The organism is Sinomonas mesophila, assembly GCF_001999765.1.
GTDB classification, from domain to species: Bacteria; Actinomycetota; Actinomycetes; order Actinomycetales; family Micrococcaceae; genus Sinomonas; species Sinomonas mesophila.
In genome coordinates this window covers 229,577-285,192 of the sequence record NZ_KV908323.1, presented here as the reverse complement: position 1 = coordinate 285,192, position 55,616 = coordinate 229,577, and the positions used below count along the sequence as shown (strand labels likewise).

Sequence of the window (55,616 nt, the reverse complement as noted above, 5' to 3'; positions counted from 1 at the left end):
AGGAGATGTCATGTCCAGATATGCCACTCGCAAGCTCTTCATCGGCGCCGCCGCCGCTGGCGCGGTCGTGTTGGGGGGCGCCGGGGCGGCTGCCTTTGCGGCCCCCGGCGACGATTCGGCGGACCAGCCGGTGACCACGAACGTCGACACGACGGAGGTCGACCTCGACGACGTCGACGAGCCCGACGTCGACGACCCCGAGACCGAGGCCCCGGAGGACGACGCTGATGACGTCGACGACCCGGCGGACGACGCAGACGACACACCCGAGGACGGTGCGGACGACACCGACGACGTCGACGAACCCGCCGACGTCGATGCTCCCGCCGCCGACGGGCCGTCCGAGAACGCCTCGGTCGTCGCCCAGCAGGCGTGGGAGGCCGCGCACGCGCCCGCAGAAGAGCGCTATCCCGGGTCGGTCTCCGACGTCGTGCTCCAGTTCGTGCCGGCCGGGCCCAAGCAGGAACCCCAGTCGGTTCCGCAGTCCGAGCCCCAGTCCGAGCCGCAGCAGCGGGGCGGCCAGGGCAACGGCAAGAAGGGGCGGTGACGCCGCCGCAGATCGGAAGAAGACCAGAAGCCGAATCCATGATGGGTGCCGGGGTCATACCCGGCACCCGTTCCTCTGCCGAGGCTGCGCCAAGGCTGATTGGCTCGACAGTTAGATTGGCTCGACGGCTAAATTGGCTCCATGGAGACACGATGACCGTGACGAGCGCTGGCCTCCTGCTGTACCGGCTGGACGGGACGCGCGGCCTCGAGGTGTGGATCGCGCACATGGGCGGGCCGTTCTGGGCGCGCAAGGAGAACCGGGCGTGGTCGATCCCGAAGGGCGAGTACGCCCCGGACGAGGACCCGTTCGTCGCGGCGAAGCGCGAGTTCGCCGAGGAGATGGGCACGCCGCCGCCCGAAGCGGACTACGTGGGGCTCGGCGACTTCCGCCAGCCCTCGGGGAAGATCGTGACGGTGTTCGCGGGCGAGGCGGATTTCCGGCCCGAGCGGATCGTGAGCAACACCTTCCCGCTCGAGTGGCCCAAAGGGTCCGGGATCCTGCGCGACTTCCCGGAGATCGATCGTGCAGAGTGGGTCCCCGAGGCGGAGGCCCGCGAACGGCTCGTCAAGGGCCAAGTGCCCGTCCTCGACGCGCTGCTGCGGCGCCTCGGCTCCTGAGCGGCGCCCGAAGGCCCGGGCTACCGGACCTCGATGGTGAGCTGCGTGAACCCGCTGAGGTCGAGGATGACCCGCCCGCCCCGCTCGTCGAGCCGCAGCAGCACCCCGCCGCATGAGGGGCAGCGCAGGATCTTCGCGGGTGCGTTGACGTAGAGGTGGGCTTCGGCGACGGCCCGCCTGTCGCCGCAGGTGCCGCACGTGCCGAGGGCGGCGGTGATGTCGATCGCGAAGACCTCGGAGAGCGGCCCAGCGAGGGCGTTGCCGTCGAGGTAGTCGTCCTCGGCGCTCCGCTCGGCAGGCCGCCCCGTCCACTCGCTCACGATGCGCCTCCCAGCCCGCCGTAGCGCTCGGTCTTGATCCGGTCCGGGGCGTGGCCCAGATCCACGAGCCAGCCCGCGACAGCCTCGACGAAGCCCGTGGCCCCGCACACGAAGATGGCCGGATCCGCCCCGCTGTCCAGCACGCTCGCCCCGAGCGTCTCCGCGTCGAGCCGCCCGACGGGCTGCCCGTCCGGTGCGGTGCGCGTGTACACCCACTGCAGCCCGAAGGTCCCGGACGCCTGCGCGAGCGACTCGAGCTCGTGGCGGAAGACGGCGGCCTCCGGGCTCCTCACCGAGTAGAGCAGCCTCAGCGGGGACGAGTGGCTGGCCATCTGGTGCGCACGCACCATGGCCATGAGGGGCACGACGCCGGATCCGCCGCCGATGAGCTGCACCGGCGAGTCGTCCTCCGGCCGCCACACGAACCAGCCGCCGACGGGACCCCGGACCTCGACCTGGTCGCCGACCCCGAGGTCCCGCACGAGGTACGGCGAGACCTCGCCGTCGGGCAGCTCCTCCACCGTGATCTCGAGCCCGTCCGGCGGGATGCCGGCCGAGACCGAGTAGGAGCGGACGGCCTGGTACCCGTCCGGTGCCGTGAGCCGGAGGTCGACGTGCTGCCCCGCCAGGACGCGCACGGGGACGGGCAGGCGCAGGCGGATAGTGCGCGCCGTCGGCGTCTCGTCGCGGAGGCCGACGACGTCGGCGACGTTCCAGGCGCCGCTCACCCGTAGCGCTCCTCGCGCCAGGGGTCCCCGTGCAGGTGGTAGCCCCTGCTCTCCCAGAAGCCCGGGCGGTCCTGCGGGATGAGCTCGACGCCGCGGACCCACTTCGCGCTCTTCCACAGGTACAGGTGGGGCACGAGCAGCCGGACGGGGCCGCCGTGCTCGGGCGGGAGGTCTGCGCCGTCGAACTCGTGCACGAGCCAGGCCCTGCCCCCGAGCACGTCAGACAGCGGGAGGTTTGTCGTGTAGCCGCCGTAGGAGTAGAAGAGCGCGAACTCGGCCTGGGTATCGACGCCGTTCAGCACGGCGTCGACGGGGACGCCGCGCCAGTGCGTGCCGAGCTTCGACCAACTCGTGACGCAGTGCAGGTCCGCCGTGACGTCCTCCTGCGGCAGGGACATGAAGACGTTCCAGTCCCAGTGCCGGCCCGTGCCGCTCTCCGTCCTGAGGGAGAAGACCCAGTCGTCGCGCTCGATCCTGGGTGTCGGGCCGGCCGAGAGCACGGGGAAGTCCTCGGTCACGTACTGCCCTGGCGGCACGCCCGGAAGGTCCCTCTTCCGGCGGCCCTGGAAGCCGGACGACACAATGCCCATGGCTGCGCTCCTCGCGGCCATGGGGCACCGCCCGGCAGCGGAGGCATGGCCTGCGAGGACCATACGCCCCGCGGCGCGGCGGGGCCAGAGCCCAGTGCTCAGCCGCCCTCAAGAAATCCGAGCACGTCCTCGGCGAAGCCCGGGGCGTACTGGGCGCCGACGTGGCCGCGGCCCGCGTAGAGCCGCAGCGCCCCGCGCGGGAGGCCCCCCGCCGTCTCGCGGAAGACGCCGGCGCCGTACGGCGCGTCCTCGTCGCCGCCGACGACGAGCGTCGGCACCGCGATCCCGGGCAGCCGCGCCGTGAGGTCGTACGCATCCTCGGCGAGGATCGTCGCGGCGAGGTCCGCGGTCGCGCCGTGGAACATGAGCGGCCCCACGAGCCAGCCGAGCCACCCCTCGAGCTGGCGCGCGACCGGCCGCACGTCGAGCAGCCGCATCATCTCGGCGCCCGCGCCGCGGCGGTCACCGGCCTCCAGCCGGGCGAGCACAGCCCGCTGCCCCGCGCGGCCCTCGGGCCCGAGGCGGCAGCCCGCCGAGACGAGGACCTGGCGCCGGACGACGGCGGGGTGGTCCGCGGCGAGCTGGAGCGCGGCTGAGCCACCGGTGGAGAAGCCGAGGACATCGACCGGTCCGCCGAAGCCCGCCAGCGCGACGGCGTAGTCGGCCGCGATGTCCGCCATCGTGGTCCCGGGCGGAAGGCCCGGTCGGCGCCCGACCCACCAGACCTCCCGGGCCTGCGCGAGGCCGCGCAGGGGCCGCTCCTCGGCCGCCCGGTCGAGCCCGTGGGGCACCGCATGCCGGGCGCCGAGCCCCGGCAGGACGACCAGCGGCGGGCCCTGGCCGAGGCGGAAGGCGGGCAAGCCGGCGGACGGCGACGGCCCGCCGTCGTACGCGTGCCGGCGCGCGTCAGTCGGCACGGCCGGCCTGCGTCCCCGCCCCGGGAGAGGGCTGCGGAGGCATGGACGCACCGGGGATCCGCAGGGTGAAGGTCGTCCCCTCACCGAGCCGGGAGACGCACTCGAGGCGGCCGCCGTGCTGCTCGGCGACCTCGCGCGCGAGCGCCATGCCGAGGCCGATGCCGGGAATCCCGGCAACCTTCGCGGCCGAGCTCCGGTGGAACCTCGTGAAGACGCTGTTGACATCGGCCTGGGACATCCCGATGCCGTCGTCGGAGACGGTCAGGACCACCCATCCGTTCTCGCGGGCAGTGGAGAGCCGCACCTCGCGCCCGTCGCCCGAGTACTTGATGGCGTTCGAGACGAGGTTGTCCACGGTGCGGATCATCGCCGTCCGGTCCCCGTGCAGCCGCACGTCTCCCGACGTGCGGACCTGGAAGGAGATCCCGCGGCTCGCGGCCTCGGGCGTCGCGCTCGCGGCGGCCTCGCGGACGAGCTCGGCGAGGTCGATCGGCGTCCACAGCACCGAGGCGACCGTGCCCGTGGCCGCCGCGAGGACCTCGTCGACCATGAGCTGGAGGTGCCGGGCGCTGCGGTCGATCACGAGGACGTCCGCCCGCGCCCCCGCCGGCAGGGCCGGATCGTCGAGCAGGAGCTCGGCGTAGCCCCGGATGCTCGTGAGCGGGGTGCGGAACTCGTGGGACATGCTCGCCACGAAGCTGTCCTTCGCCCGTACGGCGGCGACGACGTCGGTCACGTCCGAGAACGCGAGGACGGTTCCGGCGGGGCCGGCTTCGGCGCCGCCCAGCGGCCGGGCGGAGACGGACACCGTGCGGGCGGTTTTCCCGCGCCCGAGCCGGACGATCTCGTGGGTGAAGACCTCCCCCGCGATCGCCCGCGCGGCCGGGCGGCGGCGGGGCGGAACGAGCTCGCCCGTCGCCTCGTCGACGACGACGAGCTCGGCCTCGGGCGCGTCGTCCGCGCCCTCTGGGAGCGCCGCGCGGTAGAAGTCCCGCAGCCTGAGGTTGAAGAGGATGTCGCGGCCGTCCGCGTCGAAGGCGACGACGCCGACGTCCACGGTGTCGAGGATCGTCTCGAGGATGCGTTCGCGCATCTCCGAGCGCTCGAGCAGTTCGGCGATGTGGCTCTGCTGCTCCATGCCGCTCTTGGTCATGACGGACACGGCCACGGCGATCGCGAGCATGAGGAACGGTGTGACGAGCTCGCCCACGAGGTCCCGCAGTCCGAGATCCGAGCGGCCGAGCAGCGGCAGCCAGACCATGAGCAGCACTGCGACGCCGCCGGCGGGGACCATGATCTTGGGGTGGATGCCCGAGCCCGCGAGCCACATCATCGGGAACACGGCGAGCAGCCCGAGCCCGGGCACGACGTCGGCCGCCGAGGCGCGGACGAGGGCGATGGGGATGAGATCGAGGAACGGGATGACAAGGAAGAGCCCGTACGGGATCCGGTCCCACGGCAGCGCGGCGCACAGCCCGAGCAGGAGGATCCCGAGCCCCTGGCCGACGAGGAACTCGAGGTGCATGGGCTCCTCGTGGACGAACGCCATGATCCCCCACACGAGCCCCAGGGTCAGGTTCAGCGGCATCTGGCTCAGGACCACCCGGCCCCGCATGCTCAGGTCGTGGAAGCTGCGTTTGCCCAGCACAAGGACGTCCAGCAGCTTGTCCAAGGACCACCTCCCCCGCATTCGGCGACGCTCCCGCCGCGGCGGCCTGTTCGCCCGCCCGGCACGTCGGCTCCCCCCGCCCCCTGCCTTCCCAGCAGGGTATCCCGGACGCCGACCGTGTCCGTAGGGTCTACGCGTCCGCGGCCGCGAAGTCGATCCGCATGACGACGCGCCGCGGGGACGGGTGGCTCACCTCGGCGAAGCCCGCGTCCGCGAAGACGTTCCGGTTCCCCACGTACAGCTCGCCCCACGTGATCTCTCGGCCGGGCTCGGTGATCATCGCGTAGCCCTCGATCGCCCGCGCCCCGCGCGAGCGCGCGTAATCCACGGCCGCGGCGGCGAGCGCCGCGCTCACGCCGCGTCGCCGGTAGCCCACCCGGGTGACGAAGCACGTGACGGCCCACACGCCATCGTCGTCCTTGTCCTCGTCCCGGCCCGCCCAGGGGACTCTCATGCCGTCGAGCCGCGGGTACGCGGTCCGCGGCTCGACGGCGCACCACCCGGCGGGCTCGCCGTCGAGGTACGCGACGAGGCCCGAGGTCGACGTGGCCCGCGGGCTCCCGCAGCGGGTCTGCTCGCGCAGGGCGTCGGCGCGGGCCTCGCGCGGGGTCGCCCGCCACTCTCGGGCGGCGAGCTTGAACCACTGGCACTGGCAGCGTGCGGGGTCCCCGCGCCGCCCGAAGATCGACTCGAGGTCCTCCCACGATGCCTTGTTGGCCGGGACGGTGCTGATCGTCGGTTCCCTCGTCCGGGGTTCTTCCATCTTGCCCACAATAGGCCGCTGCGCGCCGGTGGTACAGGTTCCGGCCCGCTCAGCGCGGACGACGGCGGGCCGCGCCCGGGCGCTTGCCCTTCCCCGCGGCAGGCCTCCCCTTGGCGCCGCCCCGGCCGCCGCGGGCCGCCTTGGCAGCGCGGCTGGCGTCGTTGCGCGCCTTGGCCTCCTTGGACTGCGACGCGGCGCGCTCGGCCCGACGTTCCTTCGCGGCCTCCTGCTGGCCGCGCTGGACGGACGCCTGCCGGGAGCTGTTCGCCCCGCGCCCGCGGACCACGCCGATGAACTCCTGAATGGCCTCGGACTCGTTGTCCTTGAGCCACGCGACCCCCACCCCGTAGGGCTCGACCCCGGTCACGGGCCGGTAGCGGAGCTCCTTGCGGTTGAAGTGCCGCACGACCGACATCGGCATGATCGCGAGCCCCGCCCCGCCCTCGACGAGGTCGAGGCGCTCGGAGGGCCCGCCGTCGTACTCGAAGAGCTCGTCCTCGACCTCGGCGAGCGGGATCTCATCGAAGGCCTGGATCTCGTGGCCCTTCGGCGCGACGACGACCGGCAGCTCCTCGTAGAGCGGGATGATGTGCAGGCGCTCCCTGTCTTCGTCCCCTACGGGCAGGCGCACGAAGGCGATGTCCGCCCGGCCGTCGCCCAGGACGGCGAGCTGTTCGCCGTCGTCGACCATCGCCGAGGCGAGCGGCACCTCGGGGAAGCGGTCCTCCCAGCGGTGGAACCACTTGCCGGGGGCGACGCCCGCAACAAAGGCGATCTTGAGGGGTTCGGGGGACTCCATGCGTCAACGGTAGCCCGGCTAGGCTTGATGCATGAGCTCGAACCCCAAGGCCAGCGCCTCCCAGTCCATGAAGCCGGCCACTGCCGCTAAGAAGCTCGGCATCTACCTGCCCGCGGCCCCCGCGGAATTCCAAGAGGGCGACATCACGCGCGAGGAGTTCGACGCCCTGCGCCAGAACCCGCCGGCGTGGCTGTCCGAGCTGCTGGCCCAGGGACCGCACCCGCGGCCCGTGGTCGCGCAGAAGCTCAACGTCTCGATCTCGGGCCTCGCGCGGGCGGGCATCACCGAGCCGCTCACGACGGCGGAGATCACCGCGCTGCTGCAGGACCGGCCGCAGTGGCTCCAGGAGGAGCGGGCGAGCATGGCCGCCGTGCGCGAGGAGGCCCGGCGGGTCAAGGCCGCGGCGGAGGAGAAGGCGGCCCGGTCGGCCGGCGCCCGGCACGGCGCTGCGGCAGAGCGGGCCAAGCGCGGCGGCAGCCACGGCTGAGCCGGCCCCATCCGACCCCAGGGCGTTGCGGGGTCACCTCCCTGCGTTGCGGGGTCACCTCCCTGCGTTGCGGGGTCACCTGTGCAGGAGATGCCGGCACAGGCGGCGCCCAACATCCTCAGGACATAGCCTCCGCATCCTTGAGACATGACCCCGCAAGGTTGAGACATGACCCCGCAACGTTGGGAGGTGACCCCGCAACGTTGGGAGGTGACCCCGGGCCCTGGGCTCAGCCGGCCAGGTTCGCCTCGAGGAGCTCGCGGTGCAGCGCCGCGGCCTTGGCGTGCACGGCGCAGCCGGCCTCGGTGAGCCCGACGTAGAGCGAGCGACGATCGTCCGCGCACGCCGCGCGCGTGACGTAGCCGGCCTTCTCGAGCCGGTCGACGATCTTGGACAGCGCGCTCTGGGTCATGGGCGAGACCGCCGTGAGGTCCTTCATCCGGCAGCCCTCCTCGCTGCGCTCCGAGAGCAGGTCGAGGGTCTCGAACTCGTTGAGCCCGATCCCATGCTGGGCCGAGAGCTCTCGGTCCAGCGCATTCGACGTCTTGAGGTACACGCACTGCAGCGCGCGCCATTGGTCGATGATCTCGGGCCTGGCCTCCGTGGACATGCCCCCCAGTGTACCAAGACAGCGGAATATTTTTCCATGTCATCTTTTTCTTGGTCATTCAATGATGCGTCATGTATTGTCGTCGGCATGGCACAGGATCTCTCGTCCCTGACTGCACTCCCACCCACTCCCACCGCCGGAAGCTCGACCCGGCCTGGCGCCGTCGTGCGCTGGAGCCGCGCGCAGTGGCTCCTCCTGACCACCCTCTGCGTGGTCCTCGCGCTCGACGGGCTCGACGTCTCGATGGTCGGCGTGGCCCTGCCATCGATCGGCCACGAGCTCGGCCTCGGCACGGGCGCGCTGCAGTGGATCGTGTCCGGCTACGTGCTCGGCTACGGCTCCCTGCTCATGCTCGGCGGGCGGCTCGCGGACCTGCTCGGCCGCCGCCGGATCTTCCTCATCGCGCTCACGGTCTTCGCCGCGGCGTCCCTGCTCGGCGGGCTCGTGAGCGACCCGGCGCTGCTCATCGCGACGCGCTTCGTCAAGGGCCTCGCGGCGGCGTTCACCGCGCCGACCGGCTTCTCGATCATCACCACGACGTTCGCCGAGGGCCGCGAGCGCAACCGCGCCATCTCGATCTACACGACCTTCGGCGCCTCGGGCTTCTCGCTAGGGCTCGTCGTCGGCGGGCTCATGACCGCGCTCTCCTGGCGCTGGACCTTCCTCTTCTCCGTGCCGATCGCCGTCGCCGCGATCGTCCTCGGCCTGCGCTACATCCCGCGGGACAAGCCCGCGGCCGATGGCGGGCACGACGTCTGGGGCGCCGTCACCCTCGCGCTCGGCATGCTCGGGCTCGTCTTCACCGTCGTCTCGGCGCCCGACGCCGGGTGGTCGTCTCCGCAGACGATCGGCGGCTTCGCGCTCTCCGCAGCCGTGCTCGCGGCGTTCGCGGTGATCGAGTCGCGGGTGCGGCACCCGCTCATCCGGTTCGGGATCCTGCGCGAGGGCTGGGTCGCGCGGGCGAACATCGCCGCCGTGGCCCTGTTCGGCTCGTACCTGAGCTTCCAGTTCATCGTGACGCTGTACCTGCAGTCGGTTCTCGGCTGGGCACCGCTCGCGATGGCCCTCGCGCTCCTCCCGGCAGGGCTCATGGTGGCCAGCTCTGCGCCCTTCGCGGGGCGGCTCATCGACCGCTTCGGCGCGACGCGGCTCATCATCACGGGCCTGATCTCGCTCTCCGCGGGATACCTGTGGTTCCTGCAGATCGACACCTCGCCGAATTACGTCGTGGACATCCTGCCCTCGGTGCTGCTGCTCGGCGTCGGGTTCGCCCTCGGGTTCCCGGCGATCAACGTCCAGGCGACCGCCGGCATCCACGACTCCGAGCAGGGCCTCGCGGCCGGGCTCATCCAGACCAGCACGCAGGTCGGCGCGGCGCTCGTCCTCGCGGTGACGACGGCGATCGTCGCCGCCGGCGGGCACGCCGCGGACGGCGGGGGTTCTGTCGGAGGCGGGGCAGGGGTCGCTGACGCGGCGGCGATGCTCACCGTCTTCCTCCCCGGGCTCGCGCTGAGCACGGCGGTCGCGGTCGTGGGCCTGCTCGTCGCGGCGGCGCCCCGGGCCTGGAGGCTCAGGCTCGCGACGGCGCGGCGGTAGGAACTGACCCCGCATCGTTGGAAGGTGACCCCGCAACGCAGGGACGTGACCCCGCAAGACTCATAAGTGGCCACTCAACGCACGGGATGTGACCCCTCAACCGGAAGGTTTGATTGAGGGGTCACGTCCCCTGCCGTGAGCGGTCAGTCCTGGTGGAGCTGGATGAGGTTGCCGTGGCCGTCGTCGAAGACCGCGGACAGACCGGACGGGTCCTCGGTGGGCTCCCCGCGGAAGCCGACGCCCGCGGCGCTGAGCCGCTCGTAGTCCGCCCGCACGTCCGGCGAGCCGAGCACGATCGCCGGGAGGCCGGCGTCGTACACGCCCTTGCGGTACGACTCGCCGATCGGGTTGTCGCTCGGCTCGAGCAGCAGCCCGACGCCGCCGGAATCCGGCGAGGTCACAATGAAGAGGTTCGCCTCCGGCATCGCCAGGAGGGTGTCGAAGCCGAGCGTGCCGGTGTAGAAGGCGTGCGCGGCGGCCGGGTCGGTCACGTGAAGGGAGCACATCTTGATCCGCATGGGCCCCAGCCTACGCACGGCCTCGGACATGTGTCAGGGCTCGGGCGGCGGGGTGGGCCGGTCCTCGGCGGACGTGCGGACAGAAGGTGTCCTCTGTGTTTCGCGGCCCCGGGCGGGTCGCACGACGGCGGTCCTAGACTTGACGGGTGGCCGCACCTCGCGCTTTCCGCCCCTTCGCGCACCGGGAGTATCGGGTCCTCATCGCCGCCTTGGCCGTGAGCATCTTCGGCTCGGGCATGTGGGCCGTTGCGATGGTCTACCAGGTCCTCGCCCTGGACGGAGGGCCGCTCGAGCTGTCCCTCGTGGCCGCGTCGATGAGCGTTGGGCTCACCGCCTTCGTCCTCGCCGGCGGCGTCGCGGCCGACAGGATCCCGCAGCGGCGGCTCATCATCGCCGTCGAGGCCGTGAACCTCGCCTCCGTCGGCACCGTCGCCGTCCTCGCCGCGCTCGGCTGGCTCGCGATCTGGCACATCGCGGTCGCGGCGTTCGCGCTCGGCGTCGGCGCGGCGTTCTTCTTCCCGGCCTACTCGGCGATCCTGCCGCGCATCCTCCCGCCCGAGGACCTCCTCGCCGCGAACGGCATGGAGGGCACCCTGCGCCCGATGCTGCAGCAGGCCGCGGGACCGGCCGCCGCGGGCCTCGTGGTCGCGGCGCTCTCGCCCCCGCACGCCGTCGCGGGCGTCGCGGCGTGCCACGTCATCGCGTTCATCGCCCTGAACTTCCTGTCCAGGCCCGCACCCGACGGCGAGCCGGCCGCGGACGGCGGCCCCATCGCCGTCGCGCGCCCTTCCATCCTCCACGAGCTGCGCGAGGGCATCGCGTACACCGTCCGGACCCCGTGGCTCCTGTGGACGCTCCTGTGGGCGTGCTTCTCGGTGCTGTTCATGATGGGGCCGATCGAGGTGCTGCTGCCGTTCGTGGTGCGGGACCAGCTCGGCGGAGACTCGGCCGTTTTCGGCCTCGCGCTCGCGACGATGGGGGTCGCGAGCGCGGCAGCCTCCCTCGTGACGGCGTCGTTCCGGCTCCCGCGCCGCTACCTCACGCTCATGGTCGCCGTGTGGGGCGTGGGGTCGATCCCCCTCGTGTTCGTGGGGCTCATGGACGCGTTCTGGCAGCTCGCTGGCGCGCTCGCGGTGCTCGGCGCAAGCTGGTCCTTCGGCACGGTCATCTGGGGAACGCTCCTGCAGCGGCGCGTGCCGCCGCACCTGCTCGGGCGCGTCTCGAGCTTGGACTTCTTCGTCTCGCTCGCGTTCATGCCCGTCTCGATGGCCCTCGCCGGCCCGCTCGCGGAGGTGCTGCCGCTGTGGCTCATCTTCGTCGTGGCCGGCGGGGTGTGCCCGATCATGGCGCTCGTCGCGATCGTCGCCGCGCGCATGCCCTCGGACGAACTCGCCCACCCGCTGGACAGGGCCCTGCAGGATGGCGGGGGCGTCGAGGCCTTGAACGAGGACGTCGCCGAGTCGCCGGAACGGTGAGCGCACGACGCCGGGCGCGCACCCGCCGTCGTGCGCCCACCTAGGCTGGGGTTCTACCCGGACCTGCGAGGAGTGCCCCATGAACACCGTCCCTGACGACATCGACACGCCCGAGATCATGGTGGACAGGGACGTCCTGCAGCGGAACGTCACGCGGATGGCCGAGGCCGTGCGGGCGAAGGGCCTCGCGCTGCGCCCGCACGCGAAGACCCACAAGATCCCCGAGATCGCGGCGCTGCAGCTCGAGGCCGGGGCGGTGGGGCTCACGGTCGCGACGATCGGCGAGGCGGAGGTGTTCGCCGAGCACGGGGTCGCGGACCTGTTCATCGCGTACCCGCTGTGGGTCGGGCCGCGGCAGGCGGAGCGGCTGCGGGCGCTGAGCGAGCGGGCCAGAGTTTCCGTGGGCACCGACTCCGTCGAAGCCGCGGCGGCGATGGGCGCGGCGCTCGGGGACGCCGCGGGGCGGATCGAGGTGCTCGTCGAGGTCGACAGCGGCCACCACCGCAGCGGCGTCCTCCCCGGGCGGGCGGCTGAGGTCGCGCGGGCCGCAGCCGGGGCGGGGCTTCGGGTCGCCGGGGTCTTCACCTTCCCGGGGCAGTCGTACGCGCCGGGGATGCCCGTCGAGGCCGCGGGCCAGGAGCAGCGCGCCCTCGCCGAGGCCGCCGGGGCCCTCGCGGGTGCGGGCTTCGACGTGACGCGCGTGAGCGGCGGGTCCACGCCGAGCGCGCTGCTGACCGAGTCCGGCGCGACGACCGAGGTTCGCCCGGGCGTCTACGTCTTCGGCGACGCGCAGCAGCTCGAGCTCGGACGCTGCGAACCCGAGGACATCGCGCTGACCATCGCCGCGACCGTCGTGAGCCGGCACGAGGGCGAGGGCGAGGTCCCCCGTCGCATCGTCATCGACGCGGGCAGCAAGGTGATCGGCGGCGACCGGCCCGCCTGGGCGACGGGGTTCGGGCGCCTCGCGGACCATCCCGAGGCCCTCATCACCGCGCTGTCGGAGCACCACGCGACAGTCGTCTTCCCCGACGGCGCCGACCTGCCCGCGCTCGGCGAGCGCGTCCGGGTCATCCCGAACCACGTGTGCGTCGCGGTGAACCTCGTGGACGACGTCGCCGTCGTCAGCGGCGGAGAGGTCGTGGGCCGGTGGCGCGTGGCCGCCCGCGGGCGGAACAAGTAGCCGGCTTCCCCTCCCCGTTGCGGGGTCAGGTCCCTGCCTTCCGGGGTCACCTCCCTGCGATCCGGAGTCAGCTCCCTGGGATCCGGGGTCGCCTCCCTGGGATCCGGGGCCATCGTCAGGACGTTGGCTCCGCAACGCTGAGAGGTGACCCCGCAACGTTGGGAGGTGACCCCGGGTTGTGGGGTGTTGAAGTGCGCGACGGCGGGTGGTTGCCCGCCGTCGTTTGCACGCTTCTCAAGCATCTCCAGCGTAGACCCGCCGGGCGCTCAGAGCTCCCGCTCCGCGTAGATCCGCAGGGCATCCCTCACGAAGGCCGCCCCCGTCTCGCCGCCGTAGTTCCTGGCGAAGCGCGGGTCCGCGACGTACATCTCGGACAGGCCCAGGACGTACTCCTTCGAGGGTCCGTCGGGGTAGCCCGGCGTGCCCGGGATGCCGCCGAGCCAGCGCACGTGGCGGGCCGCGAGCGCCTGGGCGGCCTCGCCGTCGGGCGCCTCCCCCGCCCCCGCCGCGGCGATCCAGTCCTCGCCGAGCCGCTGCGAGAGGGCCTTCCAGTCGCGGCGCTGCTCGTCGCTGAGGCCGCGCCACCACGCGTCGGAGTCCGCGTAGGCCTGCTTGCCCCAGCGCTGAACGACCTCCTCCCGGTACTGGGTGTGGTCGAATCCGTCGAACATGTCCTCGGCCATGAGTGGCCCTCCCGTCTCGAGTGCGGCGATGGTTCGCTCCACGGCACGGGCCTGCCGCGCGAGCCGCTCCCGCTCGGCGTCGAGCCGCGCGAGGTGACGGCGCAGGGCGGCGGCGGGGTCGCCGTCGTCCGCGAGGGCCCGGGCGATCTCGTCTAGGCCGAGGCCGAGCTGGCGCAGCAGGAGGATGCGCTGGAGCCGCACGAGCGCGGCCGCGTCGTAGTAGCGGTAGCCGTTGCTGCCGACCCGGCTCGGCTCGAGCAGCCCGATGCTGCCGTAGTGCCGCAGTGCCCGGCTCGTCGTGCCCGCCAGCCGGGCGACGTCCTGGATGCTCCAGTCCACCGCTCCCCCTTGTCGTTCCGTGTGCTCTTCGAGCGTAGAAGTTGACGCAGCGTCAAGGTCAAGGGGAACGAGGACATCGTGCCGCGCGTCCCATCCCGGACGAGGGGCAGCCGTGCTTGCCTAGAGGCAGCGCAGACCGGCGAACGGCAGCACGCGGAAGGCGGGACGCAGTGGAGTTCAAGCCCCTGATCGAGATCGCGGCCGAGTTCCTCGATGCGGCGGGCGTCGTCGTCATCGTCGTCGGGGCAGTGATCAGCGCCGCGGCGGCCGCGGTCCGGTATGTGCGCAACCGGGACCCGGAGACCTATCCGCGCTTCAGGCGACAGCTCGGCCGCTCGATCCTGTTGGGCCTCGAGTTGCTGGTCGGGGCCGACATCGTCCGCACCGTGGCGGTCGTCCCGTCCTTCGACTCGGTCATCGTGCTCGCCCTCATCGTGCTGATCCGCACCTTCCTCAGCTTCTCCCTCGAGCTGGAGATCACGGGGCGGTGGCCGTGGCAGAAGAAGTCCGAGGCCACCCCCGCCGCGGCCGAAGCATAGCCTGGCCCGCCGGGCCGCACACGCGAGCGCTGCCTCGTCGACGCGTTCCACGTCGGCGCGTGCCCCGGCCAGGGCCTCGGGGTGCCTGAACGGACAGTCGAGCATGGTCTCGGCCTCGGCCAGCCGCTCCGCCGTCCGCTCAGCGAACCTAAGCTGGGCCGCCAGCGACAAGTGCGGCCCCAAGCATCCGAGGAATCGGAGTTGTAGGGGCAGCTCGGCCGTTAGCGGGAGCGGTGAGAATCAGCAGGCGGCTGCTGGAGGGCGCTCTGGCGGAGGAGTTGAAGCCGAAGCCGGCGGGCGGTCTCCATGTGCTCGCGGGCGATGGTGCGCGCGGCCTGCTCGTCCTGGTCTTCTATTGCACGCACGAGCCGCTCGTGCTCGTCCAGAGCAGCCTCCCATCGGCCCTCGGTTGAGAGAGTGGATCTGGGAGCGTGGATGAGGTGGGTGGACAGCCGTTCGAGCAGGTCTTGCAGCACGCGATTGTGGGTGCATGCCCACACTGCGGCGTGGAACTCCAGATTGGTGGTGATCCGGGCGTGGTCGTCCGGGTCGACGAGGGCACGGTCGCGCTCTACCAAAGCATCCAGACGAATGAGGTCGGTGAATTGGCGGGCTCGGGCGGCCTGAGCCGCAGCTTCTTGTTCGAGCAGGATGCGCATGTCGTAGATCTGGATGACCTGCTGCGGGTCGATCTCCGGCACTCGGAGCCCGCGGTCGATGCGTTCGAGCAGTCGTTCTTGCTGCAGGCGGGAGAGCGCCTCCCGGACCGGTGTCCGGGAGACGCCGAACCGCTGGGCCAGAGCCACTTCACGCATGGGGGTGCCCGGCTGGTGAATGCCTGTGAGGATCTCATCGCGTAGGGCGATGAAGATGGCATCTCCGTCCGGGCGTACCGAGGTCGCAGTCTGCGTCACTGGGATTCCCCTTGCATGATGTGGGCCTGTAGTGGCCGGATGATCATCAACTCTACGCTAGGGCCCCGGCGCGCCGACCGAACACACATCCGGCGGCCAGCCCGGCTCCACCGGGGTAGTTGGAAGAAAAGAGCCCGCCGAGCATCTCCCCTGCAGCGTAGAGACCTTGGATGTGGCGACCTTCGGCATCGAGGACCCGGCCATGGGTGTCGGCCTTGACCCCGCCAAAACTGAAGGTGATCCCGCAGGTGACTCCATACGCGTAGAACGGCCCAGTCTCCAGAGAGGAGGCCCAGTTGCTCTTGGGCGGCGTTGTGTCGGCCCTGCGGCCGTCCTTGATGTTGGGATCGAAGCCGACCGACCGGTCGATGGAGGCGTTGTAGTCCGCCACCGTCTTCGCCAGAGCCTCGGGCTCGATCCCAATCTGCGCGGCGAGCTCTTCAATGGTATCGGCGGTGGCCACGGAGATGCCGGGCATCTCGTACTCCTCGGAGCGTAGCATCGGACGCAGGGCGGCATCGAAGATCTGATAGGCCACCGAGCCGGGCTGCTTGAGGATCTCCTTCCCGTACTTCGCATATGTGTAGTTGCGGAAGTCTGCGCCCTCGTCGAGGAACCGCTTGCCCTCAGTGTTGACGATGATGCCCAGCGGGTAGCTCTGCCTGGTCAGGCGGTTGGTCAGCTCCCGGTTGGACTCGTTGGTAGGGGTGAAGGCATCCCACTGCACGGAGTGGCACGTGGACCAGTCCCCGCCCTTGGCCGCCCCGATCCGCAGCGCCGCGGCGATCATGTCTCCGGTGTTGTAGGGAGTACCACGCACCTTGGCGTTCTCCCACCCCTCCCCCAGATAGTCACGGCGCCACCTCGGATCGGCCTCAAAGCCGCCGGCCGTCAGGATCACCGACTCCGCCCGGATGACCTTGCGCCCCTCAGCAGCCTCGACGGCCACTCCGACCACTCGCCCGTTCTCCACGCACAGATCGGTCGCCCGCTGCCCATACCGCACCTGCACGCCGAGCTCCCCAGCCACCCGGGTGTGGTCTTCGATCAGGCCCTCGCCGCCGCCGACATTGCCCACGTGCAGCCCGCCCCAGAACAGGTAGGACCCGTCCGCCCGCTCATAGGCCTGACGCTCGTACATCAACCGGTACTTCAGGCCCAGGCTGCTGAGCCACCGCAGAGTGGATTGGCTCTCGGTAACGAGTACCTCGGTCAAGGCCGGGTCGTTCCGGCCCTCGGTGACCTTGGCCAGATCGGCCGCGTACTCCTCGACGCTGTACGCCGGGACCACGGTCATGGCATGGCGGTCGTCCGGCTCGATGAAGTCCTTCAGGTCCTCCAGCCCGTTGTGGGCGATTCGGGTCGCCCCGGCAGTGTAGAAGCTGTTGCCCCCGGCCATGTCCTGCTCACCCTTCTCGAGCAGGATCACCGACCTGCCCCGCACGGCGGCCGCATGGGCTGCAGTGAACCCGGCGTTGCCCCCGCCCACCACCACCACGGCAACCGCCTCTGTCGGGAATTCGGCGTCCTCAACTGACATTGCTACCTCCTGATTAGTTGTACACATTTGTATACAGTAACGGCCATGCATCCGCCAAGCCCCCCGTGAGCCGATTCCATCATCCCGGTGACCCTGCACAGAGCCCTGCTCTTCCTTGGAAGTGGTGGCCCTTGCGGTGACGGGGCTCACGCCGTATAACTGTATTCCATTGTGTACAACTGCATGCAGACCATCGGCCCAATCGCCCTGTCGCTCTGGGGACGATGTGCGAGGACGGTCGACCCCGAGTACTGGACGATGTCGTCAGGGAATGAGGATCATGAAGAAGCCAATCCGCGCAGGCCTGTTCGGCCTGCTGGCGGCGGTGGTGGCCATGCTGGCCTTGGTCAACGCTGCCTCCTCCGGAGGAGTGAGCACTGCCCGCAGCAAACTCACTCTGATCGCCCCGGCGGCCCCAGGGGGGCGGCTGGGACGGGTTCGCCCGTGAGGCACAGCAGGCGCTGCGTGCCGAAGCGATCGTGAACAACCCCCAGGTCGTCAACATTCCCGGCGCCGGGGGCACAATCGGGCTGAGCCAGTTCGTCCAGACCCCTGGGCGGGAGGACGCCCTGATGGTCACCGGTGGGGTGATGGTCGGGGCCATCGAACTATCTGACAACCCCGAGTCCTTCGACGACGTCGTGCCGATCGCCCGGATGGCCGATGACTACGCCGCCCTGGTCGTGCCCGCCGACTCGAAAATCCAGACCCTGGAGGACTTCCTGAGCGTCTGGACGCAGGACCCCGGAGGCACCTCCATCGGCGGTGGGTCGCTGGGCTCCATCGACCACCTGCTCAGCGGGCTGCTGGCCAAGGAGGTCGGCATCGACCCCAAAGCCGTGAACTACGTGGCCTACTCCGGTGGTGGCGAGGCCCTGAACTCCCTGCTCTCCCACACCACCGCCGCCGGGATGTCCGGCTACAACGAGGTCAAGGACCAGATCGAGGCTGGCACACTGCGGGCCCTGGCCATCTCCTCCCCCGAGCACCTCAGGGGTGTGGACGTGCCGACCTTCCGGGAACAGGGCGTGGACGTGTCCATGTCCAACTGGCGTGGCGTGGTAGCCGCCCCGGGCATCAGCGACGAGGCGAAGGAGGAGCTCATCGACATCGTCACCGAGCTCCATGGCTCCCCCGAATGGCAGGACGCGCTGGCACGCAACAAGTGGACCGACACCTTCTCCACCGGCGCGGACGTCGAGGAGTTCATCGACGGCGAAGTGGCCACGGCCCAGCAGATCGTAAAGGAACTTGGACTATGAGCATCACCCCAGCCGACACGGCCACCGCGCAGACCACAGCGGCCCCCCCGCGCGCCAAGGGCTTCTGGACCGGGCGCAGCGAGTTCGCCTTCGTGGCCTTCCTCTACGCCCTCGCCGTGTTCTTCACCATCGGCACCGCCACGATGCACGTGCTCGGCAAAGCCCTCCCCGGCCCGAGGCTATTCCCCGTCATCGTGTGCGTACTGCTCTATGCCACAGCCACCATGCTGGCCATCCACATCATCCGCCACCGGCACCTGCCCGACACCGAACCCCACCCCGGCCACGGCGACTTCTCCGCCGACCTGCTGAGCGACCTGGCCCACATCACCGATGAGCACACCGCCACCCGGGGCCCGGGCATGTCCAACCGGTCGAGGACATACTCAGACTGGAAGACGGTCGGGATGATCGCCGGCGCCGCCGTCGCTTTCATCTCCCTGCTCAAGGTCGTCGGCTGGATCCTGTGCGCGGCCTTCCTCTTCTGGGTGGTCGCCCACGCCCTAGGCAGCAAACGGCCCGTCTTCGACCTCGGGCTGGCCCTGCTGCTCTCCTCCGTCATCCAGCTGGCCTTCACCGCCGGGCTGGGCCTGCCCCTACCGTCCGGGTTCCTGGAAGGACTTCTCTGATGGACCAGATCTCCCTTCTGCTCGAAGGATTCAGCAACGCCCTGACACCCATGAACCTGCTGTGGGTGGTCCTCGGGGCGATCCTGGGCACCGCCGTAGGGGTGCTGCCCGGCATGGGCTCTGCCATGGCCGTGGCCCTGCTGCTGCCCATCACCTTCTCCTTGGAGCCCACCGCAGCGTTCATCATGTTCGCAGGGGTCTACTTCGGCGGCCTGTTCGGCGACTCCACCGCCGGGATCCTGCTCAACACCCCCGGCCACTCCTCAGCGATCGCCTCCACCTTCGAAGGTCACCGCATGGCCAAGAACGGCCACGCCGCCAAAGCGCTGGCCACCTGCGCGCTGGGCGCCTTCATCGGAGGGCTGATCGCCACCACCCTGATGGTGTTCTTCGCCCCTGCCCTAGTCAAGCTCGCCACCGTCTTCGGCCCGGCCGAGTACTTCGCCCTGGCCGTGTTCGCATTCCTGGCGATCTCCGCGGTCGTCTCCGAGTCCGTCATCCGCGGACTGGCCGCCCTGGGCATCGGCCTGGCCCTGGCTCTGGTAGGAATCGACGGCCCCAGTGGCACCGCCCGCTTCACGCTCGGGATGCCGGAGCTGTTCGACGGGATCTCCGTCGTCGTCATCACCGTCGGCCTGCTCGCCCTCGGGGAGGTCTTCCACATCGCCTCCCGCATCCACCGCGATCCCGTCGCCACCCGCATCACCCCCGCAGGGAAGGCCAGGATCACCTGGGTCGACTTCCGCAAGGCCCTGCCCGCCTGGCTGCGCGGCACCGCCTTCGGCGCCCCCTTCGGGCTGATCCCCGCTGGCGGGGCCGAGGTGCCGACCTTCCTGGCCTACGGCACCGAGAAGCAACTGGCCAAACGCCGCCGGGACCCCGAGTTCGGCACCACCGGCTCCATCCGCGGCCTGGCTGCCCCCGAAGCCGCGGCCAACGCCACCGCCGGCACGGCAATGGGGGCCCTGCTCGCCCTCGGCCTGCCCACTTCCGCCACCGCTGCGATCATGCTCGCCGCCTTCCAGCAGTACGGCATGCAACCGGGTCCCCTGCTCTTCGAACGCAGCGGCGACATGGTCTGGGCCCTGCTGGCCTCCCTGTTCATCGGACTGGTCATCCTGGTGGCGATCAACCTGCCCTTCGCCTCCGTGTGGGCCAAGCTGCTGAGCATCCCCCGGCACTATCTCTACGCCGGGATCACAGTCTTCTCGATGCTTGGGGTCTACGCCATCAGCTCCTCGCTGGTCGACCTTTGGCTACTGCTGGCCATCGGGCTGGTTGGCTTCATGATGCGCCGATACAACGTGCCCCTGGCCCCGGTGCTCATCGCCGTGATCCTTGGCCCCATGGCCGAGACCGAACTGCGCCGGGCCCTGGCCGTCTCCCAGGGTGACCTGAGGATCCTCGTGGACAGCCCCATCACCATCACCCTCTACGCGGTTCTGGCCGCCGGACTGATCATCAGCGCCATCCAGCACCTGCGCCACCGCCACGATCACGACAAGGCTCCGGCGAAGGAGGACGTACCCGCGTAGACCACTGCGCGGCACCAGCACCGCCCCCTCGAGGACTGGCCCAGCGAACCAGTCCTCGAGGTTCCCAGAAAAGGGTGCCGCGGACAGACGGAACGGAAGAGGGGCAGTCTCCCTAGGGGTGAACTTGGACGCTCTATCGGCGGCCTTCTGATCAATGCTGATCTGATCATTCATCCGACAGCCCCGACGTCATGCAGACCTGACCCGCGGACTAATGCGGGGGCGGACCATATGGGGACGGGCCCACCAAGATCAGACGGGAAGAGCCGGGGCCGCACCAGCCACGTCGCCGCTGACTGTGTCGAGGCGGACGGGAAACTCAGTGCGCGCAGGCTCGCGATCCTCTCCGTCTCCGAATCCAGTCCGTGCTCGGCCGTGGCCGGCTCACCTGCAGGACGAGTCGCTGCGCGCGGCGATGGCCGCGTCGACGCGTTCCACTTCGGCGCGTGCCGTAGCCAGGGTCTCGGCGTGCTTGAACGGACGGTCGAGCATGGTCTCGGCCTCGGCGATCTTCGCCTCGGCCTCGGCCATCCGCTCGGCTGTCCGCTCGGCGAGTATGGGCAGGGCCGCGACGCGGTTCTCCATCTGGCGGATGATGCCGAAGTCCGCGCTGACCAGCGAGTCCCGATCCAGCCGCGTCTCTTTCCGAGGCTCTCGGCCGGACCACTGAGAGCCCTTATCGGCCGGCGGGTACCTGCGCGTCCGGGACCCGGAGACCTATCCGCGCTTCAGGCGGCAGCTCGGCCGCTCGATCCTGTTGGGCCTCGAGTTGCTGGTCGGGGCCGACATCGTCCGCACCGTGGCGGTCGTCCCGTCCTTCGACTCGGTCATCGTGCTCGCCCTCATCGTGCTGATCCGCACCTTCCTCAGCTTCTCCCTCGAGCTGGAGATCACGGGGCGGTGGCCGTGGCAGAAGAGGTCCGCGAGCCGCGAGGCCGCGGCCGAGGCCTAGCCCGGCCCGCCGGGCGCGCACCACGAGCGCTGCCTCCCAGCCGATGACTGCGAGGGCATCCGCCGCCTCGAATGGCTTCAGGCGGCACACCATGACTGAGCCCCTCAACATGCCTGAGCGGGTCGACGCCTTGGATGAAGCCCCGAAGCCGCACGACGCTGGCGGGTGCGGCCAATGGCGGGTGATCGACAACTCCGCCGCCTTAGGGACGGCAGCGAGGACGCGTTGAGATTCATGCTCGGCGTCCCGGACTTGCTCGCCTCACGCTGCGCCGCGCCGCCCACATCATGCAGGGCCTGGGGCAGGGTCAGGTACAAGGGAACTGTCCACTTGCCCTTGCCGCACTGTGGAGACCTGATGGATACGGCTAGTGCAGGCTTCCGTGTCCGCGGGGAAGCGCACAAGGAGGACGTACGAGTTCTGGGACAGCGTTTTGGCTCACACGACTCGACAGGATGCTGACATGGGGCGTTGGGGTGGACCCAACGCCACGCTCCCCCATCTGCTGATTCGTACGGCTTCGGTTCGTACAGACATGCCCTAGGCTAGTGCATACCAATAAATGGCCGAACCATTATAGTGAGACGAAGGAGGCCGCATGTCACGTACCAATCAGTCCGCATCATCTGTTGATCCGCGGCGCCTCCGTCGCGACAGCCACTTGACACAGTCGGCGAACCTCGCATTCTCGATCGCGCAGGCAATGGCGGCCGTCATCGTGCCGATCCTGGCCGTGTCCGCGGGTCACGACATCGGGCTGATCGGGCTCATTGTCGCGGTCTCCGCGGTGTCGCAGACAGTCGCTCGCCTTGGCATGGGCGCCCTGATGAGCCGGCTGCCCACCAAACACTTCATTGCCACAGCCACGCTGCTGCTGTCCGCATCCTGTCTCCTCCTCGGCTTCAGCACCGAGCTGTGGGCCTTCGTCGTCGCCCAGCTCCTGCAGGGAGCGGCACGGGCATATTTCTGGACGGGAAGCCAGACGCATGTCGTCCGCGCGTCCGACTCCGCCGTCACCGCACTGTCCCGCTTGAACGTCGTCCAGGGCATCGGCCAGCTGATCGGACCGGCACTGGCGGGCGTCCTTGGTGCCTGGTCGCTTCAGATCTCCCTCCTGGCAGCCGGCGCACTTGCGGCAGTCGCGCTCGCGCCCGCCATCGCCCTCGTCCGCTTCGCCCCCTTCCCGAAGCGGAGCCGCCACAGCACCGAGCGTCCTCGGCAGATCTGGCGCCAGCCGGGTGTCGGCATGGCCGCCAGCATGACAGCGATTGGCGGTGCATGGCGCGGGATCGTCAATTCCTACCTGCCCGTCATCCTGACCGCGGCCGGGTACAGCGTTCCCGTCGCAGGGGCGCTTATGACGGTCGCCAATCTTGCTTCGCTTGGCGGCAGCGCGCTGTCCCGCCGCATCCAGGCCGCGGGCCCGCGCGCTGCGAACGCGATCGGCACGGCCGGGGCAGGTCTGGGACTCGCGCTCGCGTCGTTCTTCCCGAATCCGATCTGGGCGGTCGTTGTGGGGCTCGCGATCTCGGGGGCAGGTGCCGGGATCCTGCAGACGGTCGGACCGGCCTTGGCGGCAGATTCCACCAGCGAGGACGACCGTGGGCGCGCCATCGCTTCCATCGGGACGTTCCGGTCAATCTCGCTGCTCGCGTCCCCGCTGGCCGCGGCAGGGCTCGTCCTCATCGTCCCCAGCGCAGCTGTCGCCGCGGGGATCGCCGGTATCATCATTTCCACTCCATCGCTGACTGCTCTGATCAGACCCAGAGGCAAGGCGAGGACGTCCCGGGAAGGCACCCATGAACACGACAAAGACTTTGCGAACTGACCGCCCAGCGAGAACAGTGTCCACCGATCTGTTCGGCCGGATCGAGGCGCAGCGTTCCTCTCAGACGGTCGCCGACCGGATCCGGGCCATGATCCAGCAGGGTGTGATTGCCGTCGGAGACCGCCTGCCCTCAGAGCGTGACCTGTGCGAGCAGCTGGGCGTGAGCCGCGTCACGGTGCGCGAGGCGCTGCGGATCCTCGAGACGAACGGGCTGGTCACCGTCAAGGTCGGCGTGAGCGGCGGCGCTTACGTCACTGTTCCTCCGATCGATGTCGTGCGCGACAGCATCGGCGACCTCCTCGCACTCTCCGCCCTGACACCGGCACAGATCACCGAGGCGCGCACGCTTCTCGAGCTGAGCCTGATCCCGCTCGTGTGCGAGCGTGCAACCGATGAAGACATTGCGGAGCTCTACGCGCTCTGCGACCGCGCCCTCGCCGAACGCGAGCGGGGCGACTACGACGTCCGCACCTCCCTGAGCTTCCATCTTCGCGTGGCCGCTGCCGCCCACAATCCTGCTGTCCTCATGCTGCTCACGTCCATCCAGCAGCCGATCCTCCGGTCACTGCACGACGCGGCCCACCAGGACACCAGCGGCGTCCAGGAACACCGCCGGTTCGTCGATGCCATCGCCGCTCGGGACGCCGATGCTGCGACCGAGATCATGCGCGCCCATCTGGGCCGCACGGCGGCCCGCTTCGCCCAGCCCTGAGACCAGGCCTCACCGAGCCCCTTGACAAACAGAGCGATATCAAGGACGCTCGATAACACTAATGGTCTAACCATTTGCGCAGAGGACCAATGGTTCCCAGCGTGAGGACACGTCCCAGGAGTGATCAATGCGGATCGAAGCCAAGCGACACCTATGCCAGAGCTACGGCAACTGCGTAGCCATCGACCCAGAGCACCTTGACCTCGACGACGAAGGGCTTGTCGTCGTTACCCGGGATTCCGTCGCGGACGGTGAGCTCGCGGCCGTCCAGGCGGGAATCCGCAGCTGCCCGGTGAACGCGCTCGTCCTCGTCGAAGGAGAGTGACCGTGCCCGCGACAACCGTTCCCCCGGGGCGCATCCTCATCGTCGGCGGATCCATCGCCGGTGCGCGCACCGCCCAGGCGCTGCGCTCGGAGGGCTTCACCGGAGAGCTCATCGTGATCGAGCCGGAGGCCGGGGAAGCGTACGACCGCCCGCCGCTGTCCAAGGAGTACCTGACCGGCGCCTGGTCGCGTGCCCAGCTCAACCTCATCCCCGGCGGCTGGGCGTCCCTGGACGCCACGGTCGTCAGGGCGCACGCCGCGGCGCTGGATGGGCAGGGACGCCAGATCAGGCTCTCCGACGGGCAGCTGATCGGCTATGACGCCCTGGTGATCGCAACCGGGCTCTCGCCGCGACGCCTGGTCGCGGACGACGGTGAACCGATCGGCCACGTCATCGGGACGGCGTCCGACGCCGATGCCCTGCGGCACCAGCTCCGAGACGGGGCGCACGTCGTCGCGGTTGGAGGCGGGTTCATCGCGGCCGAAGCAGCGTCCGTGGCCCGCGGACTCGGCCTTCCGGCCACGATCATCGACCGGCGCGCGACACTGCTCGAGGGCAGCCTCGGTGCCGTCGTCGGCGCGCACATTGCGGCCAACCACCGCAATCACGGCGTGGACCTGCGCACGCAGGCACGCATCACCTCGATCGCCCGTGACGGCAGCGGCGCCGTGATCACTTTGGAGGGCGGCGGCCTGGTCCGGGCCGACGTCCTGGTCGCCGGCATCGGATCTGAGCCCAACACCGCATGGCTCCAGGGCTCGGGCATCCGCGTCGACGACGGCGTCGTCACCGACGCCCGGTGCCGCGCGTTCGGCGCTGCGGGGGTCTACGCCCTGGGGGACGTAGCGCGCTTCTACGACGTCCACTCCGCCAAGCCCCGCCGGGTCGGCCACTGGACGAATGCCGCCGACCAGGCGACAGTCGTCGCCCACAACCTCCTGCATCCGCAGGATCCGATCGGATACCGCGAGGCGCCCTACTTCTGGTCCGACCAGTTCCGCGAGAAGATCCAGGTCGCCGGACACCCGGACCCCGACGCCCACGTCGATCTGCTGACGCTTGAGGGCCCCACGCCACGTCGGATCGCGGTCTACACGCACGGCGACGACGACGGCTGCAGCGCCGTCGTCACCTTCGGCTGGCCTCGCGGCATGGTCGCCGTGCGCCGCCTGATGCCGCTCGAGCCAACGACCGCCGAGATGCTCAGCGAGCTCGAGGAGCTCGCCGCGGGTGCACGCCTTGTCGCCGCCCGCTGATGCCGATCCCTTCCTTCCCGTTCCGTACACGAAAGCGAGTTCAACGATGACCACTGGCTCCACCTCCAACCCCTGTCCGGCGCCGCCGCCCCAGGCCGAGGACCCACGGCGTGCCCGGGACCTGGTCGACCTGGAGACCGGACAGATCAGCCGCGAGGTCTTCTTCAACCAGGAGATATTCGACCTTGAAATGAAGAACCTGTTCCCCCGGGCCTGGCTCTTCGTCGGCCATGCGTCGCAGGTGCCCAACCCGGGCGACTACTTCTCGTCCTGGATGGGCAGCGACCCGGTCCTGCTCACACGCGATGTGGACGGCGGGATCTTTGTGTTGCTGAACTCCTGCCGCCACCGCGGCATGCGCGTATGCCGCTACGACGAGGGCAACACGATGCAGTTCACCTGCCCCTACCACGCATGGTCCTATTCGATGGACGGCAGCCTGGTCAACGTGCCTGGCGACCTCTTCGGCGTGCCCCACATGAAGGCCGCCTACAGCGGCAAGCTCGACAAGCAGAATTGGGGCCTCGTGCGCTGCCCGAAGGTCTACAACTACAAGGGCCTGGTGTTCGCCAACTGGGACGAGAACGCGGAGGACTTCCTCGACTACGTCGGCGACTTCCACTGGTGGCTGGACAACCTCGCCGACGCGTTCGACGGCACCCCCGGCGAGACCGAGGTGTTCCACGGCGTGCTCAAGTGGCGCATCAAGTCGAACTGGAAGTTCGTCTCCGAGAACTTCCTCGGCGACACCTACCACGGCGCATCGACCCATGCCTCGGTCGAAGCCGTCGGCATCGGTCCCGGCGGGCGCGGCAAGCGCCGCCACGGTGAGCGCCAGGACCAGGGCGGCCACTCGACAGGCCGCATGAAGACCTCGTTCCGCAACGGCCACGGCGCCAGCGACAACCTGGCCTATGAGATCGCCTACCCCGAGTTCATCGAGCCGGAGATGAACGAGTACTTCGACCAGGCGTGGGCGACCCGCAAGGAGCGCCTGGACGCCGAGGGCCGTCGCCTCGGCGGCCGCGGCCCCGCGACGATGTTCCCGAACATGTCGTTCGCGGCCGGCTTCCCGCGCAGCATCCTCGTCGCCCACCCGATCAGTCCCACCGAGACCGAGGTGTGGCGCTGGTTCCTCACCGACAAGAAGGCCCCCGAGCCCGTCCGGGAGTGGCTGCGCCAGTACTACATGCGCTACGGCGGCCCGGCCGGCATGACCGAGCAGGACGACATGGAGAACTGGGACTACGCCACTCAGGCGTCGAAGGGCGTCGTCGCCCAGCGGTACCCCTACAACTACCAGCAGGGCCTCGGCACCGAGCAGCTCTCGGAGCTCGATCGCGCCGTGCATTCCAACCACGCGATCTCCGGTGAGGTGAATGCGAGGGCCTTCTACCGCCGCTGGTCGGAGTTCGTCGACAACCTCAGCTGGGACGAGCTCATCGAGATCGCGAAGTCGGACGACAGGATTGACGCGATCATTCGCCGTCAGGAGGAAGAAGCGGTTACCGAGGCCGCCGCAGGGAAGGTGAACCACTGATGCCGACGCCGGACTACTCGCAGGGACCGGACCGCTGGGCGCTGCTGCAGGAGGTCTCGGAGTTCCTCTTCGCCGAGGCTGACCTCCTGGACGAGCGACGCTATGACGAGTGGCTGGATCTGCTCGCGGACGACTACCAGTACAGCGTTCCGCTGCGGATGAACGTCGAGTACGCCGACGCGGACACCCGAGGCGAGACCAAGGCCGGGTCCGAGGTCTGCTGGTTCGACGAGCCCAAATCGACGGTCGAGCTGCGCGTGATGCAGCTGGCCACCGGCGTGCACTGGGCCGAGGAACCCGTCTCCCGGGTCTCGCACCTGGTGACGAACGTCCGCATCGAGGAAGTCGCCTGGCCCGAGGTCAAGCTCTCGAGCCGATTCCTCGTCTACCGCAACCGCGTGGCCGACGAGACCGACTTCTTCGTCGGGCGCCGCCAGGACACCCTCCGCAAGACGGACGACGGATGGAAGGTTGTTCGCCGCTACCTGCTGTTGGACCAGACGGTGCTGCTGGCGAAGAACCTCTCCGTCTTCCTCTGACGATGGGCGCCGCCCGAGACGGCGGCTCCTTCCACGTTCCCGCCCTGCTGAAGGCGCCCCCACGCCTCCAGCAGGGCGGGAGCCTTCTCTGAAAGCCCTTCTGGAGCAATGCCTGCCGCCGAACCGAGAACACAGCCCAGCTATCCGGTCTCCTCGGTCGGCAATACCCTGCGTCTGCTCCTGATGTTCAAAGAGCGGCGGCGCCTCCGCCTGTCCGACGCGGCCCACGAGCTCGGCGTCTCGATATCCACCGCGCATCGGCTCCTGGCGATGCTGCAGTCCTACGACTTCATCCGCCAGGAGGCAGAAGTCCGCACGTACGTCCTGGGCCCGGTCCTTCTCGACCTGGGCCTGTCAGCGGTGCGGAACATGGATGTGCGGTCGCTGGCACGTCCCATCCTCGCGGATCTCACCACACGACTGGACGAGTCCGTCCACCTCGCCGTCCTCGAAGGCGACAATGTCCGCTATGTGTTCAGCGTCGAGGGACCGCAGCAGCTGCGCGTCGCGGATCGCACCGGCCAGGTGTTCCCTGCGCATACGAGTTCCATGGGGCGAGCGATGCTCGCAGATCTGCCCCAGGCGCACCTGGAGCAGACGCTCGCGCGGCTCGCCGCTCGGGAAGTGGATGTCGCGGCCCTCGAAGCCCAGCTCGCCCAGATCCGGGAGCTCGGCTATGCGCTCAATGCCCGTCCGGATGACGTGACCTCCCTGGCGAGGACCGTCAAGGATGCCCGCGGCACGACGATCGCCGCGATCAATGCTGCCGGCCCGTCGCTCCGTATAGCGCGGCAGGGGCACGGGCAGATCGCCCGCCAGCTTCACACTGCGGCGGCGCAGATCCAGGAGGCGCTGGGAGCCGCGCCGAAGGAATGACGATGCCCGTCCGGCAGGGGTGCCGGACGGGCGTCGTCTGTGCTGCCGGAGCGCTCAGCGCACGGCCAGTCCAGCGTGTCGGAGCCGCGCGCGCTGGTAGTTCCAGACGAAGCCGTCGTTGAACCCTGATCCGAGGTCGGGCATCATCGCCATGTCAGCCTCCGTGACCGTGTAGCTCACCGGCCCCAGCGCGCTGGCGCTCACGAGCATCCGCGCGAGGATCTCCACGTTCAGCGCGCGCACGACGGCCTGTTCGACTGTCGCGCCCACCGTCACGATCCCATGTCCGCGCAGGACCAGCGCCGGTGCCGCGCCGAGCGCGGATGCGACTTCCCGTCCGAGCTCCGCCGTGTTGATCAGCAGGCTGCGCGGGTAGGTCGGGATCCCCTCCGCGGCCATGCGCATCGCCGGGATGTTGTACGCGCCGACCGCGGGCAGCAGGGCGACTCCGGCGAGGTCGGCCGCGATGACCGCCGGAGCGTGCGCGTGCACCACCGCATGGGCCTCAGGGCGTGCCGCCAGCACCTCGGCATGGATCGGAAGCTCATTCGGGGCCTTGTACCCGCCCCCGAGCGCACGCTCGGGGACGACTTCGTGGATGTCCGCCGGCTCGGTGAACAGCAGCCCGCTCTCGTGCGGTCCGCGACAGCGGACCGCGATGCCGTCGTCGGTCCGGAGGCTGACATGGCCGAGGACGTCCTCCGCCAGGCCGGCATGGGCGATGATCCGGCAGGCCTCGGCGAGTACCTCCCGTGCCGACGCGTCGAGTGCCATCAGCTCTCCTGCACAGCCGTGCGCAGCCGTGTCAGAAGCTCCGTGCTCTCCGGGTAGGGAAGCTTGGCGTAGTCTCCCTCCGCGGCGGTACCGAAGAATTCCGCGGCGGCCGCCAGCGTTGCGCTCGTAACACCCAGCGAGTCGGCGAGAGCCGCGGCCAGCCGCATGTCCTTGGCGATCGTCGTAGCGGGCGCATGCTTTGCCACGGCGCGCTTGTTGCCGCCGTAGTACTCGGCGACGCCCTTGAAGCCGCCGATGACACCGCTCGACCGCTCGACCGCGTCGATCACCATAGCGACGTCGAGACCGGCCTGCTGCGCGATCAGGAGGGCCTCGGCCGCAGCGAGGTGGGTCGCGTACTTCACGTGCTGGTGCACGAGCTTGGTGGCGAATCCATCGCCCAGGGCCCCCATGTAGAGCAGCGCCCCAGCGACGTCCTGCACGATAGCCTCGGCGCCACCGAGCACACCCGCCTCGCCGCCGATCATGACGGTGAGGTTCGGAGCCGTGCCGGACACCGGGGCATCGACGTAACGGACACCGTTGCCCAGGGCTGCGACGCGCTGCGCGACGTCCTGCGCGAGGTCCGGGTCTCCGGTTGTCATGTCCACGATCACCGCGCCTGGGCGGAGCCCGGCAAGCACTCCGGTCTCTTCGTCGTAGAGCACCTCCCGCACCGCCGCCGGATTCGGCAGGGCAAGGAAGATCACGTCGCTCTGCTCCGCGAGCTGGCGGGGGCTCACCGACGGAGCCGCCCCGATCATCGCCGTTGTCGCAACGCGGTCCGTGTGCCGGTCCCACACCGCAACCGGATGCTCGGCGGCGATGAGGCTGTCGACCAGGGCCTTGCCCATCCCCCCGAGCCCGACGACTCCCACGTGACTTGGATCCATAGCTTTCACCTTTCATACATGCGCTCAACAGCGCGTCGGTCCCCCAGAGCAAGGCCTGCCTCTGGCCGACCAACCCTGCTCTTCCTCGAATGTATTGGTTAGTCCATTGACGTGGCAAGACCAAAAGTCCTAAGCTCCAGATAAGTCTTCTGCACTGTCGAACCCCTCGCCTCTGCCTTGAGTGCGGCGCACAGTGATCATCAAAACCTTGGCAAAGACGCCAGAAAGGAGGGCCAATGCTCGACGCGATCTGGAGCGCTCTGGGCGAGGCCGTCACCCCGATATCGCTACTCATGCTGCTGATCGGCGTAGTGATCGGCTTCCTCGTCGGCATCCTCCCGGGCCTCGGCGGCGCGGTCACGCTCGCGCTGCTCATCCCCGTGACCTTCGGCATGGATCCTGTGCCGGCCTTCTCGCTCCTCCTGGGCATGTACGTCGTCTCCGCGATTGCCGGCGACTTCACCTCCATCCTGTTCGGGATCCCCGGCGAACCCACGGCAGCAGCCATGGTGCTCGACGGTTATCCGCTCAACAAGAAGGGGCAGGCCGGGCGCGCGCTCGGCGCCTCACTGTCGAGCTCGGCGATCGGGGCGATCTTCGGCGCGATCCTGCTCATGGCGCTGATCCCAGTGATGAGGCCGCTCATGATGGGCATCAGCGCGCCAGAGCTGTTCGCCGCGGCCGTGCTCGGCCTGACGTTCATCGCATCGCTCTCCAGCGGCAGCATCCACAAGGGCCTCGTCATGGCCACCATGGGCGTGCTCCTCTCGCTGGTCGGGATCGACCCGAACCTCGGCACCGAGCGGTACGCCTTCGGAAGCCTGCACCTGTGGGAGGGCATCGGCATCGTCCCTGTCGTCGTTGGCCTCCTCGGCGGCGCCGAGGTGCTGCAGTCCATGCTCGACAAGGAGGGCCACACCAAGACGGCCGTGGCACCGCACCTGGGCGGCATCCTCGTCGGCGTGAAGGACTCCTTCCGCCATTGGTGGCTGATGCTGCGCGCCAGTGCCATCGGTGCCGTCCTCGGCATCCTGCCCGGCCTCGGAGGATCGGTCTCCCAGTTCATCGCCTACGGCCACGCCAAGCAGACCTCGAAGAACCCCGAGGAGTTCGGCAACGGCGCCATCGAGGGCGTGATCGCCTCCGGCGCGACCACCACAGCCAAGGACGGCGGCCACCTCGTGCCGACGATCGCCTTCGGCGTCCCGTCGGGCGCGAGCATGGCGGTGCTGCTGGGCGCGTTCCTCATCCTCGGCCTGAACCCGGGCCCTGAGATGCTGGGCGAGCACCTCGAGGTCACCCTCTCGCTCGTCTGGATCATCGTGCTGAGCACGATCGCGGCAGTCATCCTTGGCTACCTGCTGATCCGCCCCCTTGCCAAGCTCACCTCGGTGACCGGAAGGTCGTTGGTCCCGTTCCTCATCGCGATGCTCACCATCGGCGCGTTCTCGAACACCAGCTCGCTCGACGACGTGTGGATCATGCTCGTCTTCCTCGCGATCGGCGTGCTGTCCACCCGCTTCAAGTGGCCCCGCATCCCTCTGCTGCTCGGCCTGGTGCTCGGCGAGATCCTCGAGCGGTACTTCACCGTCAGCTACACGCTGTTTCAGTTCAGCTGGATCGGCCGGCCGGGCGTGATCGTCATCGAGGTCATCATCGCCGGCATGATCCTGTTCACCGCGATCCGCATCGCCCTCAAGAAGCGCGCCGCGAAGGGCGAGCTCCTGACCCTCGGAGGCCGTCCATGAGCATCGACACCATCCGCCCCGTCCACGGCGAGGAGGGCGGCTCGCGGCGGCGCCGGGTGAACAAGCCCGACCTGATCATCACATCCGTGCTGCTCGTGGTGTTCGTCGCGGCGTACCTGATGGCCACGGGCTGGAAGGAACTCGCCGCCTACTTCCCGCTCGGCGTCAGCGGCGCGGGCGCGATCGCCAGCGCGTCCTTCCTCGTCCGGGTGCTGTTCTTCCCGCCCAAGCCAGACGCCCCGAAGACCGACGTGCCCGAGTCCGCCAAGTCGATGGCCGAGCAGGAGTACGAATTCTTCAAGAACCTCACCTCGAGGGACTGGATCTCCTCGATCTGCTGGCTGGGCGGGTTCTTCATCGCACTGGCAATCTTCGGCATCTACGTCGCCATGGCCGCCTTCACCGTGGCCTACCTGCGCTTCCAGGCCGACAAGTCCTGGCTGTTCGCCGCGATCTACGCGGTCGTGCTCGGCGGCGTCATCTACGGGGCCTTCGAGATCATCCTCAAGCTGCCGCTGCCGGGCGGGCTGCTCGGACTCGCCTGAGCGCCCGCTCCCATCCCCCCAATCCTGATCTCCCCCCGTCTCCCCGGCCCAATCGTCTACCGATCGGGGCGCAGAAATCGAAAGGACCCCCGTCCCATGCGCAAGTTCGCACTCGGGCTCGCCGCCCTCGCTATCGTCGGTGGCACTCTCACCGGCTGCTCGTCGGCAGCCACCAGCGCGTCGAGCTCCCCGGAGCAAGCAGCGGAGAAGCTCAAGAACCAGACGATCACACTGGTCGTCCCCTTCGACCCGGGCGGGGGCTACGACGCCTACGCTCGCATGCTCGCCCCGAAGCTCGGCGACGAGCTCGGAGCCACCGTGATCGTCGAGAACAAGCCCGGCGCCGGCGGCATCCTCGCCACAAACGAAGTCGTGCACGGCAAGCCGGACGGGAAGACCCTCGTGCTGCTGAACGGCCCCGGCCACCTCGGTGCAGCCATCGCGAAGACCAACGGCGTCCGGTACGACGCGAAGACGATGAGCTACATCGGCCAGATCAGCTCCGAGCCCGACGTGCTCGTGACCAGCAAGTCCTCAAGCATCGCATCAGCGGACGACATCTCCGGCAAGCGCTTCGCGGCCACCGGGCCCGGATCGAACGAATACATCGACGCCATCGTCCTGAACCAGCAGCTCGGCATGCAGAACCAGGTTGTGACCGGCTTCAAGTCGAGCAACGAGGCCAGCCTCAACGTGATCCAGGGCAACGTCGACCTGCACTCGCGCTCCCTCGGCAGCCAGCAGCCGGGCATCAACGCCGGCGACCTCAAGCCGATCCTCGTCATCGGCGAGAACACCGGCGCGAAGGAGATCGAAGGCGTCGACAACCTCTTGGACGTCGTGAACGACGACCAGAAGGAACTCGCGACACTGCACACGAAGCTCATCTCCAGCGGTCGCCTCATCGCAGCCCCCCCAGGGATCGACCCGGGCACGCTGCAGGTGATCCGCGAAGCCTTCGAGAAGGTCATGACCGACGAGGCCTTTGTCAAGGCAGCGGCCGACTCCGGGCGCCCGGTCCACTACGCAAGCGGCGACGACGTGCAGAAGCTCGTCAACGACGTGATGGGCTCGCCCCAAGAGTACGTCGACCTGATCACGAAGGCCTACTCGGGCTGAGCGCCGCTGCCTGTACGGGGTGTGTCCCAGGAGCCTCCTGGGACACATCCCGTCTTGGCGCTAGGGCATGATCGAGTGGCTAGGGCGTCCTCTGCAGGCCCGATGGGATCGCTTGATCGCGGGCGTTGCGCAGGTAGTCGATGAGGGCTTCGCCGACGTCGTTGAGCAGCGGCAGTGCCAAGACCCGGCCGGTCTTCTGCTGGACGATCTCGATGGCGTCTTGGTCCCACCTGAGGTTCGAGAACCGCAGCCCGGCGATGTCCGAGGCTCGCAGCCCGAGCCTTGCCGCGAGCAGGATGAGTGCCAGGTCGCGCCTTCCTCGGGGGTTGCCCTTGTCGATGGCGGCAACCATCTGCTCCACCTCCTCGCGGGAGTATGCCGAGGGGATCCTGGCCTTCTTCGTGTAGCGGATCCTGGGCACCATCGGGCTCAGGTCCAGCGGGACCATACCCTGCCCGTGGAGATAGCCCAGCACGCTACGCAGGGCGCACATCGTGTGGTAGATCGTGGGCAGTTCGTAGACCGCCAGGCTCTCGATGAAGCCGTGGACATGAACTGGCTCCAGCCCGGAGATGTCCTCCAGGCCGGCGTGGTCCAAGATGCTCGAGTTGCGGATGTGCGCCGTCGACATGCCCTTCGCTGCCATGCTGGCCACGTACGCCTGGAACGGGGCGGCGGCTGCGCCGGTGAACACGAACTCCCGTCGGGGCCTGCGTATCGTCAGGACGCCGGTCCGTTTGAAGTCGCTCAGCAGGTGGATCGCCTTCACCCACCGATGCGAGGTCCTCTCGCTCAGCGGGTGCGAGCGGATGTGGAGGACCTCCTCCAAGAATTCCATGCCGTGCTCGACGCTGAAGGCACCCACGGGCATCGGGCCCGAGTGCCGGCACAGCTTGTCCCACACGATGCGGTACTGCTTGATGACGGACGGCTTGTAGCTCAGCCGCTCCATCTCAACGATGATCGCCCCCACGAGATCGGCGACCGTGTCAATCCGGTTCTCCATGACAGCCCTCCAGCCTTGGGTTGTGGCGCTTGTGCGCCACAACCCAAGGCTGGAGCGTTATGGAAGGGCTTCACCACCAGAGCCTCTGCCGCAGGACTATCGATCATGCCGCGGCAGGCGGACTGGCCGTGTTGGTGAGTTCCAGACGTGCTCATCACAGACTGACAGGATCCAGTGCCGGGGAAGATCGAATGTTGCCAGAGGCACGGTCTGGGGCATCAGGAGCCTGCTGCCCCAGACTTTCTCACCCTCGGACTGTGTTGGCGGAGGTGAAATGGCTTCCCGTCTATTGTCCACCTATTGTTCACGCGCTGCCCTATGGGTAGACTCCTGAAAGCGTCTGGATTCCAACAACATACAACTCCTACGTTTGTTACGGACAGTTCTATTCGTACTCCTATGGAAGCGTTCCCCACAACGATCAATATTCGTCTTTCAGTGGGGCCAACGGATGTCAGATTCGCCTATACGAAGACATCAATTGGTATGGGGCCTACTACGGGTACTACGACTGCCGATCAAATCTGGCCAATGTTGGGTTTAACGACCGCGCGTCATCGGTGATCTTCTACCTGACTACGACCCTACAGCTGCTGCTGACCTATTCGTGCTGGCAGGCTGCCTCAGCAGCCTGCCAGCAGCGCAGTCAGGAGGAAGTTCATGCAGACGTGGAACCAGTCTTCGTGTGCCGGACATTAACAGGTATGAGACAGGTGGACACCAAGGCGTCGGACACAGCACTTTGGTCTCTCGTCCTCAACGGGGAGGGGGAGGCTTTCGGGCAGGTCTTTGATCGCTACCGCGACCGTGTCTTCAATTACAGCCAGCGGCTCATTCGTTCCTCTCAGGATGCGGAGGACGCAACAGCAATGGTCTTCTTGGAATGCTGGAGGTGCCGAAACAAGGTCCGAGTAGTCAACGGGTCCCTCCTACCATGGCTGCTCGCCACGACGAACAACGTGGCAAGAAATCATCTCCGCTCCACCTGGCGTTACAGCCGACTCCTTGCCAAGATTCCGGGTGACATACCGATTGCGGACCCAGCTGACTCCGTCGCGGAAGACATCGATCGGCAGAGACAGTCCCGTCAGATTCGGATGGCCTTCCAGTCTCTCCGCCGTCCTGACAGGGAAATCCTTGCCCTCGGCATCTTGGGAGGACTCTCTCTGGCTGACATCGCTGGAGTGCTGAACATACCTCTAGGAACCGTGAAATCCCGACTCTCGCGAGCCAAACATCGGCTGGCCCGATTGCTTGAAAGTGCCTCCATCAGCCCCTTACAAGAACAAGACGTGGACGGAAGACTGCGATGAGTTCCCATGAAGGCGATACACGAGTTTTCACCGAACGGCGGAGCGCCGCGATTCGACAGATGCTGGTGGAAGCACCACGCGCGGGCACTCCCACGAATCGATACTTCAAGAAGATCCACGTAGCCAAGGTGGCAATTCCATTCCTTGCGCTGAGCTTGGCCCTGACCGGTGGAACCGTCGTCCTCCTCAACGCTCCCGTCACCGACAAATACCAGATCAAATGCTTCGCCAGAGCGGAGCGGAACGGAAGTTCCTTCCCGGGCGCATTGGTGACCATGACGGCGGGAAACCTCGGACCCGAGCCTAGGCCGGACCCATTGATCGCGATCGAAGACGCAATCTCTGTCTGCAGTGATCTCTGGGCCCAGCATGCACTTGACGCGAACCTGCCCAGCGGTGTGCCCGACGGCCCAGGCCAAGAGGACCCCACTTTCTCACATCCCGTCCCGCATCCATTGACGGTCTGCGTCTGGGACGGACAAGCTGCCGTCATTCCTGGCGACTCAAGCGTCTGCGCAAAACTAGGCCTCTCAGAGAAGGAGTCCTAGATTGGCGGGGCGAAGCCAGACTGGCAACCCACCGAATCGGACAGGGACTCCTTGTGACGTTGGACCTCGACGGCATTCGATCCTAGAATCGCCGCGCCGGCACTCCCCAGAGTCGGTGGCAACCCTCCTGAGACTCCCCACCACCGCCACATAACGTCCCGCTGCGCATAACCGAGGTGCTCGGGACGGGACTTGCCGGACTTGAGCTCGACCACGACGAAGCCCGTTGACCGCACTAACTGAGCGATGTCGCCGGCACCGAGGTGTTAGGCCCCGGCATGAGCCGACGATGCGGACAAGCTGATGATGCCGTCGTCGAACAGCCTCTCGCGGTCCTCCTGGCTGTACCCGAGCTCTACGGCGAGGTCGGCGCTGTGCTCCCCGGGCCGGCCGAGACGAGCACTGCATGGGGGTACAGCCCCTCCGATCTGCTGGACATTTTCGGGGGGGACGATGATGGCGACGGCGACAAAGGAGGGTGTCAGCGCGGGCTCCGCGCCGGCGGTAGCTCCGCCCGGGGCCCTTCTGACAGCCGAGGAGATCATCGCACTGGCAGCGGAACGGCTGGATGACCCACCCAAGCGCCGCGGTGAGCGTGCCCGCGGACTGGCCTGCCTCTTGGAGTGGCTCAGTTCCTTCCCTGGCGATGACTGGCAACAGCGTTGGGAAGCCGCAGGATGCGACGAGGCCGGAATGGGATGGGGGCAGCAGGGGCTCAGCAACCCCTATCGCAGGTCCCTGCAGGGAAGCGCCTCCATCGCCCTGGTCGCGCTCGAGGTCGTGCGCCCGTCCATGGCATGGCTGCGCACCGCCACTCCCCCACACCTGTTCATCACCTACAGATCTGTCGTCGACTCCGATACCTTCACTCGCCTGGATGCATGGCTGAGGACCCTCGAGCTCTCGAAGACCTCGCACATGCTGGCCCTGAACGCGCTGACCCTCCTGCGGATCCGCATCGACAGACCCCTCCTGCAGGTCACCGCGTCACAGTTCCTCCAAGTCGAGGCCGAATGGAAAGCACTCCGGGGCAGAAGCAGAGCGACAGGCGTCGCCTGGAAGGCTCTTCAGGGCTGCGGTGCGCTTGCCGGGGAGCCCGCCGAGTCCAGTGCGCTGCTGCTGAAGGGCCAGCTCAGCGTCACCGAGCTCGTCGACGCGCGCGGCATCTCCAACCCGGCCATCCGCTCACTCTTCATCGACTACCTCACGGAACGTTCGGCCGCGGTTGACTACCAGACCCTGGCCAATCTGGTCCGCGTGCTGGTCAGGAACTTCTGGTCGGACATCGAACGCCACAACCCGGGGCTGGCCGCGATCAGTCTGCCGGCCCACGTCGCGGCGGCCTGGAAGAGCGGCTGCGCTTCCTGCCCGGAGGGAGGGAACGACGTGACTACTTCATCCACCTGACCACGGTGCGAGGTTTCTACCTTGACCTGGCGGAGTGGGCGGTCATCGACCCCGAGCGATGGGCGGCCTGGGCCTGTCCGTCTCCCGTCAGCGCCGCGGAAACCACCGGGCTGACCAAGCAGAAGCACGGGACACGGGCCCGGATGCACCAGCGCACCCGCACTCTGGCACCGTGGCTGAGCGCCCTCACGGCCGCCGCCGAAAAGGAACACCGCCACACCGCGGCCCTGCTCGAGGCAGCCTCGCAGGCCGAGGAGGGAGGTCTCTTCTCCGTCGGGGAGAAGACGTACCGCCGGGGTCGTGCGCGGCTTCTACGGAGAGAACTCACGGCCGTCCGTGGAGGATATCGAGACCGACTCCGTCATCCGCCTGCACCGGAGCGAAGAAAGGGCATTCTGGTCCTGGGCAGTCATCGAGGTCCTCCGGCTGACAGGACTGCGCGTCGAGGAGCTCGTCGAGCTGACCCACACGTCCATCCGCCGCTACCTCCCCCCAGGAGGCGAAATGACCGTCCTCCTGCAAGAGGCGCCGTCCAAGAGCGATAGGGAACGGCTCATCCCGGCCTCACCGGAACTCGCCTCCGTCCTGGCCGCCGTCATCCGCCGAGTCAGGGGGCCTGACGGCACCTTGCCCCTCATCAGCCGCTTCGACCAGCTGGAACGCCACTGGGGGTCCAAGCTCCCGCATCTGTTCCAGGTCCGATTCGGCGGAGCACCCCGAGTCCTCCCCACATCAACGGCCCGCCTGCTGCTCCAATACACAGCAAGCAGAGCCAATCTGACAGACGTCGACGGCACGCCCCTGGAATTCACCCCGCACGACCTGCGCCGCATCTTCGCGACCGAGACCGTCAACAGCGGGCTGCCGATCCACATCGCCCAGCACCTGCTGGGACATCTCAGCCTCGACACCACCCAGGGCTACGTCGCCGTCTACCCCGAGCAGGTGATCAGGAACTACCGGACCTTCATCGACAAGCGGCGCATGTCCAGACCAGCGCACGAGTACCGGGACCCCACCGCCGAGGAATGGGCCGAATTCGAGAACCACTTCACCCTCCGGCGCGTCGCCCTCGGAACCTGCCACCGCCCCTACGGAACCCCTTGCATCCACGAGCACGCCTGCGTCCGCTGCCCGATGCTCCAGGTCGACCCCAACCAGATGCCTAGGCTGCAGGAGATCGAGGCCAAGACCCTCGAACGCATCGACGAGGCCCGGCAGAAGACCTGGCTGGGCGAAGTAGCCGCCCTCGAAGAATCCCTGCGGCACATCAGGGAGAAGAAGGCCCAAGCGACGCAGATCGGAGAACGTCTCCAAGCAGGCGCAGACCTGACCGACCAATGAATAGGCTGAAGCTTTTGCCCTACGCCGCTTGCGCTAGCGACCCATAGGTCACGAGCCGTTCCGCCTCGGCCCCCAAAGGGCCTTTTAGTGCAGTTAAACCTATGGGTCGGGAAGTGGAACAGCAGGAGATCGATGAAGTAGTCCTCGTCGCCTTCGATGCTCAGCCGGTGCTGGCGTCCGACGAAGGCGAAACCCGGGACGAATTCGGCAAGGGTCTGGGACATACGAAGCGTCATGGCCCCTTCCATGGCCCGCTCGTCGGCCTCCTCTGTCAGGCCAAGGAAGTCCAGCACCAGCGGGTCCTTGGCGACCTCCCGTGCCATGTCCGTCCCCTCCCCCGGCAGGCGCGCCTCGAGGTTGTTCGGCGCGGTCCCGGCCGGGTGTGGAGCCTGGTGAGGATGTGGTGCTCGAGCACTGCCCTGGACCAGCCGTTCTCGGCCGCCTTAGCCGCGTACCAGTACCGCAGCTCGCTGTCGCGGAACTTGTCCAACAGGACCGTGATGTGCCCCCACCCCAATAGCGCAACAGGGCTGTTGCGCGATTAGACGGCTATCAGCCCAGGCGGAGGCGAAGGTCCGCATATACATGAGGCTTCTTACCCCTGGACACTGACCCCGCCCTGGAGGGGTGCGGCGCACGACGGCGGGTGGGCACCCGCCGTCGTGCGCCGCGCCGCTCAGGCCTTCTTCGGGATGAGCGACACCGCCGCCGCCGCGACCAGGCCGATGGCCGCGAAGATGATGAAGTTCCACTGGAACGGCAGCTGCGCCGCCGCGATGACGCCGCCGATCATCGGCCCGGCGATCGCGCCGACGCGGGCGAAGGAGAGCGCCCACCCGGTGGCCGTGCCGCGGCTGTGCGCCGGGTAGTAGTCGGCGACCCAGCCGGTCAGCACGAGGGAGGTCGAGATCGACCCGACACCGGCAACCGCGACGAAGAGGTAGTTCACGAGCAGGCTGCCCGGGAACATGAGCAGCAGGATGCCCACCGCGCCGAGCGCGTAGAAGAGGACGAGCACGAGCTTCTTGCCGTACCGGTCGGCGATCCGGCCGATCACGAGGCCGCCGACCGCCGAGGCGAGCGAGAAGACGAGCAGGAACGTCAGCGACGAGCCGAGGTCGTAGCCGGCCTTCTTCATGATGGCCGGGAGCCACGTGTTGAGGCCGTACACGAGGAGCAGGCCGCAGAAGAGCGAGACCCAGAAGCACACCGTCGCGACGCCGTAGCGGCGGGAGAACATCGTGGTCAGGACGCTCTTCCAGGTCGCGCCGGCGGCCTTGCCGGCGTCCGGGGCCGGCGCCCAGTCCTCGGCCACAAACGGAGCGATCCCGAGCCTGCCGGCGAGCGCCTGCGCCTTCTCCTTGCGCCCCTTGGAGACGAGGTACTCGAGCGACTCGGGCACGAGGGCCATGATGAGCGGCAGGATGACGATCGGCACCGCGCCGAAGCCGATCACCCAGCGCCACCCAAGCGTGGGCAGGAACGAGAGCGCGCACAGGGCAGAGACGACGATGCCCAGCGAGTAGCCCGAGTACATGAGGCCGTAGTTGAAGGAGCGCTTCGCCGGCGCGGAGTACTCGATCGTGAGCGCGGCGGCGACGGGGATGATGCCGCCCATGCCGAGGCCGCCGAGGAGGCGGAACAGGCCGAACACCTCGGGCGTCGGCGCGAGCGCGGCGCCGAGCTGGGTAAGCGTGAAGATGATCATCGAGACGGCGAGCATGCGGCGGCGGCCGAAGAGGTCGGACAGCGTGCCGATGCACATGGCGCCGATGAGCATGCCCACGAGCGCGTAGGAGCCGAGCCCGCCGAGCTGGAGCGGGGTGAGGCTCCAGTCGCCGTACTCGGCGAGGGAGGGCAGGACGGCGCCGAGGACGCCGACGTCGTAGCCCTCCGCGAGGATGGCGAGCCAGCAGCAGAACAGGACGCGGTTGGTGGTGGCCTTCGGGACCGGCCAGGCGGATGCCCGGGTCCCGAGGGCGGCGGATGACGGCGCAGCGGCCATAGGAGTCTCCTCATCGAGCGCGAACTTGTGACTTCCGTCACCACAGCACGATATTTGTTTATTTGACGGTCGTCAATGTTTCAGCACATATGGGTCGGCGGTTTCCGTTCCCGACGACGCCGCGCGCCCGGCGTCGTCGGGGGAAGACGGACGACGCCGGGTCCGTCGCCTCGCGCCCGCGAGAATCTGCCCGGCCACGAGGTAGCCCGAGCCCCCGCCGAGCCCCGGGCCGGGGTGCGTCGACGCGCCGATGTGCCACAGCCCCTCGACCGCCGTCCGGTGGTGCGCCGCGGCGGGGAGCGGCCGCCAGAGGAGGTTCTGGAACAGCTCGGCTGAGCCGCCGTACGGGTCGCCGTCGACGGCGTTGCGATTCGCGGCCTGGAGGTCCACAGGCGAGATGACCTTAATCCCGAGGACGGACGAGCGCAGCCCGGGCGCGAAGGCCTCGATCCGGGCCAGGACCCGCTCCGCGAACCCGCGCGCGAGCTCGGGCGTCCACCCGTCGCTCACGTCCAGCTCCCCGGCCGCGTCGCCCGCGGGTCGGAACGGGAGCTCCTGCAGCTGGAGCCACAGCGTTGCCTTGCCCTCCGGGGCCCGGGAGGGGTCCAGGAGACACTGTTGGCCGACGACGACGGTCGGCCGGGCGGGCAGCAGGCCCGCCTCCGCCTGCGCGCACGCGACGCCGGTGCTCCCCGAGCCGTCCGAGAGGTGCACGAGCGGCACGGAAGCCAGCCGGGAATCGGTCCAGGCCGGCGGGGAGTCGAGGGCGACGTGGATCTGCATCGCCGCCCGCCCGGGCCGGTAGGCCGCGGCCTGGCCGCGCATCTGTCCCGGGACGGCGGCCTCCGGGAGGAGGGCGGTGTAGAGCGCCTGCGGGGAGGTGGAGGCCAGGACGCCGCGCCGCGCCTCGAAGCGCTCGACGGCGGTCTCCGCGGCGACGGCGCGTCCGCCCCGGACGGCGATGCGCTCCACCGGGAGCCCGAGCTCCACCCGGACGCCGCGCCGGGCGAGGAGCCGGGCGAAGGCCTCCACGAAGCGCCCGGCCCCACCCTCCACGACGGGCAGGCCGACGCCGTGCATCGTGAGCGCCATGAGCGGCAGCATGACGCCGCCGGTCGCGTGGTCGGGCCCGAGCCCGGCGTGCAGGAGCCAGGGCGCCCAGAGCTGGTCCGCCTCCCAGCCCCTGAACCGCAGCCGCGTGAGGTTGCGCCCGCTCATGAGGCTGTCCCGCGCGAGCCGCTCCGCGGCCCGCAGGCCGGGGCGGAGCGCCGAGAGGCCGAGCCTGAGCGCCTTCCACGAGCGGAGCTCGGTCCCGAGCGCGCCGAACACAAGGCCGGAGCGCTCGCCGAGCTCCTCGAGCATGCGCGCGTACGCCGCAGCGTCCTCGGCGTGCTCGAACGCGGCCGCCGTGCGCTCCGGGTCCCGGTAGGCGATGGCCGCCCGCTCCCCGCCGCCGGGGGCCGCATCCACGCTGGCCGTCACGGCGTCGAGCCCGGCATCCTCGGTGTTGCGGTAGGTGAGGCCGCACTCGGCGAGCTCGGGGCCGAGCTCCGCGAACGCCGGACTGGCCACGAACAGCGGGTGCCACGAGGAGAAGGTGTCGTGGACGAAGCCGGGCACGGTGAGCTCGCCGGAGTCGATGAACCCGCCGAGGCGGTCCCTCTCCTCGACGAGGGTCACGGAGAAGCCGGCCCCGGCGAGCCGGGCGGCGGCGACCATCGCGTTGATCCCGCCGCCGACGACGACGTAATCACTCGCCGCGGAATCTTTCGCGCCCGTCACCGCGCGAACTCCGGATGCCGCACGGTCGCGTGGTAGCTGCCGCCGTGGAAGACGAGCGGCTCCCCGCCGCGGTTCGTGTACTCCTCCACCTGGCCGATGTAGACCACGTGGTCGCCGGCGTCGTGGCGGGCCACGGTGCGGCACTGGAACGTCGCCACCGCGCCCTCGATGAGGGGCACGCCCGAGACTCCCTCCGCGCAGCGGACGCCGGCGAACTTGTCCTCCGCCGGGGTCGCGAACTGGCGCGAGAGCACGTGCTGGTCCGAGGCGAGAATGTTGATGGCGAAGTGGGTCGAGGCCTCGAAATCGCCGAGGCTGGGCGCCCGCTTGCTCGGGCACCACAGCACGAGCGGCGGGTCCATCGAGACCGAGGTGAACGAGTTCGCCGTCATCCCCACCCGCGAGCCGTCGGCCGAGCGGGTCGTGACCACCGTGACACCCGTGGCGAACTGCCCGAGGGCCGAGCGGAAGTCCCGGACGTCGAATCCGTTGCGCTCCTGGTGCGCGGCCCACTCGAGCATCCCGCGCGCCTCGTCCTCGTCCTGCCACCACGGGAACACCGTGCGCGGGTCGTCGAAGCCGTTCGCGATGGACGAGGCGAGCACCGGGTGCTCCTGCGCGGCGGCGAGCAGGTCGAGCTGGAAGCCGCGGAGCGGACGCAGCAGCGAGGTGGTCCAGCCCGTGGACCACTGCGCCCAGCCCCGCCAGAACTCGTCGAACGTCTCCCGCATCCAGGCCTCGTCGAAGGGCTGGTCGCCGCGGCGCCGGATCGACTCGGCGGCGTAGTGCGCGGCCAGCGTGGCGTTGTTCGAGCCCTGGCCGGTCAGGGGGTCGTTGAGGACGACGGCGTCCGCAAGTCCCAGCACCGCCGCACCATTGGGCAGGATGCCCACCGCCTCGCGGACCGTGGGCGTCAGGCGCCCGCGGAGCACGGCCCCCTCGTCGGTCAGCTCGGCGTCGGCGAAGGCCTCGGCCTCGTGCGGGAAGTGCTCCTTGAGGAGCCGCTTCGAGGCCTCGAGGTGCTCCTCGGAAGACTGCACCGTGTCCCAGACGTCCATCGGCCCGCCCGGCACGCCCTCGAAGACCATCATCTGGCACGGCCCCGAGACCGTCAGGCCGGGGAAGGTGAAGAACTCGCCGACACCGGGGACCAGGGAGAAGCGCAGGGTGCCCTGCGGGCCCTCGCCCGCGAGGTTCGCGTCGCCGTCGTCCGCCGTGCCGCCGATCTCGGGGCGCCGCACGTACGTGACCGCCGTGACGCGCTGCGGACGGTCGAAGCTCGAGCGCCTGCGGTCGCGGGCGAAGATCTGGCCGAGCTCGCCCTTGCCCGTGCAGACGAGCACGAGATCGCTGTGCGCGGCGAAGTCCTCGAGCATCCGCACGGTGACCTTCTCGATGCGGAAGTCTCCGCCGCGGGCCACGAACTCCTCGATCCACTGCGCGCACTTGACGCGCTGGTCGATCGAGAGGGCCGGACGGTCCAGGGGCGCGGTCCAGGCGATGGGGCTGGGAGTGCCGGAGACGTTCAGCTGGAGGGACCCGATGCCGACGGCGGCGCGCTGGGCGGGGTCGACGTGAACCTCCCGCTGGACGTCGAGGGCGCCGGAGAAGACGCACTGGCTCGAGGTGATGGAGCCGCTGCGGATCTGCCCGGCCGAGCGGTCCGAGACGAGGGTGACGCCGTAGCCGAGTTCCTGGAGCGCCAGGGCGGTCTGGGTGCCCGCCTCGCCCGCTCCGACAATGGTAATGGTGCGCATTGATCTGTCCTTCTCGTTCAGGCCGAGGGCTGAGCGGCGCTGGCAAGGCTGTCCAGATACCGCGCCGCGGAGTCGGGATCCATGAACCACTCGAAGAAGTCCGGCGGGAAGTCGAAGCCGTTCACGAAGCGCTTGGCGATCGCCGGGGACGAGCCGGCCGCGCCGAGGAGGTTGAGGACGTGCTCTGGCGGAGGCGCGAGCAGCGCGTTCGTCCAGCCCGCGACGAACTGGGCGTAGCCCCAGTACCGCTCGAACGTGGCCTGCTGAAAGTCGCGGGTGAAGGGGAGGTCCCCGTGGGCGACGATCGACTCGAGGTACGAGGCCGCGCACTTGGCGGCGTTGTTCGAGCCCTGTCCCGTGATCGGGTCGTTGAGGACGACGACGTCCGCCATCCCCAGGACCGTCCGGCCCGAGGGGAGCGTGACGACGGGGCGGCGCACGGTGGGGGCAAAGCGGCCCTGGAGGACGCCGAGCTCGTCGGTGAGGCTCACGTCGGAGCAGCGCTCTGCCTCCCAGGGCAGGTACGTCCGAAGAATTTCGAGAGAGCGCCCAAGGTGCTGCTCGGGGGACAGGCCCGCCCACGCGTCCATCGGCCCGCCCGGGAGGCCCTCGAAGACCATGATGTCGCAGGGGCCCGAGAGGGTGAGCGCGGGGAAGGTGAAGTACTCGCCGACGCCGGGGATGAGGTTGAAGGCGACGGCGGAGTATTCGTCCCGGGGGCGCATGCCGTGGACGTAGGTGAGGGCGAGGGCGCGCTGCGGGGCGTCGTAGTGGCTCCGCTCGGCGTCGCGCTCGAACAGCCGAGCGATCTCGCCCTTGCCCGCGGCGACGAGCACGAGATCGCTCTCGGCGGCGTAGCGCTCGAGCTCGTCGACGCCGGCGTCCTCGAACACGAGCTCTCCGCCGCGTTGGACGAAGGCCTCCATGAAGGCGGGGAACTTGACCCGCTGGTCGATGGACTGGGCCGGGCGGTCGAGGCGGTGGGCCCAGTCGATGGCCTTGACCCCGGGGGCCTCCGAGGGTGCCACGGTGAAGCCGATGCCGTCGACGGCGGGGGCGTCCTGCCACAGGTCGAGGCCGAGGTCCGACTCATGGGCGAGGGCCTGCCCGAACATGCACTGGCTGGACGAGACCCGGCCGGCGGCGATCTCCTCCCCCGTGCGGTTGGAGACGATGCGCACCTGGTAGCCGGCCTCAAGAAGGCCGACTCCGAGCTGGAGGCCGGACTGGCCGGCGCCGACGATGGTGATGGAGCGTTGTGCCATGGGGATTCCTCGTGGTCTGTGGGTTGGAGTCTGGTCGGTGTCTAGTGGCATTCGGGGCCGAAGGCAGAGTGGCCGTCTTCGACGGCCCAACCGGGGGCTGTGCCAACGTAACCGGCCTCTGAGGCCGAGGTGATGACGACGACGGCCTCCCGCGTGCCGGGCGAGTGCAGCCCCCGGACGGCGGTGGCGGCGTTGCGCTCGCGGTAGTCCACCCAGTGCTGGCGTGCGAGACGACGGGACCTCATGGGGTTCACCTCCCTTCGGCCGGCGCGCTGAGCGCCGGATCCTTTGCGAGCAGGGGGATGGCGGGTTCGTTGCGTTCGGGGCCGAGGGCGGAGTATCCACCGTCGGCGGCCCAGTCGGCCCCGGTCACGAAGGACGCGGCGTCGGAGGCCAGGAAGGCGACGACGGCGCCGACCTCGCTCGGGCGGCCGACCCGGCCGAGGAGGTGGAACGGGGCCGCGACGGCGTCGACGTGGGCGGCGTCGCCGCCGCTGAGGGTCTCCATGACCTTGGACCACGTCCAACCGGGGCTCACGGAGTTGACCCGGATGCCCTCGGCGGCGAAGTCGGCCGCCATGCTGCGCGTGATCTGGACGAGCGCCGCCTTGCTCGCGGGGTAGAGCCAGCGGCCGGTCTGCGCCACGGAGCTCGAGATCGAGGTGAAGTTAATGATCGAGCCGTGGCCCGACTCGGCCAGGAGGTCCCGGACCGCCCGAGCCATCATGACCGCGCTGACCACGTTGACATTGAGCGAGCTCAGCCAGTCCGGCCGATCCGAGTCCACACCGTTGTCCAGATACGAGCAGGCGAGGTTCACGAGGATGTCGAGGCGACCGTAGTCCCGCCGCAGGGCATCAACGAGAGCCGCAAGAGCGCCGTCGTCCGTGATGTCCGTGAGGCGGAAGTCCACCGACGGATGGAGCGCGGCCTCGGCGCCGCCCACCGCATCGATGTCCGCAATCACGACCCGCGAACCCTCTGCGGCCAGGGCGTCGACGACGCCCCGGCCCACGAGAGTCGAGCCGCCTGTCACGAGGGCTACGCGCCCGTCCAGAGTTCCCATCTCAGCCTTCCTTGCCTGTGACCTGTGCCATACTGGGGCCAGTCACGACGCTACGTGCGCGGCGTTTGGCCTTCTATCCGAACCGCGCAGGGCTCGTCCGATTCGCGCAAGTGGCGTCTGGCTTGGAGGCCGACATGCTTTCCCCCACGCTCCGGTTGCCCCGCCCGGACCAAGTGCTCGACCGGCGGGCCACGCTCGCCATCGTCGACGCCGATGAGGCGCAGCAGACCATCGAGGAGCTGTTCTGCGCCCACCGCCTGGTGCCGCTGGACGCTGGCGGCCACGTGGACCTCAAGCTCCGATCGGCCACGACCGCCAACCTCGGGGTGCACCTGCTCGACTACGGCGCCGATGTCCGCATCAGCCCGCAGGCCCTCGAATCGTTCTTCCTCGTCCAGATGCCGCTCCAGGGCCGGGCGACGATGGAGTGCGGGAACGAGAGAATCGCGTCCGACGCGCGGCTCGCGACCCTCCCCCCGATCGACCGGGACTTCTCGATGGAGTGGCAGGCCGGGACTCCCCAGCTGATCCTGTACGCCCCGCTCTCGGCCATGGAAGACGCCGCGAGGGGCCTGTTCGGCGCCGAGCTGACCGGCGGACTGCGCCTCGGCCATTCGCTGGACCTCAAGAGTCCGGCCGGGCAGGCGCTCCTGCGGGCCGCCTTCGAATTCCACGACGCCGTCAACGGCACAGATCCGGCGGTCGCCCCCTACGCGCTGAAGCTCCTCGAGGAAGCTGTGCTGCAGCGCTGGCTGCTCGCCGTGCCGAGCAACGTCTCCCTCTCGCTCGGCCAGTGGGAGCCAGGAAAGGACGCTGCATCCGCTCAGGCCGGAACCGCCAACGCGGCGACGGCGCGGCTGGTCCGGCGCTTCAATGAGCTGCTGGAACGGCATGCGTCAGAGGACGTCATGGTTTCGGAGCTGGCCGAGGCCATGGGCGTGCCGCTGCGCACCCTCCAGGCGGCCGTCTCGGCCGAGACTGGGTCGACGCCGACGGCCATGCTCCGGACGTCACGGCTGCTGCGCGCCCGGCAGATGCTCCAGGACTGCGAGCCGGGCGAACAGAGCGTCACGGCGGTGGCGGGTGCCTGCGGGTTCGGGCATCTGGGGCGCTTCTCCCAGGCCTACCAAGCGATGTTCGGGGAGGCCCCGTCGGCGACGCTGCGGCGGTGAGCTGAAGGGGGATGAAGCAGGAGCCGGGCGGCGCAGCACGAAGGCTGCGCCGCCCGGCTCCTGAGGGCGACTTCACAGGGTGTGTCCGATATGGAGGGGGTCAGGCGTGCACCCCGAAGCCGCCGGTCCAGGAAATCTTGTCGGCGGCGGCGAGGGTGATCTGCAGGAAGGCCTTAGCCTCCAGCTCGCGGGCGCGGCGCAGCGGGCCGGCGTCGATGGCGCGCAGGCCCCCGGCGGCGACCACCTCGGCGAGCCGCGACTTCGCGCCTTCGTCATCTCCGGCGATGAGCACCGTGGTGGGCTGACCGCCGACCTGACCCGAGGCGAGGGTGGCGGCGAAGTTCGTGTTGAAGGCCTTGACCACGCGGGACGTGGGAAGTGCTGCCTGGATCTCGGCGGCGGCAGAGGAGTCGGCGGGCACGGTCAGGGAGTCGAAGGTCTCGAAGTCCAGCGGGTTGGTGATGTCCACGATGACCTTGCCGGCGAGTTGCTCACCGCGCTGGGCCACAATCTCAGGCACGGCCGGATAGGGGACCGCCAGGACAACGATCTCGCCCGTGATGGCCTTGTCGGCGTCCTCCCTGCCGAGGAGCTGGACGGCGTTGCCGCCCTTCTCGACGACGCCGGCGATAGCCGGGCCCATGTTCCCGGTGCCCAGGATGCTGACAGTGGTCATGATGCTCTCCTTCGTATTCGACCTCGTTTTACTTGAGGCTTCAACTAAGCTAAGCCCTAGATTAGTTGAATAGTCAACCATTGTGAAGGCCTGCGACCGGCAGAAGTCGACCCCGCTTGAGGAGGTCGCCTCCCCCGCGTAACGTATCTGCGCATGAACGCAGATCAGAAGACATGCGGGCTTGATCCCGAGTCGGAGTACGTGGAGCTTTGCTGTCGAGGTGTTCTCCATGCTTGCCGATGCGACCCGAGTGCGGATCATCCTTGCACTTCGCGAAAGCGGCAAGCTGCCGGTGAACCGTTTGGCTAAGGTCGTACACAAGGCCCCGGCGGCGGTCTCACAGCATCTGGCCAAGCTGCGGCTTGCGCGCGTCGTGACGGCACGGCAGGAGGGGAATCGAGCGTTCTACCGGTTGGCGAACGAGCACGCCTCCCAGATGGTCTCTGATGCGATCTTCCAGGCGGAGCACTCGCTGGGCGGAGTCCCACGGCACCATCGGGCCGATTCCGCGAAGCGAGCCAGCGCATGAGTGTCGAGCACACGCACGGGCCGCGCACCCATTCCTCTTCGTCCCGCACACCCACGACGCCGCCGACTCGATCGACGACGCACTCCAGGCCAGCCACGAGGGCGTGCGGGCGCTGAAGATCAGCCTCTTCGCCCTCCTCGCCACGACGGTCCTGCAGTTCGCCGTTGTCCTGGTCAGCGGCTCGGTGGCCCTGCTCGCGGACACAGTCCATAACTTCTCCGATGCCCTGACCGCGGTGCCCCTCTGGGTCGCGTTCATCCTCGCCCGCAGGCCCGTGACGAAGCGCTACACCTACGGCTACGGGCGGGCTGAGGACCTCGCCGGAATCTTCATCGTCGGGGTCGTCGCGCTCTCCGCGATCGTTGCCGGGTGGCAGTCAGTCGAGCGGCTCCTCAGTCCGCATCAGCCAGAGAACCTCTGGTGGGTCGTCGCAGCGGGTCTGATCGGCTTCGCAGGCAACGAGGCCGTGGCGGTCTATCGGATCAATGTCGGGCGCAGGATCGGATCGGCCGCGCTTGTCGCGGATGGTGTCCATGCCCGCACTGACGGGGGCACGCCCCTCGCAGTCGTCTTGGGTTCCGAGGTCCGAGTCTCTCTCGACTCGACGGTGGAGGAAGCTGACCGAGTACGCCGCGCCGCCCAGCACCGCCTCAGCCACGCCCTTCCGAACGTTGAGGACATCACAGTTGCCGCCGGTCCCTTCTAATCGAGGCTGGCGCAACCGCCCCGGCTATCCACTGACGGCGGTCTGCTATCCGATTCGCGCAGGGCCCCCTCCCGAGCGTTTCCAATTCCGGAGAGACTCTAGGCAGCCCGCGGAACGTGTTGATACGCTACCCATCTATCGACATCTCCTGACGAACGTCACAAGATCGGCCTATGCGCCAGATTCGCCTGGACGAAGGAGTCCCCATGCCACTGGCATCCCTCATCGAGTCCCTCGCCGCAGGGACCACTCGCGTCGTCGACCTGACGAACCGGCTCTCCTCCGAGACGCCCACCCTCCGGCTCCCCGAGCCGTTCGCCAACCTCGTGGACTTCAGCCTCGAGGAGGTCTCGGCCTACAACAAGCCCGGGCCGTTCTGGAAGCACCACAACATCTCCACCGGCGAGCACATCGGCACCCACCTCGACGCCCCGGTCCATTGGGCCACCGGCAAGGACGGCAAGGACGTCTCCCAGATCGAGCCGCCCCGCCTCGTCGGCCCCGCCTGCGTCCTGGACGTCTCGGCGCAGGTCGCCGAGGACCCGGACTTCCTCGTGGACGTCGAGCACCTCGAAAAGTGGCAGGCGGAGCACGGCCCGCTGCCCGCGAATGGCTGGCTCCTCGTCCGCACGGGCTGGGACGCCTACGCCCAGGACCGCGAGCGCTTCCTCAACGCCGACGAGAACGGCCCGCACTCCCCCGGCTTCACCGCCCGCTGCGCGCAGTGGATCGCGGAGTCCAGCCCGCTCTCGGGCGTGGGCGTCGAGACGGTCGGGATCGACGCCGGCGCGGCCGGCGGCATGGAGCCGCCGTTCCCGATGCACCACTTCCTCCTCGGGCACGACAAGTACGGCATCACCTCGCTCCAGAACCTCGGCGAGCTCCCGCCGACCGGCGCCCTCGTCGTCGTCGCGCCCCTGCCCATCGTGGGCGGCACGGGCTCGCCGGCCCGCGTCCTCGCCATCACCGAGGGCGGTGCCGCATGAGCGCGGCGTCCACGCAGCCGACGGCGGCCCTGAACGTCGCGGACGTCGTCGCCCAGACCCTCGCCGAGCTCGGCGCCGGGCACTGCTTCGGCGTGGTCGGGTCCGGCAACTTCGCCGTGACGAACGCGCTCGTCGCGCGCGGCGTCCCGTATACGGCCGCCCGCCACGAGGGCGGCGCCGCGACCATGGCCGACGCCTACGCACGCATGTCGGGGAAGGTCGGCCTCCTGTCGGTCCACCAGGGCTGCGGCCTCACGAACGCGGCCACCGGCATCGGCGAGGCGGCGAAGTCCCGGACCCCGCTCATCGTCCTCGCCGCGGAGACGGCCGGGGCGTCGGTGCACTCGAACTTCGCGATGGACCAGGCCGCGCTCGCGCGCTCCGTCGGCGCCGTGCCCGAGCGCGTGCACTCCGCCGCGTCGGCCGTCGCGGACACGGTCCGCGCCTTCCGCACTGCGCTCGAGGGCCGCCGCACCGTCGTCCTGAACCTCCCGCTCGACGTGCAGGCCCAGCCCGCGCACGACGCCGGCCACGCGCCGTCGTCCGCCGGCTCGCCCCTGCGCGTGCCGCCGCCCGCGCCGGTGCGCCCGGCCGAGGAGAGCGTCCGGGCGTTCGCCGAGCTGCTCGCGCAGGCGAAGCGCCCGGTCTTCGTCGCGGGCCGCGGCGGGCGGGGCTCGCGCAAGGAGATCCTCGCCCTCGCGGAGCACGCGGGCGCGCTCGTCGCGACGTCCGCCGTCGCGAAGGGCCTCTTCGCGGGCGAGCCGTTCGGCCTCGGCATCTCGGGCGGGTTCTCCTCGCCCACGACGGCGGAGCTCATCTCCGGCGCGGACCTCATCGTCGCGTTCGGCTGCGCGCTGAACATGTGGACCATGCGGCACGGGAACCTCATCGGCGAGGGCACCGCCGTCGTGCAGGTGGACCTCGACCATGGAGCGCTCGGCGCGCACCGTCCGGTGACGCTCGGCGTCGTCGGGGACTCCGGGGCGACGGCGGCCTCCGTGCTCGAGGCGCTCTCCGGCGCCGCGCCGCGGACCGGCTACCGGACCGAGGAGGTCCGCGAGCGCATCGCGGCGTCGTCGCGCTGGCAGGACGTCGAGACCGAGGACCTCTCCGGCCCCGGGGCGGACGGCCTCGACCGGATCGACCCGCGGGAGCTCACGCGGCGGCTCGACGTGCTGCTGCCCGCGGAGCGGATCATCTCGGTCGACTCGGGCAACTTCATGGGCTACCCGAGCCAGTACCTCGACGTCCCAGACGAGTTCGGCTTCTGCTTCACGCAGGCCTTCCAGTCCATCGGGCTCGGGCTCGCGACGGCGATCGGGGCGGCCGTGGCCCAGCCGGGCCGCCTCCCGGTCCTCGGCGCGGGGGACGGCGGGTTCCTCATGGGCCTCGCGGAGCTCGAGACCGCCGTGCGGCTGAAGCTGCCGCTCGTGTGCGTCGTGTACAACGACGCCGCGTATGGGGCCGAGGTGCACCACTTCGCCGCCGACCATCCAGGCACGGACGTGTCCACGGTGACGTTCCCGGAGACGGACATCGCGTCGATCGGCCGCGGCGTGGGCTGCGAGGCCGCGACGGTGCGCACCCTCGCGGACCTCGACGTCGTGGAGGCGTGGCTTGCCTCGGGCACAAATGGCCGGCCCGAGCGGCCCTTGGTGCTCGACGCGAAGGTCGCCTCCGACGGCGGAGCCTGGTGGCTGCACGAGGCGTTCAAGGGGCACTGAGCAGCGGTTGAGAATCCTGCCCGTGGGAAAAGACATCGTAGTCCGTCAGGGGAACGGCACAGCGACCGCTGCCGGACGATGAGTCAGCCATCACGGGAAGGCCGGACCGATGAGCCCCGAATACCGCGAACCCTACAGCGAGCAGGAACCGGGCTGGGACAGGGAGCCGACGCCCGCCCAGCAGGCGAGGCGCCTCGGAGGCGTGAAGCCCGGCGCGGCCTTCTTCGGGTGGCTGAGCGCCACGGGGATGTCCGTGCTCCTCACCGCCCTGCTCACCGCGGCCGGGGCCGGCCTCGGGATCGCCACCCAGACCGATCCCGGGGAAGTGGCCGGGCGGGCGGCGCAGGGCGTGGGCATCGTCGGGGCCGTGGCCGTGGCGCTGATCCTCTTCGTCTCCTACTACTGCGGAGGCTATGTCGCCGGGCGGATGGCCCGCTTCGACGGCGCCAGGCAGGGCGTCGCCGTGTGGCTGTGGGCCGTCGCCATCGCGATCGTTGCCGCGCTCCTGGTCGTGGTGGCCGGAGGCCAGTTCAACATCCTGTCCGCGCTGAACAGCTTCCCCCGGATCCCCGTGGATGAGGGCACCTTGACCACTGGCGGCATCATCGTCCTGATTGTCGCGGCGATCATCACCCTCGGCGGCGCGATCCTGGGCGGGATGGCGGGGATGCGCTATCACCGCAGGATCGACCGCGCCTCCTTCGGATACTGAGACTCCCGGACACTGAGACTCCGGGCTCGGATACCGAGCCTCAGGCCTCCGGCGCGGGCACAGACTCCGTGGTGCCCTGGTAGTGCTGCGACAGGAGACGGTACGACCGGGTGGTGAAGGCCAGCAGGGCGAGCGCAACGAGCAGGAGCCCGCTGACGAGGAACACGAGGGCGATGCCGCGGGCATCGCCCTCGCCGAGCAGCCACCCCCAGGCCAGCCGCCCGCCGTCGGACGTCATGTACGGGATGATCCAGAACTGCGCGATGGGTGCGATGAGGAACGAGGTGACGGGCGCCGCCGCGGACTCGAAGGCCGCGGCGAACCCGAACACGCGGCCCTGCCGATGGAACGGCACGACCTTCTGGATGACGGTCTGCTCCGACGCCTCCACGGCCGGGATGAGCGCCATGTAGACCAGGATGCCGACGGCGTAGAGCCACCACCACTCGCGGACGGTGAAGAACGCCCCGAGGATGCCCATCACGACGGCGATGAGGAGCATCGTGCGGACGGGGTTGGCGCCCAGCCCGAACTTCGCGATCGCGGCGCCGCCGATGAGGAAGCCCGTGGACGTGACGCCCAGGACCAGGCCCCAGAGCTCGACGGGGAACAGGGTGAGGCCGTAGGGATCCATGAGCGCCATGTAGACGCCGCCGATGAGATTGTTGAGCGTCGTGAACAGGATCAGGGCGAAGAGGCCGGGCACCACGCGGATCGCGGCGAGGCTGCCGCGCACGTCGATCGGGGGAGCCTTCCCGTCCTCCGCCACGGGCTTCTCCTCCGGGATGCGCACGAACGTCAGGTGGACCAGCGCGACGAAAATGAAGGCGATCGCGATCGCGAGGGTCCACCCCATGCCGAGCAGTCCGACCGAGAGGCCGCTGAACACGCTCGTGGTCATGAAGGCGAGCCCCTGCACCGTGCCGACCATGCCGTTGGCGTTCGCGTGCCGCTCCACGGGCACGAGCAGCGTGACGGTCGTGGAGAGGGCGATGTTGCGCAGCTGCTCGACCACCGAGCCGAACAGGATGATGCCGGAGAAGACCCAGAACCACGGCCCGCCGAGGTCCACGAGGGCCGACTCGGGCTGCAGGAGGTAGAGGGCACCGGCCACGAGGAACGCCCCGAGCGGGAGGGCACTCGAGAGCACCATGACGTGGTGCTTCTTGTGCCTGTCGACGATCGTGCCGAAGTAGATCGAGAACACCGCGACGAGCAGCATGTACGCGCCGCCGATGATGCCCGTGGCGAGCACGGAGAGGGTTTCGAGGTACACCCAGAACGTGAGCGCGAACCACAGGAAGCTCGTGGTGACGTTCGCGATCATCGTGTTCGCGAGCACCGCGACGAAGATGCGCATGCCGTTCAGTGGCGGCTGCGTACCCGCCGCCTGCTGCTCCTGCCTGGCTGACGCCGCCCCCGGCGCGGGGACGCCCGGCCCGTCGGTCATCCTACGAGGCTAGCCCTCCCCCAGGGGATCCGGAACCCCGCCCGCGCAATCCGTATCGGGTACGGATCTCGACGGGGTTTCGCCCTTCCGGGTACGCACCTCGAGCCCAGACGGGTGTCGAGGTCGAGGAGGACTCGGCGCGGAGGAGGCCTCTCCCCATCGACCCAAGAGTGCCCCCTGGTTCGGACTCTTCCCCGTGCTTGAGCGGGGGGGAAAATCCGAAACAGGGGGCACTTTTGCGGACGTCCGGGCGCGGTCAGGGCAGCGCGGCCGCCGCCACGGCCCCCCGGATCGGGTCGGGCCAGGGCGCCGAGGCCTCGCTCCCCCGCGGCACATGCACCGTCACGAACCGGCCCGACGCCGCGAGGCGACGCTCGACGCCGCCGGAGGGCCCGCCGTCGTGCGCCTCGCCCCACACCTCGAAGCGGAACGCCATCGAGGAGGTGCCCAGCGACTCGAGCTCGAGCACCGTCGTCGCGTCCTGCCCGAAGTACAGCTTCGAGCGGTAGTCGACCTCCTGGCGCACGCGCGGCGCGGCGCCGAAGTAGTCGGTCAGCACGCCGAGCCGCCGGAACAGGCGCGCCTCCGCGGCCTCGACGCTGCGCAGCACGAACGAGTTGTGGTGGTGGCCCGCGGCGTCGGTGTCGACCCACTCGACCGTGCGGGTCAGCTCCTCGCGCACGACGGCGGCGCTCGCCTCGGTCACGGATCCTCCTGGGGTGGGCGGCTGGTGTGGATGAGTGACCCCGCAACGTTGGAAGGTGACCCCGCAACGTTGGAAGGTGACCCCGCAACGTGGGA

At 69.3% G+C, this 55,616-nt stretch carries 53 protein-coding genes and 4 pseudogenes; 31 read left to right on the top strand and 26 right to left on the bottom strand.

Features of this window, described 5'->3' with window-relative positions; genetic code table 11:
- The first annotated feature begins 10 nt into the window (after nt 1–10).
- Nucleotides 11–547: a hypothetical protein gene (locus BV907_RS03255; RefSeq protein ID WP_077488215.1), complete on the top strand. Its 537-nt coding sequence runs from the start codon at nt 11–13 to the stop codon at nt 545–547.
- Nucleotides 548–699: 152 nt separating this feature from the next.
- Nucleotides 700–1,167, top strand: a complete 468-nt coding sequence (locus BV907_RS03250; protein ID WP_077488213.1) for an NUDIX hydrolase — start codon at nt 700–702, stop codon at nt 1,165–1,167.
- 20 nt (nt 1,168–1,187) lie between these two features.
- Here the strand turns inward: BV907_RS03250 and BV907_RS03245 are convergent, their stop codons facing one another.
- From BV907_RS03245 to BV907_RS03215, 7 genes are all read right to left on the bottom strand, one after another.
- Nucleotides 1,188–1,487 carry a DUF6510 family protein gene (locus tag BV907_RS03245; protein ID WP_077488211.1) on the bottom strand — a complete coding sequence of 100 codons (300 nt, stop codon included), beginning with the start codon at nt 1,485–1,487 and terminating at the stop codon, nt 1,188–1,190.
- Nucleotides 1,484–2,215, bottom strand: a complete 732-nt coding sequence (locus tag BV907_RS03240) for a ferredoxin reductase (protein WP_217697877.1) — start codon at nt 2,213–2,215, stop codon at nt 1,484–1,486. Before BV907_RS03240 ends, BV907_RS03245 begins: the two co-directional genes overlap by 4 nt.
- Nucleotides 2,212–2,805: a molybdopterin-dependent oxidoreductase gene (locus BV907_RS03235; RefSeq protein WP_077488210.1), complete on the bottom strand. Its 594-nt coding sequence runs from the start codon at nt 2,803–2,805 to the stop codon at nt 2,212–2,214. Before BV907_RS03235 ends, BV907_RS03240 begins: the two co-directional genes overlap by 4 nt.
- Nucleotides 2,806–2,903: 98 nt before the next feature.
- Nucleotides 2,904–3,722 (bottom strand): alpha/beta fold hydrolase, encoded by an 819-nt coding sequence (locus tag BV907_RS19275; protein ID WP_077488209.1) that lies wholly within the window; start codon nt 3,720–3,722, stop codon nt 2,904–2,906.
- Complete coding sequence (locus tag BV907_RS03225; protein WP_077488208.1) at nt 3,712–5,394, bottom strand: sensor histidine kinase; 1,683 nt, start codon at nt 5,392–5,394, stop codon at nt 3,712–3,714. Before BV907_RS03225 ends, BV907_RS19275 begins: the two co-directional genes overlap by 11 nt.
- Before the next feature lie 127 nt (nt 5,395–5,521).
- Nucleotides 5,522–6,154, bottom strand: coding sequence for a GNAT family N-acetyltransferase (locus BV907_RS03220; RefSeq protein ID WP_077488402.1), 633 nt, complete (start codon nt 6,152–6,154; stop codon nt 5,522–5,524).
- Nucleotides 6,155–6,203: 49 nt separating this feature from the next.
- Nucleotides 6,204–6,953 (bottom strand): LysR substrate-binding domain-containing protein, encoded by a 750-nt coding sequence (locus BV907_RS03215; protein ID WP_077488207.1) that lies wholly within the window; start codon nt 6,951–6,953, stop codon nt 6,204–6,206.
- Nucleotides 6,954–7,020: 67 nt separating this feature from the next.
- Here BV907_RS03215 and BV907_RS03210 point away from each other — a divergent pair, with 67 nt between their 5' ends.
- On the top strand, nt 7,021–7,440 hold the full coding sequence (locus BV907_RS03210) for a DUF5997 family protein (protein WP_175637359.1): 420 nt from the start codon (nt 7,021–7,023) through the stop codon (nt 7,438–7,440).
- Between the two features lie 229 nt (nt 7,441–7,669).
- On the opposite strand, the gene BV907_RS03205 is transcribed toward BV907_RS03210, so the two are convergent.
- Nucleotides 7,670–8,050: a MarR family winged helix-turn-helix transcriptional regulator gene (locus BV907_RS03205; protein ID WP_077488204.1), complete on the bottom strand. Its 381-nt coding sequence runs from the start codon at nt 8,048–8,050 to the stop codon at nt 7,670–7,672.
- An 87-nt stretch (nt 8,051–8,137) separates the two neighbouring features.
- Here BV907_RS03205 and BV907_RS03200 point away from each other — a divergent pair, with 87 nt between their 5' ends.
- Nucleotides 8,138–9,646 carry an MFS transporter gene (locus tag BV907_RS03200; protein ID WP_077488203.1) on the top strand — a complete coding sequence of 503 codons (1,509 nt, stop codon included), beginning with the start codon at nt 8,138–8,140 and terminating at the stop codon, nt 9,644–9,646.
- Between the two features lie 143 nt (nt 9,647–9,789).
- On the opposite strand, the gene BV907_RS03195 is transcribed toward BV907_RS03200, so the two are convergent.
- Nucleotides 9,790–10,164, bottom strand: coding sequence for a VOC family protein (locus BV907_RS03195; protein ID WP_077488201.1), 375 nt, complete (start codon nt 10,162–10,164; stop codon nt 9,790–9,792).
- 146 nt (nt 10,165–10,310) lie between these two features.
- On the opposite strand from BV907_RS03195, the gene BV907_RS03190 reads away from it, so the two are divergent.
- Nucleotides 10,311–11,639 carry an MFS transporter gene (locus BV907_RS03190; protein ID WP_077488199.1) on the top strand — a complete coding sequence of 443 codons (1,329 nt, stop codon included), beginning with the start codon at nt 10,311–10,313 and terminating at the stop codon, nt 11,637–11,639.
- Between the two features lie 79 nt (nt 11,640–11,718).
- On the top strand, nt 11,719–12,819 hold the full coding sequence (locus tag BV907_RS03185) for an alanine racemase (RefSeq protein WP_077488197.1): 1,101 nt from the start codon (nt 11,719–11,721) through the stop codon (nt 12,817–12,819).
- Nucleotides 12,820–13,085: 266 nt separating this feature from the next.
- On the opposite strand, the gene BV907_RS03180 is transcribed toward BV907_RS03185, so the two are convergent.
- A complete protein-coding gene (locus tag BV907_RS03180; protein WP_077488196.1) occupies nt 13,086–13,841 on the bottom strand; it encodes a MerR family transcriptional regulator in 756 nt (251 codons plus the stop codon).
- A gap of 170 nt (nt 13,842–14,011) precedes the next feature.
- Here BV907_RS03180 and BV907_RS03175 point away from each other — a divergent pair, with 170 nt between their 5' ends.
- A complete protein-coding gene (locus BV907_RS03175; RefSeq protein ID WP_077488195.1) occupies nt 14,012–14,380 on the top strand; it encodes a DUF1622 domain-containing protein in 369 nt (122 codons plus the stop codon).
- A 221-nt stretch (nt 14,381–14,601) separates the two neighbouring features.
- On the opposite strand, the gene BV907_RS03170 is transcribed toward BV907_RS03175, so the two are convergent.
- Complete coding sequence (locus BV907_RS03170; protein WP_077488194.1) at nt 14,602–15,294, bottom strand: GntR family transcriptional regulator; 693 nt, start codon at nt 15,292–15,294, stop codon at nt 14,602–14,604.
- A gap of 52 nt (nt 15,295–15,346) precedes the next feature.
- On the bottom strand, nt 15,347–16,834 hold the full coding sequence (gene tcuA / locus BV907_RS03165) for an FAD-dependent tricarballylate dehydrogenase TcuA (RefSeq protein ID WP_077488193.1): 1,488 nt from the start codon (nt 16,832–16,834) through the stop codon (nt 15,347–15,349).
- 479 nt (nt 16,835–17,313) lie between these two features.
- Here tcuA and BV907_RS03160 point away from each other — a divergent pair, with 479 nt between their 5' ends.
- From BV907_RS03160 to BV907_RS03150, 3 genes are read left to right on the top strand one after another with little or no spacing between them, the layout of a single operon-like run.
- Nucleotides 17,314–18,096 carry a Bug family tripartite tricarboxylate transporter substrate binding protein gene (locus BV907_RS03160; protein WP_245827765.1) on the top strand — a complete coding sequence of 261 codons (783 nt, stop codon included), beginning with the start codon at nt 17,314–17,316 and terminating at the stop codon, nt 18,094–18,096.
- Complete coding sequence (locus tag BV907_RS03155) at nt 18,093–18,725, top strand: tripartite tricarboxylate transporter TctB family protein (protein ID WP_077488192.1); 633 nt, start codon at nt 18,093–18,095, stop codon at nt 18,723–18,725. The genes BV907_RS03160 and BV907_RS03155 overlap by 4 nt, the downstream gene beginning before the upstream one ends.
- A complete protein-coding gene (locus BV907_RS03150) occupies nt 18,725–20,260 on the top strand; it encodes a tripartite tricarboxylate transporter permease (protein ID WP_077488190.1) in 1,536 nt (511 codons plus the stop codon). Before BV907_RS03155 ends, BV907_RS03150 begins: the two co-directional genes overlap by 1 nt.
- 384 nt (nt 20,261–20,644) lie before the next feature.
- On the opposite strand, the gene BV907_RS03145 is transcribed toward BV907_RS03150, so the two are convergent.
- On the bottom strand, nt 20,645–20,845 hold the full coding sequence (locus BV907_RS03145) for a hypothetical protein (RefSeq protein ID WP_077488188.1): 201 nt from the start codon (nt 20,843–20,845) through the stop codon (nt 20,645–20,647).
- A gap of 133 nt (nt 20,846–20,978) precedes the next feature.
- On the opposite strand from BV907_RS03145, the pseudogene BV907_RS03140 reads away from it, so the two are divergent.
- The 8 genes and pseudogenes from BV907_RS03140 to BV907_RS03105 all read left to right on the top strand — a co-directional run.
- A pseudogene (locus tag BV907_RS03140) lies at nt 20,979–21,212 on the top strand (DUF1622 domain-containing protein); the annotation flags it as partial.
- A 598-nt stretch (nt 21,213–21,810) separates the two neighbouring features.
- A complete protein-coding gene (locus BV907_RS03135) occupies nt 21,811–23,040 on the top strand; it encodes an MFS transporter (protein ID WP_077488184.1) in 1,230 nt (409 codons plus the stop codon).
- 16 nt (nt 23,041–23,056) lie between these two features.
- Entirely contained in the window at nt 23,057–23,752 is a 696-nt protein-coding gene (locus BV907_RS03130; protein ID WP_245827764.1) for a FadR/GntR family transcriptional regulator, read from the top strand.
- A gap of 127 nt (nt 23,753–23,879) precedes the next feature.
- Nucleotides 23,880–24,077, top strand: a complete 198-nt coding sequence (locus tag BV907_RS03125; protein ID WP_077488180.1) for a ferredoxin — start codon at nt 23,880–23,882, stop codon at nt 24,075–24,077.
- A 2-nt stretch (nt 24,078–24,079) separates the two neighbouring features.
- Nucleotides 24,080–25,333, top strand: coding sequence for an NAD(P)/FAD-dependent oxidoreductase (locus tag BV907_RS03120; RefSeq protein ID WP_077488179.1), 1,254 nt, complete (start codon nt 24,080–24,082; stop codon nt 25,331–25,333).
- Between the two features lie 46 nt (nt 25,334–25,379).
- Complete coding sequence (locus BV907_RS03115; protein ID WP_077488178.1) at nt 25,380–26,873, top strand: aromatic ring-hydroxylating oxygenase subunit alpha; 1,494 nt, start codon at nt 25,380–25,382, stop codon at nt 26,871–26,873.
- A complete protein-coding gene (locus BV907_RS03110) occupies nt 26,873–27,412 on the top strand; it encodes a 3-phenylpropionate/cinnamic acid dioxygenase subunit beta (protein ID WP_077488177.1) in 540 nt (179 codons plus the stop codon). Before BV907_RS03115 ends, BV907_RS03110 begins: the two co-directional genes overlap by 1 nt.
- A gap of 108 nt (nt 27,413–27,520) precedes the next feature.
- Nucleotides 27,521–28,288, top strand: a complete 768-nt coding sequence (locus BV907_RS03105; RefSeq protein WP_077488176.1) for an IclR family transcriptional regulator — start codon at nt 27,521–27,523, stop codon at nt 28,286–28,288.
- A 54-nt stretch (nt 28,289–28,342) separates the two neighbouring features.
- Here the strand turns inward: BV907_RS03105 and phtC are convergent, their stop codons facing one another.
- Entirely contained in the window at nt 28,343–29,062 is a 720-nt protein-coding gene (gene phtC / locus BV907_RS03100) for a 3,4-dihydroxyphthalate decarboxylase (protein WP_077488175.1), read from the bottom strand.
- A complete protein-coding gene (locus tag BV907_RS03095; protein WP_077488174.1) occupies nt 29,062–29,955 on the bottom strand; it encodes an NAD(P)-dependent oxidoreductase in 894 nt (297 codons plus the stop codon). The genes phtC and BV907_RS03095 overlap by 1 nt, the downstream gene beginning before the upstream one ends.
- Nucleotides 29,956–30,191: 236 nt before the next feature.
- On the opposite strand from BV907_RS03095, the gene BV907_RS03090 reads away from it, so the two are divergent.
- The 3 genes from BV907_RS03090 (at nt 30,192) to BV907_RS03080 (ending at nt 33,367) form a co-directional block, all read left to right on the top strand.
- Nucleotides 30,192–31,703, top strand: a complete 1,512-nt coding sequence (locus BV907_RS03090) for a tripartite tricarboxylate transporter permease (RefSeq protein ID WP_077488173.1) — start codon at nt 30,192–30,194, stop codon at nt 31,701–31,703.
- Nucleotides 31,700–32,248 carry a tripartite tricarboxylate transporter TctB family protein gene (locus tag BV907_RS03085; protein WP_077488172.1) on the top strand — a complete coding sequence of 183 codons (549 nt, stop codon included), beginning with the start codon at nt 31,700–31,702 and terminating at the stop codon, nt 32,246–32,248. The genes BV907_RS03090 and BV907_RS03085 overlap by 4 nt, the downstream gene beginning before the upstream one ends.
- A 96-nt stretch (nt 32,249–32,344) precedes the next feature.
- Entirely contained in the window at nt 32,345–33,367 is a 1,023-nt protein-coding gene (locus tag BV907_RS03080; protein WP_077488171.1) for a Bug family tripartite tricarboxylate transporter substrate binding protein, read from the top strand.
- Between the two features lie 79 nt (nt 33,368–33,446).
- Here the strand turns inward: BV907_RS03080 and BV907_RS03075 are convergent, their stop codons facing one another.
- On the bottom strand, nt 33,447–34,373 hold the full coding sequence (locus tag BV907_RS03075) for a tyrosine-type recombinase/integrase (protein WP_077488170.1): 927 nt from the start codon (nt 34,371–34,373) through the stop codon (nt 33,447–33,449).
- Nucleotides 34,374–35,077: 704 nt separating this feature from the next.
- Between BV907_RS03075 and BV907_RS19740 the strand changes: the two genes are divergently transcribed.
- The 4 genes from BV907_RS19740 to BV907_RS19270 all read left to right on the top strand — a co-directional run bounded on the left by BV907_RS19740 (nt 35,078) and on the right by BV907_RS19270 (nt 38,985).
- Nucleotides 35,078–35,686 (top strand): RNA polymerase sigma factor, encoded by a 609-nt coding sequence (locus tag BV907_RS19740; protein WP_077488169.1) that lies wholly within the window; start codon nt 35,078–35,080, stop codon nt 35,684–35,686.
- The gene (locus tag BV907_RS18180) at nt 35,683–36,234 is read left to right on the top strand and encodes a hypothetical protein (protein WP_175637345.1); all 552 of its coding nucleotides are present in this window, start codon (nt 35,683–35,685) and stop codon (nt 36,232–36,234) included. Before BV907_RS19740 ends, BV907_RS18180 begins: the two co-directional genes overlap by 4 nt.
- Before the next feature lie 456 nt (nt 36,235–36,690).
- On the top strand, nt 36,691–37,641 hold the full coding sequence (locus tag BV907_RS03060; RefSeq protein WP_139346575.1) for a hypothetical protein: 951 nt from the start codon (nt 36,691–36,693) through the stop codon (nt 37,639–37,641).
- 336 nt (nt 37,642–37,977) lie between these two features.
- A complete protein-coding gene (locus BV907_RS19270; protein WP_245827763.1) occupies nt 37,978–38,985 on the top strand; it encodes a tyrosine-type recombinase/integrase in 1,008 nt (335 codons plus the stop codon).
- A gap of 164 nt (nt 38,986–39,149) precedes the next feature.
- On the opposite strand, the pseudogene BV907_RS19265 reads toward BV907_RS19270, so the two are convergent.
- The 7 genes and pseudogenes from BV907_RS19265 to BV907_RS03025 all read right to left on the bottom strand — a co-directional run.
- A pseudogene (locus tag BV907_RS19265) lies at nt 39,150–39,308 on the bottom strand (PDDEXK nuclease domain-containing protein); the annotation flags it as partial.
- 353 nt (nt 39,309–39,661) lie between these two features.
- Nucleotides 39,662–40,990, bottom strand: a complete 1,329-nt coding sequence (locus BV907_RS03045) for an MFS transporter (RefSeq protein WP_077488165.1) — start codon at nt 40,988–40,990, stop codon at nt 39,662–39,664.
- Between the two features lie 72 nt (nt 40,991–41,062).
- Nucleotides 41,063–42,772, bottom strand: coding sequence for a phytoene desaturase family protein (locus BV907_RS03040; protein ID WP_245827761.1), 1,710 nt, complete (start codon nt 42,770–42,772; stop codon nt 41,063–41,065).
- Nucleotides 42,769–44,529, bottom strand: coding sequence for a flavin reductase (locus BV907_RS03035; RefSeq protein WP_077488164.1), 1,761 nt, complete (start codon nt 44,527–44,529; stop codon nt 42,769–42,771). The genes BV907_RS03040 and BV907_RS03035 overlap by 4 nt, the downstream gene beginning before the upstream one ends.
- A 17-nt stretch (nt 44,530–44,546) precedes the next feature.
- Nucleotides 44,547–45,794, bottom strand: a complete 1,248-nt coding sequence (locus BV907_RS03030) for a styrene monooxygenase/indole monooxygenase family protein (RefSeq protein ID WP_077488163.1) — start codon at nt 45,792–45,794, stop codon at nt 44,547–44,549.
- A 41-nt stretch (nt 45,795–45,835) separates the two neighbouring features.
- Entirely contained in the window at nt 45,836–46,039 is a 204-nt protein-coding gene (locus BV907_RS18175) for a hypothetical protein (RefSeq protein WP_139346574.1), read from the bottom strand.
- A gap of 5 nt (nt 46,040–46,044) precedes the next feature.
- Nucleotides 46,045–46,860 carry an SDR family oxidoreductase gene (locus tag BV907_RS03025; protein WP_077488162.1) on the bottom strand — a complete coding sequence of 272 codons (816 nt, stop codon included), beginning with the start codon at nt 46,858–46,860 and terminating at the stop codon, nt 46,045–46,047.
- A gap of 134 nt (nt 46,861–46,994) precedes the next feature.
- On the opposite strand from BV907_RS03025, the gene BV907_RS03020 reads away from it, so the two are divergent.
- A complete protein-coding gene (locus tag BV907_RS03020; RefSeq protein WP_077488161.1) occupies nt 46,995–48,032 on the top strand; it encodes an AraC family transcriptional regulator in 1,038 nt (345 codons plus the stop codon).
- Nucleotides 48,033–48,132: 100 nt separating this feature from the next.
- Here BV907_RS03020 and BV907_RS03015 read toward each other — a convergent pair whose 3' ends face one another.
- Complete coding sequence (locus BV907_RS03015) at nt 48,133–48,708, bottom strand: NADPH-dependent F420 reductase (protein ID WP_077488160.1); 576 nt, start codon at nt 48,706–48,708, stop codon at nt 48,133–48,135.
- A 153-nt stretch (nt 48,709–48,861) separates the two neighbouring features.
- On the opposite strand from BV907_RS03015, the pseudogene BV907_RS03010 reads away from it, so the two are divergent.
- From BV907_RS03010 to BV907_RS02990, 5 genes and pseudogenes are all read left to right on the top strand, one after another.
- A pseudogene (locus BV907_RS03010) lies at nt 48,862–49,237 on the top strand (ArsR/SmtB family transcription factor).
- A pseudogene (locus BV907_RS03005) lies at nt 49,212–49,814 on the top strand (cation diffusion facilitator family transporter); the annotation flags it as partial. The pseudogenes BV907_RS03010 and BV907_RS03005, both read left to right, overlap by 26 nt.
- Before the next feature lie 335 nt (nt 49,815–50,149).
- Nucleotides 50,150–50,929, top strand: a complete 780-nt coding sequence (locus BV907_RS03000) for a cyclase family protein (protein WP_077488158.1) — start codon at nt 50,150–50,152, stop codon at nt 50,927–50,929.
- The gene (locus BV907_RS02995) at nt 50,926–52,653 is read left to right on the top strand and encodes a thiamine pyrophosphate-binding protein (RefSeq protein WP_175637344.1); all 1,728 of its coding nucleotides are present in this window, start codon (nt 50,926–50,928) and stop codon (nt 52,651–52,653) included. Before BV907_RS03000 ends, BV907_RS02995 begins: the two co-directional genes overlap by 4 nt.
- Before the next feature lie 109 nt (nt 52,654–52,762).
- On the top strand, nt 52,763–53,365 hold the full coding sequence (locus tag BV907_RS02990) for a hypothetical protein (RefSeq protein ID WP_139346572.1): 603 nt from the start codon (nt 52,763–52,765) through the stop codon (nt 53,363–53,365).
- 40 nt (nt 53,366–53,405) lie between these two features.
- Here BV907_RS02990 and BV907_RS02985 read toward each other — a convergent pair whose 3' ends face one another.
- Together BV907_RS02985 and BV907_RS02980 are read right to left on the bottom strand one after the other, a co-directional pair.
- The gene (locus BV907_RS02985) at nt 53,406–54,725 is read right to left on the bottom strand and encodes an MFS transporter (RefSeq protein ID WP_175637358.1); all 1,320 of its coding nucleotides are present in this window, start codon (nt 54,723–54,725) and stop codon (nt 53,406–53,408) included.
- A gap of 346 nt (nt 54,726–55,071) precedes the next feature.
- Nucleotides 55,072–55,521, bottom strand: a complete 450-nt coding sequence (locus BV907_RS02980) for an acyl-CoA thioesterase (RefSeq protein ID WP_077488156.1) — start codon at nt 55,519–55,521, stop codon at nt 55,072–55,074.
- Between the last annotated feature and the right edge of the window lie 95 nt (nt 55,522–55,616).

Excerpts from the sequence above, each read along its gene's own strand:
- BV907_RS18175 (WP_139346574.1), bottom strand. The coding sequence starts at position 46,039 with ATGAGGTCCCGTCGTCTCGCACGCCAGCACTGGGTGGACTACCGCGAG.
- phtC (WP_077488175.1), bottom strand. The coding sequence starts at position 29,062 with ATGGCACTCGACGCGTCGGCACGGGAGGTACTCGCCGAGGCCTGCCGG.
- BV907_RS03105 (WP_077488176.1), top strand. The coding sequence starts at position 27,521 with ATGCCTGCCGCCGAACCGAGAACACAGCCCAGCTATCCGGTCTCCTCG.
- tcuA (WP_077488193.1), bottom strand. The coding sequence starts at position 16,834 with ATGTCAGTTGAGGACGCCGAATTCCCGACAGAGGCGGTTGCCGTGGTG.
- BV907_RS03255 (WP_077488215.1), top strand. The coding sequence starts at position 11 with ATGTCCAGATATGCCACTCGCAAGCTCTTCATCGGCGCCGCCGCCGCT.
- BV907_RS03125 (WP_077488180.1), top strand. The coding sequence starts at position 23,880 with ATGCGGATCGAAGCCAAGCGACACCTATGCCAGAGCTACGGCAACTGC.
- BV907_RS03060 (WP_139346575.1), top strand. The coding sequence starts at position 36,691 with ATGGCGACGGCGACAAAGGAGGGTGTCAGCGCGGGCTCCGCGCCGGCG.
- BV907_RS03090 (WP_077488173.1), top strand. The coding sequence starts at position 30,192 with ATGCTCGACGCGATCTGGAGCGCTCTGGGCGAGGCCGTCACCCCGATA.
- BV907_RS03015 (WP_077488160.1), bottom strand. The coding sequence starts at position 48,708 with ATGACCACTGTCAGCATCCTGGGCACCGGGAACATGGGCCCGGCTATC.
- BV907_RS02985 (WP_175637358.1), bottom strand. The coding sequence starts at position 54,725 with ATGCGCATCTTCGTCGCGGTGCTCGCGAACACGATGATCGCGAACGTC.
- BV907_RS03185 (WP_077488197.1), top strand. The coding sequence starts at position 11,719 with ATGAACACCGTCCCTGACGACATCGACACGCCCGAGATCATGGTGGAC.
- BV907_RS03215 (WP_077488207.1), bottom strand. The coding sequence starts at position 6,953 with ATGGAGTCCCCCGAACCCCTCAAGATCGCCTTTGTTGCGGGCGTCGCC.
- BV907_RS19740 (WP_077488169.1), top strand. The coding sequence starts at position 35,078 with ATGAGACAGGTGGACACCAAGGCGTCGGACACAGCACTTTGGTCTCTC.
- BV907_RS03095 (WP_077488174.1), bottom strand. The coding sequence starts at position 29,955 with ATGGATCCAAGTCACGTGGGAGTCGTCGGGCTCGGGGGGATGGGCAAG.
- BV907_RS03250 (WP_077488213.1), top strand. The coding sequence starts at position 700 with ATGACCGTGACGAGCGCTGGCCTCCTGCTGTACCGGCTGGACGGGACG.
- BV907_RS03080 (WP_077488171.1), top strand. The coding sequence starts at position 32,345 with ATGCGCAAGTTCGCACTCGGGCTCGCCGCCCTCGCTATCGTCGGTGGC.
- BV907_RS03030 (WP_077488163.1), bottom strand. The coding sequence starts at position 45,794 with ATGGCACAACGCTCCATCACCATCGTCGGCGCCGGCCAGTCCGGCCTC.
- BV907_RS03045 (WP_077488165.1), bottom strand. The coding sequence starts at position 40,990 with ATGGCCGCTGCGCCGTCATCCGCCGCCCTCGGGACCCGGGCATCCGCC.
- BV907_RS03155 (WP_077488192.1), top strand. The coding sequence starts at position 18,093 with ATGAGCATCACCCCAGCCGACACGGCCACCGCGCAGACCACAGCGGCC.
- BV907_RS03075 (WP_077488170.1), bottom strand. The coding sequence starts at position 34,373 with ATGGAGAACCGGATTGACACGGTCGCCGATCTCGTGGGGGCGATCATC.
- BV907_RS03205 (WP_077488204.1), bottom strand. The coding sequence starts at position 8,050 with ATGTCCACGGAGGCCAGGCCCGAGATCATCGACCAATGGCGCGCGCTG.
- BV907_RS03115 (WP_077488178.1), top strand. The coding sequence starts at position 25,380 with ATGACCACTGGCTCCACCTCCAACCCCTGTCCGGCGCCGCCGCCCCAG.
- BV907_RS03020 (WP_077488161.1), top strand. The coding sequence starts at position 46,995 with ATGCTTTCCCCCACGCTCCGGTTGCCCCGCCCGGACCAAGTGCTCGAC.
- BV907_RS03210 (WP_175637359.1), top strand. The coding sequence starts at position 7,021 with ATGAAGCCGGCCACTGCCGCTAAGAAGCTCGGCATCTACCTGCCCGCG.
- BV907_RS02990 (WP_139346572.1), top strand. The coding sequence starts at position 52,763 with ATGAGCCCCGAATACCGCGAACCCTACAGCGAGCAGGAACCGGGCTGG.
- BV907_RS18180 (WP_175637345.1), top strand. The coding sequence starts at position 35,683 with ATGAGTTCCCATGAAGGCGATACACGAGTTTTCACCGAACGGCGGAGC.
- BV907_RS03000 (WP_077488158.1), top strand. The coding sequence starts at position 50,150 with ATGCCACTGGCATCCCTCATCGAGTCCCTCGCCGCAGGGACCACTCGC.
- BV907_RS03135 (WP_077488184.1), top strand. The coding sequence starts at position 21,811 with ATGTCACGTACCAATCAGTCCGCATCATCTGTTGATCCGCGGCGCCTC.
- BV907_RS03110 (WP_077488177.1), top strand. The coding sequence starts at position 26,873 with ATGCCGACGCCGGACTACTCGCAGGGACCGGACCGCTGGGCGCTGCTG.
- BV907_RS03145 (WP_077488188.1), bottom strand. The coding sequence starts at position 20,845 with ATGGAGAACCGCGTCGCGGCCCTGCCCATACTCGCCGAGCGGACAGCC.
- BV907_RS02995 (WP_175637344.1), top strand. The coding sequence starts at position 50,926 with ATGAGCGCGGCGTCCACGCAGCCGACGGCGGCCCTGAACGTCGCGGAC.
- BV907_RS03025 (WP_077488162.1), bottom strand. The coding sequence starts at position 46,860 with ATGGGAACTCTGGACGGGCGCGTAGCCCTCGTGACAGGCGGCTCGACT.
- BV907_RS03200 (WP_077488203.1), top strand. The coding sequence starts at position 8,138 with ATGGCACAGGATCTCTCGTCCCTGACTGCACTCCCACCCACTCCCACC.
- BV907_RS03150 (WP_077488190.1), top strand. The coding sequence starts at position 18,725 with ATGGACCAGATCTCCCTTCTGCTCGAAGGATTCAGCAACGCCCTGACA.
- BV907_RS03235 (WP_077488210.1), bottom strand. The coding sequence starts at position 2,805 with ATGGGCATTGTGTCGTCCGGCTTCCAGGGCCGCCGGAAGAGGGACCTT.
- BV907_RS03085 (WP_077488172.1), top strand. The coding sequence starts at position 31,700 with ATGAGCATCGACACCATCCGCCCCGTCCACGGCGAGGAGGGCGGCTCG.
- BV907_RS03220 (WP_077488402.1), bottom strand. The coding sequence starts at position 6,154 with ATGGAAGAACCCCGGACGAGGGAACCGACGATCAGCACCGTCCCGGCC.
- BV907_RS03195 (WP_077488201.1), bottom strand. The coding sequence starts at position 10,164 with ATGCGGATCAAGATGTGCTCCCTTCACGTGACCGACCCGGCCGCCGCG.
- BV907_RS03035 (WP_077488164.1), bottom strand. The coding sequence starts at position 44,529 with ATGCGCACCATTACCATTGTCGGAGCGGGCGAGGCGGGCACCCAGACC.